Raw genomic sequence first — 43,814 nt, forward strand, 5'->3', positions numbered from 1 at the left:
GGCGAACTCCTCGCCGCCCTCGGCGTCACCGATCCCATCTGACCGACACCCGAGAGAGCGAACCCATGACCCGTGAACTTCACCTCAATCTCTTCATCAACGGTCGCGGCCATCACGAGGCGGCCTGGCGTCACGACGGTTCGACGCAGCGGGCGCTGACCGACGTCGCCTACTACCGCGACCTGGCGCTGGCGGCTGAGGCGGCAAAGCTCGATTCCGTCTTCTTCGCCGACCATGTCGCGCTGGGCGACGAGCTTGAACATGCGGCGCGCGGGGAACTCGAACCGCTGACCCTGCTCGGCGCACTCTCGGCGCTGACCGAGCRCATCGGGTTGATCGCGACGGCCTCGACGACCTATAGCGAGCCTTACAATCTCGCCCGGCAGCTCGCCTCGCTCGACCATCTCAGCGGCGGCCGCATCGGCTGGAACATCGTGACCTCCTGGGCGCCGGCGGCCGCGGGGAACTTTGGCCAGGAGCGGCAGGCCGGGATCGACCAGCGCTATGAGCGGGCTCACGAGTTCGTCGAGGTTGCCTCGAAACTCTGGGACAGCTGGGCGGCGGACGCGATCCTCGACGACCGCGAGACCKGGCATTTCGCCAGGCCCGACCGGATCCGCCGCGCCGACCATCGCGGCACGCATTTCGGGGTTGCCGGCGCGCTGAACATCCCGCGCTCGCCGCAGGGGAGGCCCGTCTTCGTCCAGGCGGGCGCCTCGACCGATGGCCGTGCTTTCGCGGCCCGCTATGCCGAGGCGATCTTCACCGCGCATCTCACCAAGGAGAGCGCGATTGCCTTCTATTCCGACATCAAGACGCAAGCCCGCGTGCTCGGCCGCCGGGGCGACCAGATCGTCATCCTGCCCGGGATCAGCGCTGCGATCGGCTCGACTGAAGTCGAGGCGAAGCGGGTATGGGAGGAGTTGAACGAGCTGTCCCACCCGACAGTTGGCCTGTCGCGCCTGTCGAACCGCTTCGGCGGCCATGATTTCTCGCATCTGCAGCTCGACCAGGTCCTGTCGGTCGACGATTTTCCCGATCCCTCGCAGGTGCAGGCCTCGCGCAGCCGGGCGCAGGCGATCACCGCCCTGGTCGGGCGCGAGCGGCCGACGCTGCGCGGGTTGCTGCACAGCCTTGCCGGAGCGCGCGGGCATTTCACCGCGACCGGCACGCCCGAGCAGATCGCCGATGTGATCGAGGACTGGTTCGTCTCGGGCGCGGCCGACGGCTTCAACGTCATGCCGCCGATCCTGCCGCGCCAGTTCGCTCTCTTCACCAGCGAGGTCGTGCCATTGCTGCAGAAGCGCGGACTGTTCCGGACCGAGTATGGCGAGGGCACCTTACGCCAGCGCCTGGGGCTCGATCCGGTGCCGAGCCAATTCGACCAGCAGGCGCCGCTGCAAAGATCCGCCTGATCGCCGCAGCGCGCGCCGAGACCGCGCTACGGGAGCTGTCTCGKGCGGGTGGTCCTGGGGAGGTGCTACGATCAACCCGATACAACGGCGCGGGTGAGGGGGCTTGTCACGTCGCAAGGGACCGCCCGGCCCCGGTCATGCCTCAGAGCAGCGTGATCTTGCCGCTCGCCAGCTCGTAATGTGCCCCGACGACCTTGATCTTCCTGCTAGCAACGAACTCCGCGAGGATCGGTTTGGCGGTCTCGAGACGGCGTTTGCCGCGGCGGATGTTTTCCGCGATCGCCGCGGCAAGGAGGTCGTCCGGCTTGCCGGCCTTGGCGGCCGCGACCGCCGGCCTGAGCTCGCGCACCATTTCCTGGAGATGGCCCGGCAGGGTCGCCTTGTCCCGCACGACCTTGATCGTGGCGTCGATGGCGCCACAGCCCGAATGGCCAAGGACCATGACGAGCGGCGTGTTGAGGTATTTCACGGCATATTCGAGGCTGGCCAGGCCATCGTCATTGACGAAATTGCCGGCGAGACGAACCACGAAGAGGTCGCCGGGGCCCTGGTCGAAGGCGAGTTCCGGCGAGACCCGCGAATCCGCGCAGCTCAGGATCGCAGCCACCGGATACTGGGCGCTGGCGCGGGCAGCCCGGCCGGCCGAGTAATCCTGATTGGTCGGGGTGTTCGCGGCATAGCGGGCATTGCCCTCCATCAGCCGCTTCAGCACTTCGTCGGGCGAGATCGCATTCTGCGGGGGCGCGGCCTGGGCGAAGGCTTGCCGGGGCAGGGCGGCGGCGCCGGCAAGGGCCACCATGCCGGAAAACAGGCCACGGCGGGACAGGCCGGGCGCGGGCGAGCAGCAGAGATCACACATGACGGAAGTCTCCTCCAGAACGGCCTGCATGGCGCGCAGCCCCGGCCGCTGAGCGCGGCGATTCACGATCCTTGCCGCCAGGCTCGCAGACGCAGCCTGCGCCCTATTACTGCTACAGGATGGGGATACTGCGAAGTGGGGATTTTGCAGGGCTTCCTCATGGGTAGCCCGCCTGAACCCGGCCCATTGCGGCATTCCATCCGTCCTGAGTCCGGGCTGGCGGCCCGCTGAAGGCCTCAGTGGTCCGCGAGGGGGCAGTCGCTCCACTTCTGGCCGATCGGCGAGCATCCGGTGTCCGGCGTGGTCGCGCTGCGCGGCTCCCGCATATCTGGCTTGTGCCGGAAGCGGACCTTAAGCGCCACCTTCGCCGATTGCCTTAAGCCGGGCTTAATTCTGTAGCTCTTACCACCAGCGTTGAATCCAAAGCATCGTCACGCTTTAGATTTAATAAAAGAAGGCTGGATCCGGTCAATCTATTGACCGGTCTCTTGTCAGATGAATCTGAGGGTAAGTCATGAATAGTCAAGATATCCAGGGGATGGTGAACAATCTGAAGGAAGGTCGCCTCTCGCGGCGTTCCTTTATTCAGCGAATGGCGGCAGTGGGTATTACTGCGCCGATCGCGAGCCAGATCCTCGCCTGGAACGGCGTCGCAATGGCGAACGCAACGATCGAATACAAGCCGACGAAGGCTGGCGGCGGCGGGCCGMTGAAGATCCTGCTCTGGCAGGCACCGACCCTGCTGAATCCGCATTTCGCCTCCGGCACCAAGGACCAGGTCGCCTCGCGCGTCTTCTACGAGCCGCTCGCCGGCTGGGACAAGGAGGGCAATCTCTTCCCGCAGCTCGCGGCCGAAGCTCCCACCAAGGCCAATGGCGGCCTCTCCGAGGACGGCAAAAGCGTCACCTGGAAGCTGAAGCAGGGCGTGACCTGGCATGACGGCAAGCCGTTCACGGCCGATGACGTCGTCTTCACCTGGGAATATGCCGCCGATCCGGCGACTGCCGCCTACACCACCGGCGCCTACAAGGACATCAAGGTCGAGAAGATCGACTCCCACACCGTCAAGGTGATCTTCAAGGAAGCGACGCCGTTCTGGGCCGATGCTTTCGTCGGCGTCGCCGGCATGATCATCCCGAAGCACCATTTCGGCGAGTACAAGGGCGCCAAGTCGCGTGAGGCTCCGGCCAACCTGAAGCCGGTCGGCACCGGCCCCTACAAGTTCGTCGACTTCAAGCCGGGCGACGTGCTCACCGGCACGCGCAACGAGAATTACCACGTCCAGAACAAGCCGCATTTCGACACGCTCGAGGTCAAGGGCGGCGGTGACGCGATCTCGGCGGCGCGCGCCGTGCTGCAGACCGGCGAATACGACTATGCCTGGGATACGCTGGTCGAGGACGAAGTTCTCAAGCGCATGGAGACGGGTGGTCGCGGCAGGATCAGTGCAGCGCAGGCCGGCGACGTGGAATTCATCACCCTGAACACCACCGACCCGTGGACCGAGGTCGATGGCGAGCGTTCGAGCGTCAAGACCAAGCATCCGACGCTCAGCGATCCKGCCGTGCGCCAGGCGATCAACCTGCTGATCGACCGCGATTCGATCCAGAAGTTCATCTATGGCCGCGGCGGCATCGCGACGGCGAGCTTCGTGAACCAGCCGAAGCAGTTCAAGTCGGAGAAGCTGAAATACGAATTCAGCCTCGAGAAGGCGAACAAGATCCTCGACGACGCCGGCTGGAAGAAGGGTGCCGACGGCATCCGCGAAAAGGATGGCAAGAAGCTCAAGTTCGTCTTCCAGACCTCGATCAACGCGCCGCGTCAGAAGGTCCAGGCCATCATCAAGCAGGCCTGCCAGCGCGCCGGCATCGATCTCGAGCTGAAGTCGGTGACTGCGTCCGTGTTCTTCTCCTCGGACGTCGCCAACCCCGACACCTACACCAAGCTCTATGTCGACATGGAGATGTACACCACGACGCAGCCGCAGCCGGATCCGGAGCGTTTCCTCAACCAGTTCGTGTCCTGGGAAATCGCCAACAAGGAGAACAAGTGGCTCGGCCGCAACGTCTCGCGCTACTCCGACCCGGCGGCTGACGAGGCCTACAAGGCCGCGCAGAAGGAACTCGACCCGGCCAAGCGCGCTGCGCTGCTGATCAAGGTCAACGAGATCTTCTGCGAGGCCAACGTGATCCTGCCGGTCCTGTCGCGGACCAAGGTCGTCGCTGCGGCGCTGACCCTCGCGCATGATCACAGCGGCTGGGACGTGGACACCTGGAACCTCGCTTCCTGGTATCGCAACTAAGCACGAAGCAGCCCCTCACCGGGACATCTCGGTGAGGGGCCGCAACCGATATCCGCGGCGCCGGCATCCGCACGGCGTCGCGACCCCGCTGCGGCAGGGCCCGGCGAATTCATCGACCAGGCTTTCGATGAAATCTGGCCGGCCTCCGACTTGCACGCGAATAGATCTGGCACGCGAACAGATTTGGCCTGTTCTGAACGCCCATGTCCGGCTGCGGGCACATTGGGCCCGTTCCGCGAGCGACTGCTGCCATTCCTTGTCATCGCACAGTCGTTTCGGTGACAGCGAACGGGGGACGCGGATGGCGAAGATCGATTTCAAGAAAGCCCTCAGACCACTTTATGACCCGCCCACCGGGGACTTCGCTTTGGTCGACGTGCCGCAGATGCCGTTTGTGAAGGTGAACGCTGAAGGCGATCCCAACACCGCACCGGCTTACCGTTCGGCGATCGAATGGCTCTACGGGGTCAGCTATGCCGTGAAGTTCGCCGCAAAGGCTGCGCTCGGCAGGGACTATGTGGTGCCGCCGCTGGAAGGGTTGTGGTGGACCGACGATCCCCGGAGCTTCATCACCCGCCAAAAGAACCTGTGGCGCTGGACGATGATGATTATGGTTCCTGAATTCGTCACCCATGACATGTTCGAGAAGGCGGTGGCCAAAACGGAGGGAAAGCTTGGGCAGCGCCCGCAAAGCCTGCGCCACGAATTCTATGCTGAAGGGCTCTCGCTCCAGACCCTGCATGTCGGCAGCTATGATGAGGAGGGGCCGATCCTGGCCCGGCTCCATGATGAGGTGATRCCGCGCAAGGGGGTGACCTTCAACGGCCCCCACCACGAAATCTATCTGAGCGATCCGCGCAAGACTGAAGCGGCCAGGCTCAAAACGGTCCTTCGCCAGCCGGTGATATCCTTGGCATAGGGGGCAGGGCGGAAATCGGCTCCTGCCCATGCGCCAATGTCTGCTGTCCACGAGCACGAAGGCTATCCGCGGGGCGAAGAGCCGAGATTGCGTCATGAACCGATTTGGCGGATTGCTGGGATATGAGAACCCGGATCAAAGTTTGCGGGATCGCGTCAGCCGATGAAGCCCGCCTCGCGGTAGCGGCTGGCGTCGACGCTCTTGGCTTCAATTGTGTGGGGCCTTCCAGTCCTCGCCATGTCGCGGACCCGACAGTCGCCGCGATCACGACACTCACGCCGCCTCCCGTCGCGACATTCCTGCTGACCGTCGAGCGGACAGCCGAGGCGATCGCGGCCCATGTGCGCCGGACGCGTCCGAGTACGGTCCAGATTCTCTGGAACATCGATCCGGCGGAGTCCGCCCGCCTGGCCGAGATCGAGCCTGATCTGCGCCGCGTTCAGGTCGTCCATGTCGAGAGCCGCGCAGCGCTGGAGATGATCCAGGCCTACAGCCCGTATGTTCACGCCTTCCTGCTCGATTCAGGGAGTCCGAACGCAGCGACGCCGGAACTGGGCGGCACCGGGCGCCCGCATGACTGGGCGATCAGCGCCGAATTCGTCGATGCCAGCCCTCTGCCGGTGTTCCTCGCGGGCGGGCTTACCCCGGCAAATGTCGGCGCTGCCATCCGACAGGTCAGGCCGTTCGGCGTGGATCTGTCTTCGGGCGTCCGGACAGCAGGCCAGCTCGACCCGGTCAAGTTGGCGGATTTTGCCTTGGCCGTGCGGAAGGCGGATGACGCTCTGAACCCGGCCTAGAGGCGGGCGCGCGGGGCGCGCTTGGCCAACCCGGGCATCCTGCCCCCGCGCAAAAGGCCCATCTCGTTTCCCGGCGCCTGGCACGGCCGCGCGACCCACGGCGCCGGAACCGGCCTGCGCTCGCCTTCAGAACCTGATGTCGATGCGTCCCTTGAGGGCGTGATCGCGGGTTCGCTCGCCGATGGCAGCGGAGTAGGTGATCCCGACCGTGGTCGAGGCGGTGGCGCGCCAGTCGAGCCCGGCTTCGGCGACCAGCGCATTGCGATCGATGGCCGTCGCGTAGACCGAGGCCGGGGTCGTGCCGGCAAGGAAGGCCGTGGCTGCTCGCGGCGTCAGCTCGCCAAAGCCATGGCGCCAGCCGAGCAGGCCGCGGGCGAAGAGCGGCATCGTGCCGATCTGCGCCTCGGCGCGCAGGCCCAAGGTCGTGAAGCCGAGATTCTGGTCGCCGGAGAAGACGCGCAGTGCGGCCGCGCCGCCCTGCTCGAGGCCGGAGCCGGATGAGACCCGGAGCAGGACGAGCTGGGCGAAGGGCTCGAGGGCAAACTGCTCGAAACGGAAGGCATAGCCCAGCTCAGCGAAGGCCTGGGCCACCTGGCTGTCGCGATCCGAGCGCAGCCTGTCACCAAAGCCGCGGAGCTGCACCTGGCGGGTCAGGCTGGTTTCGCCGAACGAATATCCCAGGCCGCCATCGAGCCGCCATGCGCCGAGGCGGGCGCCGGCATAGAGTGCGGCATGGCCGCTCTCCAACCGGCCGGAGGACAGCCTGGCGTCGACATCGAAATTCGAGCGGGTGTAGCCGCCGGCAACGCCGACCCGAAGCGAGCCCGCCGCCGTCTCGTAGAGCTTGAGGTCGGCGCCGAGGATGGCGCCGCCGGTGCGCTGGGAGAGGCTCGCCGCATTGCCGTCGCCATTGGTGTTCGCTTGTGCTCCGACCGCTTCGCCCCAGATGGTGAAGCGCTCCTCGAAGCGCGGCGCTGGCAGCATGATTGCGCCCTTCGCGTTCGGCAGATCGGCCGTGAACTCCGCCGCGACGCTCTGGCCTGGCGCCACCAGCAGCGGCCCGCGCAGGCGCCCGAGGATCGCCTCGCGGAGCAGCCGGCTTTCGGCGATCGCGACCGCGACGCCCTGGGCATGGGCCTCGCCCGAGAGCTGGTCGAAACCGGCGCGCGCCTCATCGGCTGTCGCCGAGATCAAGCTGTCATAGATCCGATTGCCGGCACCCAGCCGTTCCGCCGCGACCGCGATCCCGCTCTGGTTGCGCGTCAAGGCGATGAAGGCTCCGCCGCCGCCCGGCCCGAACGACGTGCCGTTGCGGCTCATCGTCAGCGTGACGTTCTGCGCGTCATAAGCCAGCGAGGGCGTCAGGAAGGYGAGGTTCGAGCTGACGCCGGTGAACCGCCCGCTGACRCCGCCGCCCGCCGTCAGGATGGTATAGTTCGTCGAGGCCGCGTAATTGCCGTTCTCTGCCAGGACCTGGACGGCGCCGCCCGACAGTGTCGCAATGCCCGACGCATTGATCCGGTCGCTCTGTCCGGCCGCATTGATTTCGACCTGATAGGTCGAGCCGACGGCGAAGGCGACATTGCCGGCAATGGTCAGCGTGCCGATCGAGTTGCCGGGCGCGACCGTGCCGCCGCTCATCACGGCAAGGCCGCCGATCGTGCCCGAGCCGCCGAGCGTGCCACCGCCATTCACGGTCGTCGCACTCGCGGTCGAGCCGTTGACGACGAGCGTGCCGGCATTGACCGTGGTTGCGCCGGTAAAGGTGTTGGCGCCCGTGAGCACGAGCGTGCCGGCGCCCGCCTTGGTCAGGGATCTGCCGTCCCAGCCGGTTGCGGCATTGGGCGCCCGGTCGCTCAGCGCTGCGCCCATATCGAACCTGTCGGCAGCATTGGTCAGCGTGAACGTGCCATGCGCGCGAGAATTGCCCGCAGTCCAGCTCAAGCCATAGCTGGCGAGATAGTGCTTGCTGTCGTCCGACTTCCGGGTCGCCAGCGTCAGATAGTCCACCGTCCCATGGAAGCCGCCGACCGTGACCGTGCCGAAGTCGCCGCTGAGGCCCGAGCGCGTATCGATCAGGAGCTTGTCCAGGCCGTTCGCGTCGCTGATGCCGCTGAGGTTGAAGGCGACATTGCTGCCGAGCGTGACGCGTTCGGCCTGCAGCAAGGGACCGCCGGTGGAAGCGATGATCGACAATGCCGTGTCATTGGCAAAGCGGACATCCTGCGCGACCTTCACCGCCGCCAGGTTTTGGATCGCCAGGCTGCCACCGGTCACGTCGATCGTGCCGGCGAGAGTGTAGGTTCCAGCCGCTGCGCCGTCACCGAATTGCAGCCTGCCGCCCGATATCGTCGCGTTGCCGCCGAAGCCGAGGCCTGACGTATTGGCGACCACCAGCGTCCCGGCCTTGACCTGGGTCATGCCGCTGCGCGTCAGGGCCTTGTCCAGTGTCCAGGTGCCGCTGCCCTGCTTGACGAGTGCGCCGGTGCTGAGGCTGGTCGTGCCGCCGACGGCCGCCGAGTAAAGGTGAGTGCCCGCGCCATCCAGCGTCAGCGTGGAGGCTGCGTTGGTGCCGATACCCAGGTTGCCCGTGATGCTGGATCCGGTGAACAGCGTGACCGTGTTGGTGCCCGCGGCGCGCAGCGCCACATTGCCTTTCAGTGCGCCGGAATTGCTGAGCGCGGTGTTGCCGCCGATAGCCTGCACCGATGCCGTGCCCTCGATGGTGGCGCCAGCGCCGTTGGTCACCGTGCCTCCATTGATCAGACGGACCCCCGCCGAGGGGCCCTTGATGAGGCTGCCCGACCCGGTATTGGTGACCGTGCCCGCCCCGCCGCTGATGCCCACGCCCGCGGCAAGGGCATCTGTCCCGTCGGCGATGATCGAGCTTGCCGTGTTGGTCACCGTCCCGCCATCGGCAAAGCTCACCCCGTAGAGCTTGCCCGTGATCCTGCCGCCGCCCTCGTTGGTGACGGTGCCCTGGCCGACGACGATCTCCACGCCGTGACCCTGGTTGTCCGCGGTCACGCTGATGGTGCCGCCGGTGTTGGTCACCGTGCCGGCACCCCAGATGCGGACGCCGCCCAACCCGCCGGCAATGCTCGCGCCGGTCCCGTTGGTCACAGTGCCGTCTGTATTGATGAACACGCCGAGGCCATCAGTGCCGCTGGCGCGGATAACACTCGTGGCGCCGAGATTGCTCACGTCGCCACCTTTGTCGAGCAGCACGCCGTGGCTCACGGCTGTGATGGTGCCGCCTTGGTTGGTCACCGTGCCGCCATCACCGAGCTGCACGCCGACATAATCCCCCTCGATCCGCCCGGTGGCTGCGTTGACCACCGTGGCGACGCCCGCGGTGGACAGCACGCCGACCTGCCCTGCAGCCGTTCGCGAAATGGTGCCAGCGTTGTTMAGGGTGCCACCGTTGTTGACGATGACTTCGTTGCCGATGCTGATGCCCGCATTGATCTTCAGCGTGGCGCCGAGAGCGCCGCTGTTGTCCACCGTGACGGAGCCGCTGCCCAGGCCCGCATTATTGGCGACCGCCAGGGTTCCGGCTTTGACCTGCGTGGCGCCGCTGCGCGTCATCGCCTTGTCCAGCGTCCAGGTGCCGCTGCCCTGCTTGAYRAGYGYGCCGGYGCTGARGCTGGTCGTGCCGCCGACGGCCGCCGAATAGAGCTGCGTGCCGGTGCCATCCAGCGTCAGCGTGGAGGCGGCATTGGCGCCGAAGCTCAGATTGCCCGTGATGCTGGAGCCTGTGAACAGCGTGACATCGTGGATTTCATCGCCATTGGCGTTGGAGCGCAGGGCCACGTGCCCGATCAGCTTGCCCGCATTGCTGAGCGAGACGTTTCCGATGACCGAGCTCACCGCCAGGGCCCCCAGCGCGGCCTCGATCGTCGAGCCGGCACCATTGATGATCGTGCCGCCGGCAGTCACCGTCACGCCGCTGTCCCGGCCCGTGATGGTTCCGCCCAGCGTATTCGAGATCGTTCCTGTGTCGATTTGCACGCCGGAAACGTCGGTGCCAATGATCGTGCCTCCGGTGTTGGTCACTGTTCCRTTTYCGAAAACAAGCACGCCGGCTCGCTTGCCCCTGATCGTTCCGCCCTGCGTGTTCGTGACCGTCGCGTCTCCGCCGAACGACGCCCCATCGAGCGTCGCACCGGTGATCGTGCCGCCGGTATTGGTCAGCGTGCCGCCTCCGTGCACCAACACGCCTTGCGTTTGCCCGGATATCGTTGCGCCTTGCAGGTTATGCACCGTGGCGCCCCCTGCCATGGACAGCACGCCAACCTGCCCCGCRGCCAGGCGCGAAAGGGTGCCCGCATTGCTCAGCGTGCCACCGTTGTTGACGGTGATCTCGTTGCCGATGCTGACGCCGGCATTGATCTGCAGCGTGGCATTCTTGTTGGTCGAATTGTCGACGGTGACGGTATCGGCGCCGAGCTGAGCGTCGGAGCTCACGACCAAAATGCCATCCGTCACGAGGGTCTGGGCGTAGCTGCCCGCGCCCGGAAACATCAGGACCAATCCAGCCAACGCGGTGGTGGACAAGAGCCGCCCGCGGCGCAAACCGCGCGATGCGTTGGTCAACAAGGTCGATGTCATCAGTCCGTCTCATGCATGCAAAACATCGCTGTCCGGCGCAGCAATCTCTGGCTATTGTTTAAGTTCGTGCGCCGTCGTCAGGCCGTTATTGCACCGTGACACGAGCGTTAATTCTGCCTGCCTCTGCGTTCGCGCCGGGCAGAATCTGTGCTTTTCGAGAAGGATCGACCTGTTCGTGTTGCCGGCAGAATGAAGGACGGTGTCGCTCTTCCCCATTTTCGTCTCTCGCTGCTCGGACGATTCGAGCTGGCAACGCGCGATGGCATCGTCCGGCTGCCGAGCCGGAAACTGTCGGGTTTGTTGGCCTATCTGGCCTGCACGGCGCCTCAACCCCAGCCGCGTGAAAGGCTGGCCCACCTGCTGTGGGGCTCGCATTTCGAGACACAGGCCCGACAGAACCTGCGGCAGGCGATTTTTCGGCTGCGTCGGATTTTAGGCCAGGAAACGCTCGTCAGTACCGACGACGAGGTCTGGCTCGCGCCCGGCGCGATCGATTGCGATGCTGTTCGCTTCGAGGCGTTGATCACCGAGGGAGGGGCTGCGTCGCTCGCCGCGGCCGCCGATCTCCACCGGGGTTCGTTTCTGGCCGACCTGAATATCGAAGAAGACGCGTGGCTGAGTTGGCGCGCCTCGCTGCGAGGACGCCTCGAAGGCCTGGCGCTCGACGCCATGGTCAGCGAGAGCCAGGACGCGATGCGGGCGGGGAACGAGGAGGCTGCGCTCAAGGCGGCTCATCGGGCCATCCAGGTGAATGCCCTGCGTGAGGATGCGCATCGGGTCGCCCTCCAGGCGCTCGTCGCGATGGGACGCAAGGCCGAGGCGCTCAGGCATTATCAGGATCTCACAGCGCTGCTGAGGCGCGAGCTCGGCGCGGCGCCCGATGCGGTCACGCAGGCGCTGGCAGCTGAGCTTCGCAGCGCAGCGCCGCCAAGTGTGCCAAGTGTTGCAAGCGCGCCGCGCGCGAGCGGCGAACGGCATCCCACAGCTTCCGGGACAGTAGAACCGCCTGTCGCAGCAGGGATCGTGGCGGCGCGAGACGGCGAGGCCCCGACGAAGGGGCTTCGCCCGGATGCTCTGGAGCAGCGCCAACTGACGATCCTGGTTTGCGATCTGGTCGGCGCGATCAGCCCCTCAGCGAGCCCCGATCCCGAAGATATCCACGATCTGATCGCCGCCTTCCACGCGACCGTCGCCGATGTCGCGGCGCGATTTGGCGGCTTCGTCGCCCATTACCAGGGCCATGGCGTTGTCGTGTATTTCGGCTATCCGGCCGCCCATGAGCATGATGCCGAATGCGCCGTGCGCGCCGGCCTTGCTCTCCTTGCCGCCATCGGCAGCCTGGCCGCGCCGTTGGCCGGGGCGCTGCAGGCGAGCGTCGGCATCGCCACCGGGCTCGTCGTCGTCGGGGAGAAATCGACAGCGGACAAGAATCGGCAGCATGTCGCGACGGGCGAGGCCCCGGCCCTGGCGGCGCGTCTGCAGGGCAGTGCGGCAGGGGGCGAAGTCGTCATTGCCGCGAGCACGCAGCAGCTTGTGGGTCGGCAGTTCGCCTGCCGGGCGCCCGCGGTCCGCAGCGACGCGCAACAGCCGGAAGCATGGCAGGTCCTTGAAGCATGGCAGGTTCTTGAAGCGTGGCAGGTCCTTGGCGAGATCGCCGGGGTGAGCCGCTTCGATGCACGGCGCGGCGCCGTTCTCAGCCCGCTCATCGGCCGCGAGGAAGAGATCGCGCTGCTGCTTCGCCGGTGGGATCAGGCCGGTGCGGGGGAAGGGCGTGTCGTTCTGATCTCGGGCGAGCCTGGCATCGGCAAGTCGCGCCTGGCCGAGAGCGTGCCGGCCCGGACCGGCTCCGGGCCCGATTCCCTCCTGCGCTATTCCTGTGCTCCGCATCTTGCACAGAGCCCGCTGCATCCGTTCATTGCCCGTGTCCAGCAGGATGCCGGCTTCAGCCCCGACGACAGCGCCGGCGCGAGGCTCGACAGGCTGGAGGCGTTGCTCGCGCCGACATCGCTCGATATGCCGCGCGACGTGGCGCTCCTTGCCGAGCTGACCGGAGTGCCGCTGGAGGACCGCTACCCCCCGCTGGCGGCCAGTCCGCAGCAGAAGCGCGAGATGACGCTCGGTCTGCTCCTCGACCGGATCGAGCGCGCCGCAGCCGGGAAGCCGGTCCTGATCCTGTTCGAGGATGCGCACTGGCTCGATCCGTCGTCGCTCGATCTGCTCGAGCGCCTGGTGAGCCGCGCCGCCCGGCTGCCTCTGCTGCTGCTGGTCACCTGCCGGCCCCAATTCCAGCCCGGCTGGCTCGACCAGCCACATGTCACTGCGCTGTCGCTCAGCCGCMTTGGCCCGGGCGACAGCACCGGCATCATGCGCGGCGTCGCCGGGGACAGGGCGCTCCCCAATGCTGTCATCGGCCAGATTCTGTCGCGGGCGGATGGCGTGCCGCTGTTCATCGAGGAACTGACACGCTCGCTCCTTGAAAGCGGGCTGTTGCGTCAGACCGGGGACGGCTGGGTCCTCGACGGGCCCCTGCCGTCAGTGGCGATCCCGACKACGCTGCAGGCCGCGCTGGTGGCCCGGCTCGACCTGCTCGGCCCGGCAAGGGACGCAGCCATGATCGGCGCCGCGATCGGACGGGAGTTCTCGCACGAGCTGATCGCTGCGGTGTCGGGTCTTGCCTCCGCGGAGCTCGAGACAGCGCTCGCGCGGCTGCTGGAATCCGGCCTCGTCTCGCGCCGCAGTGCATCGTCAGGGCAAGGCTACGTCTTCAAGCACGCGCTCGTGCAGGATGCTGCCTATGCCACGATGCTCAGGAGCCGGCGACGCGACCTGCATGCGACGATCGCCCGGACGCTGATCGATCAGTTCCAGGCCTGGGTCGAAGACCAGCCCGAGCTCGTCGCTCACCATTTCACGGAAGCCGGGCTCGGGGGCGAGGCGGTCGGCTACTGGGTCAAGGCAGCCCGGCTGGCGCAGGCGCGCTGGGCCAACCGCGAGGCCGCCGGGTTCTTCGAGCAGGCCTTGCGTGTTCTGGCCACACTCCCCGAGACCCGGGAGACGCACGAGCAGGCCATCGATCTCCGGTTCGAATCGAAGGCATCGCTTCTTCCGCTCGGACAGTTCGAGCGCATCATCGGCCATCTTCGCGAGGCCGAAAGCCTGGCCAGACGCCTGGACGATCAACACCGCCTGGCGCGGTTCGCCTTCCATATGTGCCAGACCCTGGCGCTGGGCGGCGATTCCGCGGAAGCCGCGGGTTTTGGCCAGCAGGCGCTGGCGCTGGCGGATTCGCTTGGCGACGTCCCACTCCAGATGGCGGCGACCCTGTTTCTCGGGACGGCCTGCTTCTCGACGCTTGAGTTCCCCCAGGTCGAGCCGCTCTTCGTGCGAGCGCTGGAGTTGCTCGATCGTCAGCCCCGCTTCGAGCGATTTGGTCTCGCTGGATATCCAGCCGTGACGGTCCGTGCTTTCCTGGCGCGGATCCATGCCGAGCAAGGCAGGTTCGAGCAGGGCATCCTGCATGGCGAGGAGGGCATTCGCATCGCGCTGGCGGTCGATGATCCGCTCGGCCTGACGATCGCCTATTGGTGTCTCGCCGACCTCCTGGTCATTCGCGGCGAGTTCGCCGAAGCCATAACGCGGTTGGAGCGCGCTTGCGTCGTGGCCCGCGAGTTCGACCTGCCCTTCATGGCCGCGGGCAGTACGGGCACGCTCGGCTATGCCTATGCCCTGCTGGGGCAGACCGAGCGAGGCCTGCCTCTGCTGGAGCAGGCGCTGAGCGCTCTGGAAGCCATGGGGCATCGCTTTGGCCAGGCCCTGTTCCTGGTGCCCCTCGGGGATGCGCATTTGCTCGCCGGCCAGCATGCGGACGCTCTCAGATATGCTGGACGGGCTCTGGCCACGGCGCGGGAGAATGGTCAACGTCGTGGCGAGGCAGGGGCCCTCCATCTGCTTGGCGACGTTCTGGTCCGCACCGAATCCATAGGACAGGCCGAAATTCACTACCGCGAGGCGCTCGCGCTCGCGACGGAACTTGGACTGGGCTCGCTTGTGGCGCGCTGCCATCATGGCCTCGGACATCTGCACCTGCGCGCAGGCCKGCCGGCCGAGGCTCGCAACCAGCTCGAGATCGCCACGACGATGTACCGCGAGATGGGCATGCGCTTCTGGCTGGATCAGGCCAATGAGGCGGCGGATCAGTTGCCATAGCGGGCGGCCTCGGGGCCGGCTCACGGCATGAAGGCCTGGCAGCGTGGAGGCACTGCATCGCGACCGCGCGATCTCGCCGATGGCGCGACTGCGTGGTTCAGGCCGGTGCGATCGGGAGATGCGCCACTTGCGCGCCGACCCCGTAATAGGCCTCCCTGACGCCCCGGAAGGCCGGGATGGCGAGTTCGGATACCGGCAAGGGCATGCCGGCGAGATCGATCTCGCCAAGGATGAGCCGGGCAAGTTCGCGCCCGAAGACGGTGCCCGGCGCGATGCCGCGGCCGTTGTAGCCGCTGAACCCGATCGCGTTCGGTMCGTAGCTGTGCAGCCGCGGCAGGTGATCCGGCGTCATGCCGATCTTGCCGTACCATTCCGTTTCGAGCTCGAATTCGCCAAGTTGCGGAAACAGCTTCCGGATATGCCGCTTCACCCAGGCGCGATGAACGCTCAAGCCCGTCCCGCGCAATGCGCCGACGCTGCCGACGATCAGGCGCCCCTCCGCATCGAGCCGGAACCCGCTCAAGATGGTCTTGGTGTCCCAGCCCGCGCCGCCCTGCGGCAGGATGGTCTTGCGGATATTGTGGCCGAGCGGAGCCGTCGAGACGTGGAAATAGGGCAGATGCACCTGCTCCTCGCGGATGTTGGCGGTCGCGCCGGTCGAATAGGCGTCGGTCGCCAGGATGAGCCAGTCGGCGCTGACGCTGCCGCCGGCGGTCTTGACCAGCCAGGCGTTGCCGCTGCGCTCGAAGCCGGTCACCGCGCTGCCGGTGTGGATGATCGCGCCTTCGGTCATCGCGGCGCCCGCCAGGCCGCGCGCATAGGCGAGCGGCTGGATCGTGCCGGCGCGCGGGTCGAACAGCGAGCCGGTATAGCCCGCAGCCCCGGTCCTCGCCTGCGTATCGTCGGCACTCAACAGCTCGACCTTGGCGCCRAGCTTGCTCCACTGCGCCTGGCGGGCCTGAAGCTGCTTCAGGCCGCTTGCGCCGACGGCGCAATGATAGGTTCCGCGATGGTCGGTCTGGCATTCCATGCCATAGCGTTCCGTGAGCGCGAAGACCTCGCGCGGCGCTTCGCCGAGCAGTGCGATCAGGCGGTTGCCATGAACCGGGCCGAGCGTGGCGATCAGGTCGTCGGGCATCACCCAGAGACCGGCATTGACGAAGCCCGAGTTGCGGCCGGATGCGCCGAAGCCGATCTCGACCGCCTCCAGAACCATGACCTTCTTGCCGCCCCTGGCGAGATGGAGCGCCGCCGAGAGCCCGGTATAGCCGGCGCCGACGATGGCGACGTCGGCGGATGCGGCTTCGCCCAGGACCGTGGTCGGCGGGGCAGGAGGGGCTGAGAGTTCCCAGAGCCCGTGCGAACGCTTGTCCCCCAGCATTGAATCGGCTCCGCTCTGTCAGGTCCGTGAATGGCTTGGTGCAGGCGCAACATTGTGCAGGCGCGGAGGGCGCCCGCAGATGTCAGGCCTTCGCTTCGTCGTCGGGGTGGCCCATCTCGCAGAACTTGCCGCCGAGATAGCGGCCCGTCGGAGACTTGGGGTCGAGAGCCGGCGCATTCGCCTCGACCTTGCCGCGAAACGGCTCCGAGCTGTCCTGCGGGTGATAGCCGAGATGGTTGGCGCCGCTATTGTCGACCGCCTTCACCGTGTTGTCCGAGGTGCCGAAGGAGATGGTGTGGCCGACGAAAGGCGCCGTCAGCGAGGCTTCGACGAGGCGCACGCAGTCGGCGAAGGAGAGATAGGACCACAGCATCCGCCGGTCGACGGGCTCGGGGAAGGACGAGAAGATGCGCAGGCACGCCGTCTCGATGCCGAACTTGTCCCAATAGAGCCGGCTCAGGCTTTCCACGAAGGTCTTGCCGACGCCGTAGAGGCAGTCAGGCCGAACCGGCGCATCGACCGATATCTGCGCGCCGATCTCATGGAAGCCGATCGCATGGACGGATGAGGCATAGACGACGCGTTTGATCCCGTGTTTCCGGGCGCCCTCATAGATGTGGTAGGAGGCGCGAATGCTGGAATCGAGGATGGTCTGCCAGTCCCGCTCGGTCGGCGCGCCGCCGAAATGGACGATGGCATCGCAACCCTCGGTCGCCGCGATCGTCGCCTCCATATCCGCAAGATCGAAGATCGCCTGTTCCTCATGGGAGGCAAGCGGGCCGAGCGGCTCGCGATCGGCGACACGGATCGTCCCGGCGAGATGCGCAAGCCCGGTGCGAAGATGAGAGCCGAGGCGGCCGGCCGCGCCGGTGATCAGGATGCGGTCATAATGGGGCATGCGGTCCTCGCGTCGTCACAGGCTGACCGCCGCACCAGGCCAGCGCGGCGGCGATGGGGAGAATCGGCGTTCCGGATCTCGTGGCACGGCGTCATCCGGGGGAGGGCAGTTCGCCGCGCTTCAGTCCGGCTTCGACCGCCGCGATCTCGGCGTCGCTGACGTCATATGCGGCCTTGGCCATCTCGGCCGAGACATAGCCGAGCGCAAGGTCGCGCAACACCGCGGCGCGGCTGCGCTCGGCGGCCGGGCCGTAACCGGCGCCACCGGGAAGCGACAGCATGACCTTGCGGCCCTCGGGAACGGCCTGACGCCCCTTGCCGGCCATGGCCCTGCCGTCGTCGAGGCGGATTTCGGTCGCGCCGCCATCGGCTCCGCCAAGGCGCCCGCGCGGCGGATGCTTCACGCGGTCGAACATCGCGGACATGTCGAAGACATGGCCCTCGACCGCGCCGACCTCCATGAACTGGCCGAGCCCGCCGCGAAAGCGGCCGGCGCCGCCGGAATCGGGCCGCAATTCCTTGCGCCAGATGATGATCGGGCCGGCATGCTCGGTTGCCTCGATCGGCATGGTCATGACGCCTGAGGGGAAGGCGGTGGTGTTCATGCCGTCGAGCGTCGGGCGTGCGCCCGATCCGCCGCAATTGAACATCAAGACCTCGGCGCGCCTCGCCCCGGAAAGACGCGCCGCCTCCGAGGCCGGACGCAGCGAGACCTGGAAATTGCAGAGCGGTCCTGCGCCTTCGGCTGGAACGGTCCTGGGCAGGAGCTTGTCGAGCGCATCATAGACCGTGTCGGGGATGAGATGGCCGATGACATGGCGCAGCGCGACGGGCGCCGGATGCAGCGCGTTGACGATGGTGTTCTCCGGAGCCGTGATGCGGAAGGGCTCGAGGGAGGCCGCATTATTGGGGATCTCGGGCGCAATCGCGCATTTCAAGGCATAGCAGGCATAGGCCTTGGAATAGACCATCGGGCAGTTGATGCCCTTGGGGTCGACGCCCGACGAGCCCGCGAAATCGACGCAAACCTCGTCGGCGCCGATCGTGACCTTGACCTTGAGCAGGATCGGCGTAGCGAAGCCGTCGCTGAGCATGGCGCCCTCGGCTGCGCCGGGCTTGAGCGCCGCGATCTTCTCCAGTGTCGCCCGTCGCGAGTTCTCGAGGATGAAATCGCCGACCTGCTCCAGTCCGTCGAGGGCGAATTCGTCGAGCATGCCGGTCAGCCGGCGATGGCCGACATCGTTGCAGGTCGCCAGCGCGAAGATGTCGCCGACGACCTGGTCGGGTTCGCGGATATTGCCGCGCACCAGCCTGACGAAGGGCTGGTCGACCTTGCCCTGGTCGGCGAATTTCATGATCGGGATATAGAGGCCTTCCTCATAGACCGAATTGGCGTCCGCCCCGAAGCCGCGGCCGCCGATATCGACGACATGGGCCGTGCAGGCGAAGAAGCCGACATGCCTCCCCCGGTAGAAGGAGGGCGTCACCACGGTGATGTCGTGCAGGTGCCCGGTCCCCATCCAGGGGTCGTTGGTGATGTAGATATCGCCTTCGAGGATGTTGCCGGGGCCGATCTCACGGATGAAATGCGCGACCGCGTCGGCCATGGCGTTGACATGGCCCGGCGTGCCGGTCACGGCCTGGGCCAGCATCAGCCCGGCCCGGTTGTAGACGCCGGCCGAGAGGTCGCCTGCCTCGCGCACCGAGGTCGAGAAGGCCGTGCGGATCAGGGCCTGGGCCTGCTCCTCGACGATCGAGATCAGGCGGTTCCACATCACCTGCAGCGAGACGGTGGAGAGCGTCATCATGGTCAGGCCTCGATCATGTCGGCGAGACGGGCTTCCACCGCGTCGGTGCTCTGCTTGAAGACTTCGATGCAACCATCCGAGCGGCAGGTCGCCGCGCAGCCGGCCGGCACGATGATCGTGGTTTCATCCTCGACGATGACGCAGGGGCCGGCCACGAGCCGGCCGATTGCGACCTCCGAGCGCGCGAACACGCCGGCCGTCACCCGAACGCCGAGCGCAGGGTCGAAGACCTCGCGCTGTGCGGTCGCCGTCAGCGGCGCCAGGGCGCCCAGCCCCTCGGCCCGCACCGGCACCGTCTTCGCCGTGCTCGCATTCACCGCCCAGACGGTGATCTCTATGTCCAGACCTTGGACGGTCCTTGAGAACAGCTTGGCGTATTCGGCCTCGAACAGGTCGCGATAGGCATCGATCGTCGGTGCGGCCCGGCTGACATCGATCGGGATTTCCCAGCCTTGGCCGACATAGCGCATATAGACCTTGGTCTCGACGCTGAGCGGCGCCTGCGCGTCGCAGGAGCGGACGAAGCTCGTAGCCTCGCTTTCGAGTTCTGCGAGCAGGCCGCGCACCAGCGAGGCGTCGAAATCCGCCAGGCGCATATAGACGCTGCGCGTCGCCTCGAAGCTGAACGGCGCCCGCAGGAAGCCGATGGCCGAGCCGACACCGGCCCCGGGCGGCACCAGCAGGCGCGCAATGCCGAGCTTCTCGCAGAGCCGTCCGGCATGGAGCGGCGCCGCGCCGCCGAAGGCGATCATTGTATAGCCGGAGAGATCATCGCCATTCTCGACGGCGTGGACGCGGGCGGCATTCGCCATGTTCTCGTCGACGACCTCGACGATGCCGAAGGCGGCGGTTTCGCCGCTCATCCCGAGCCGTTCGCCGATCGCAGCCGTCACGGCTGTGCGCGAGGCGGCTGTGTCCAGCTCCATGCTGCCGCCGGCGAAATTGGCAGGGTCGATCTTGCCGAGCAGGAGGTCGGCATCGGTCACGGCGGGCCGTGTGCCGCCGCGGCCATAGCAGGCGGGGCCGGGCTCCGAGCCGGCGCTCTCCGGCCCGACGCGGATCTGGCGCATCGAATCGACCTGGGCGAGCGAGCCGCCGCCAGCGCCGATCTCGACCATGTCGATCACCGGGATCGAGATCGGCATGCCCGAGCCCTTCTTGAAGYGGTAGCTCCGTGCCACCTCGAAGACCCGGCTCGTCTTCGGTGTCTGGTTCTTGATCAGGCAGATCTTGGCCGTCGTCCCACCCATGTCGAAGGAGAGCACCCGGTCGAGGCCGAAGCGCGCGGCGACATCGGCGGCATAGATCGCGCCGCCGGCCGGGCCGGATTCGACGAGGCGAACCGGGAACTCCGCCGCCCCTTCGAGCGACATGATGCCGCCGCCGGAATGCATCAGGAATATCGGGCAGTCCGCACCTTCGCCAGCCAGTCTTGCGGCCAGGCTGGCGAGATAGCGCTTCATCATCGGCTTGACATAGGCATTGGCCACCACCGTGTTGAAGCGCTCGTATTCGCGCATCTGCGGCGACACCTCCGACGAGATCGAGACCGCAAGACCCGGCATCCGCTCCAGCAGCACCTCGCGGACCAGCCGCTCATGGCTGGGGTCGAGATAGGAATGGATCAGCCCGACCGCGACGCTCTCATAGCCCGCTTCTGCGATCTGCTCGGCCAGCGCGACGATATCCGTGCGCCGGAGCGGGATCAGCGTCTTGCCGCTGGCCGCGACGCGCTCGCGCAGCGTGTAGCGCCGGTTGCGCGGCAGCAGGGGCTGGGGCAGCGTCAGGTTGAGGTCGTATTGCTCGAACCGGCTTTCGGTCCGCATCTCGATCACGTCGCGAAAACCTTCGGTCGTGATCAGCGCCGTCTTCGCGCCGCGGCGTTCGATCAGAGCGTTGGTCGCAAGCGTCGTGCCGTGGATGATCCGGCCGATGGCGGCGGGCGTCACGCCCGCCTTGGCGCAGACGCGGTGCATGCCCTCGATGATGGCGCGCTCGGGTGCGTCATAGGTGGTCAGCACCTTGGCGGAGTAACTTTCGCCCCCGATTTCCAGCACGACATCCGTGAAAGTGCCGCCAATATCGGCGCCCAGATTGCCTTGGGAGGATGCAGCGCCCCTCATCGAAACCACCTTTCAGTGCAAGGAGATGCCCGGCGCTGCGGGAGAGCCGAACCTCCAAAAAGATGGCCGCGATCGATGATCACGTCTAATTATTTGATTGTCTCGTGATGATAGAAAATATTGATCCTGTGGCGCGGTCCCAGGCGGCGCAGACCGGGGTTCTCGATGCAGATCACGCTCAAGCAGATCGAAACCTTCGTCCGGCTGGCCTCGCTCAGGAATTTCCGCCGCGTCGCCGAACAGATGAACACGACGCAGCCGAATATTTCGGCGCGGATATCGGCGCTCGAGACGGTCCTGAACCTGCGCCTGTTCGAACGCGATGCCGGATCGGTCGTGCTGACGGATCAAGGCAAGAGCGTGCTTCCGCTCGCGGCGCGGGCGCTCGAGGCGACCGAGGCGCTGCTCCAGGCGGGCGATGCGGCGAGCCGGCAATCCATCCTGAAGCTCGGCGTCGCGGAAACCGTGGCCCAGACCTGGCTGCATCGCTTCCTGCGCGAGATGGCCGTGCGCTTTCCCGAGGTCGTGGTCGAGCTGAGTGTCGACCTGACCTTCAATCTCCAGCGCAACCTCATGGACGGCTCACTCGACATTGCCTTCCTCAACGGGCCGATCTCCGACCTTTCTGTCACCAATCTGCCGCTGGGGACGGTGGCGCTGCCCTGGGTCGCTGCCCCCCGGTTTGCCGCAGCCTTGCCCGACCCCGTCGGGGCCGATGACCTCGCCCGGTTTCCGATCCTGACCCATGCCAAGAACACGCGGCCCTATGCGGAGGTCGTCGACTACTTCAAGCGCAACAGCAGCCGGCTCAGCCGCCCGGTCTCGTCGAGTAATCTGGCGGCCTGCCTGAACATGACGCTGGATGGCCTCGGCATCGCGACCTTGCCGTCGCCGCTGGTCGAGCGCTTCGTCGAATCCGGCGAACTCGTCGCCCTCAACTGCGATTGGGTGCCGACCCCGATGAGTTTCACCGCATCCTATGTGACGATGCCGGCGCGGCCGATCGTCGAGGCCGCGGCGGAACTCGCCGTCGCGGTCGCCGACTGGAAGCCGAACGCGGCCTGACCGGTTGATCGTCAATGCTGAGACCAGGTCGGCTGCGCCCGTGCGATGAACGAACTCCGGCGTCGCGCGTTGTCCACCGGCGCGAGCGTTCGGGAGGCATGATGGACGAGGGGAAGCAGGAACTCCGGCGGGCATTCAAGCACATCGAGCGGGAGGTTCCAGAGCGGTTCTCAGCAACATTGCGTTGGCTGCGGCACCCGGCCTCGCGTTGGGTTCGACTGCCCGTGGGGCTTCTCCTGATCGTCGGCGGCATCTTTTCGATCTTACCCGCGCTCGGGCTTTGGATGCTGCCTCTTGGCCTGTTGCTGATCGCCGCAGACTTCCCGCCATTGAGAAAGCCGATGGCGCGCTTTGCTCTTGCCACCGTGAATCTATGGATCAGGCTGCGGGCGTGGTGGCAACGACGACGCAATCACGCTCCCTGATGCGGGCCGGGACGTTGCGCCCCGATTTCGGCAGGCGGTCGAGGCTGACTTCACACGGTCGTTGCTGGGGCGACGCGCCGCGAGTCTGCACTGGCGTCTCGGACGCGAGCCAGGAACCAGCCGACATCCATAATGGTCCCCGTGACGTTTCCGCAGTCAGCGGAAACGTCGAGTGATCGCACAAATCCAGCGATGCGCGGCCAGCGTCCGAACGTCATGTGGCGATCGAACGACGCTTCAGGTCGCTACCGAAAGAACGCGAGGAGGATGATGAGCGGAAGAGGAATGCCGAGCATCCAAAGCAAAATACCGCGACCCATGATGATCTCTCCCGGTGGAGGCCTTTGAACCCGCACCCACAGAGAGTGTTCCGGAAGGGTCGCTGACCGGCGGACGTTTGGCGACTGCCGACGCGGAAAAGGCCTACTCCCTGCGATGCGCTAGAGGGGTCGGCCCAATAGCTTCGCGACCGCGGCCGAGCGTGAGCCCGCCTTTGCAACGGCCATCTTCAATTGCTCAAGGCTCACGCCCCATTTTTGGGTCCAGTATTTGACGTCGTGAGGTTCATTCAGATTGATGCGGGCGCGGTCTTGCGCGTCGCGGTTGGTAAGATCGTCCGGCATGGTAACCTCCTTGGAGCCCCATGGAACCGCAATGTCGCAACGATGTTCCTCAGCGACGAACGCTTCCTGTGGCGTTCTGGCTCGGCCTTGCGGCTGAAGCGCACTCGTACGCAAGGGCGCCTCGCTCTGGTGCGGTAACGAGCGACTGGGCGTGATTCTGCGCGGGCTGTAATGGACTCGCGGATTCTTGATGGATCAGCCGGTGGGAACAAAGGACTTGAACAGCGGTTCCCCTTTCGTGGAGACGACTGCGCCGGCCATCGGATCGTCGATCGAATTGTTGGCCAGACAATCCGAAGAAGGGAGGGACTCTCTTCTGACACATCTTTCGAGTATCGAATGAAAGCTCGATCAAGCGTTCACTATTAGGATATGCGCACGAGGTAGGTAGACGTTTTCATGGATACACCGTCTGAAACCTATCGGCTTGCGCTTCCCTGGTACAAGCAGTCGGATTTCGATGAACTCTGGGCGCTTGCGGAAGACCGAGCAGTTTTGCCGCGGTCCTACTCCGAGTGGCACCAGCGTGCTTCGGGCGTCTATTCCCGGTTCTTGAACGCGGGAATGGCAATCCAGATCGTGACGGTTCGGCGCACCCCGCTCCTGAAATGGCTCTCGGATCATGGGCTGCGCAACACGTCGGCAGCGCGACGGCTCTATGTCGAGGATTGCGCCGTCGCACGGGCGAGACTGGTCCAGGGATCAGCCATGGCGTGGGTTACGCTCTCGGACCAGTGACCGTCTCGAGATCGACTGAGACCGCGTTCCGACCGGCCCTTTGGTGTGCTAGATGGAGGACGACGTCATGGTGAAAGACGGACACGGAAACCCTCTTCCCCCCGAGCAGGATTTTACATCCCGAACCGATGCCCGCCCGTCCGAGGAGGGACTGGMGGACGGGACATCTGACCTGATCACACGGACGGCGCAGAATCATGGGGTCGCCGTCGACGCTGTGGAGGCGGCGTTGGCAGCGCTTCGTCGAGGTCGGGGGACGATGGCCCAGTTTTCTCACCCTGCCTTCGGCGGCATGGCCCAATGGTCGACCGGCGGAATGAGCATGATCGGTGACATGTTCAATACTGCGACCAAGGCGAAATTCGACGGTGTTCTTGGGGATCTGGCGGACGCGCTTCGGCGCGGCGAAGGCGCGATGGAAGCGCCACATGCCGCAAACGAAGCCGAGGCGCGGAAAGACCGGGAATCCAGGAGCTGGCCAGCAGAATTTGGGGACGCGGCAACGGCTGGTAGCCAAAACGACATGCGGTATGCGTTCTTCCCGACAGCGCGGCGCCTGGTCATCGATGATGGAACTAGGCGAACGGTCTACGACACCGGCGAACACGTCATTTCCGGGGTTTCGCAACAACAGAGTTTCGACCGGACGCTGACCTTTCACAGCCAGCTCGGGGCGGTGAATCCAGGGGATCTCCCGGTCGTTCCTTAGCGCGGCAGCGACCGATCGCTGACGAGGGGACGGGAGTGGTGCGCCGTTCAAAAACAATGCTGCAGTGCGGGATCATTTCGAGCCGTGAACGGTTGGGCTCTCATGCGCAGTTGAAAGCGCCCGGCAGGGGATCTGCGCGTGAGAAATCCTTTTCGATCGCTGTTGAGAGCAACGCGCGCCGCAAACAGGAGCGCGGCCCGCTCAACTGCCCTCATCCGAAAGCTGACAAAGCTGCCGAAGCCGGCACGCGCCAAGAAGACCACCAAAACGGCCAAACGGAGCGCGGTTCCGCCGCGCAGACCCGCGGCGGGCAGTTTCATCAGCGATCGATTCAGTGGAGCCAAGGGCACACTGCGCTACAAGCTCTACACGCCCATTGGCTCAACCCGCAGGCGCTTGCCCCTGTTGGTCATGCTCCATGGTTGCACTCAATCGGCTTCGGACTTCGCGTCCGGAACAGGCATGAACGATGTCGCGGACGAACTCGGCTTCCTCGTGCTGTATCCCGAGCAGGCGGCGTCGGCCAATATGGCACGCTGCTGGAACTGGCATCGGCCTGCCAATCAAAAGCGGGGCTCCGGCGAACCCGCGATGATCGCGGCGCTGACGCGAAACGTGCTCACCCTCTGCAAGGGTAACCCCACGCGCGTGTATATTGCGGGCATCTCCGCGGGAGGCGCGGCAGCGGCGATCGCTGGCGCGGCGTATCCCGATCTCTATGCCGCGGTAGGCGTCCATTCCGGCCTCTCGGGCGAGGCCGTCAGCGGCCTGACGCAAGCCCGCCTGGCCATGCGGCAGGGGCCAGGATCAAATCCTCCGGCTCCGACCGGACAGATCGCCCAGCCGCCTCCGACGATCCTCTTTCACGGCGATCGCGACACGACGGTACATCCGGCGAATGCGGACGGCTTTGTCCATCGATTGCGACAGTCCTGCGGATCGACGCTTGCGGTCGAGACCCGCACCGGACGATCTGATCGAGGGCGTGATTTCACCCGAACAAGCTACCGTCCCCTTGGCGGCGATGTCCTGCTGGAGACATGGCTTGTCCATGGTACTGGACACGCCTGGTCCGGCGGCAAAGTCTTTGGGGCGCTTACGGACAGTGCCGGACCCGACGCCTCCAAGGAGATGGCGCGCTTCTTCCTCGTTCGAAGGCTAAAGATCAAGACGGCGCTACGTGCACCCGAGGCCCGACGACCAACCGCTTCCAAAGGGAAGAGCTTCAGTCCGGCTTGAGGCCTGATACGCGTCCTGACGCAGGTCCGTCGGCGCAGCCGGGAAGCGGACCTCTGTCATGGTCGGGCTGGCATGCCACCAAACCCGTCCACTCGCAGAATCCCGAGTGTTCCACCGCCATCGCAAGGTCCATCGCCACCGCAATCAGTTCTTCTTCACGGGACGCCCAGGGTCGAGGGCGCTCGGTGAACTGGAGGGCTTTGGATCGCCCTTTGCTGGCGCAACGACATTCGCGTCCGCCGCCGGCTTCGCCCGATCGTCCGTGGGTATGCCTGTCCCCGGCCGTGGGCGGCTATCGCTTGTCCTGCCGGGCTGTCCGGTCGGCTTGTCTTGATCTGCCTTCGCCATGTCGACCTCCGTTGCGGTCCAGCGTTCGGTCCGCTCACCCAAGAGTTCCATGCTCGCCCGATATATGACGCCGCCATCGTCCCGGCGGACGCTGACCACGAACAACCGACAGTCGCCGTTTGGCATCACCGCGCGGGCCATGTCGGGCAAGGCGTCCAAAGCCGACAGCCGCGCTTCTCCGTCGCTGGCAAGTTMGATTCCGTCCTCGTCGATATCGACGAAGTCGCCATCCGTGCTGTCGAAGAAATAACGGCTCATGCTCCGCTCCTGGCGAAGGAGAGATGGGCGGGCTCCTGCTTGAGAACGTGCCAGAACACTGCCCGTTCCCGGTCGGGGGGAAGGGAATGCGAATTTTGTTAGGGCGCTCCCGCCTTTTCCGCGGAGTGGGCCGCTCGGCGAGGGCGTTGGGTCAGGGGATCAGCGCGTCGCGGAGCAGGCTTGCCGCGAGCGCCAGCATCATCGCGCCGATGCCGAGGTCGAGAACGCGCCAGGAGGCGGGCCGGGACAGGAGCGGGGCGAGGAAGCGCGCGCCGAAGCCAAGCGAAGCGAACCAGGCAAAGCTGGCAATCGCCGCGCCGGCCATGAACGGAGGCCGCTCGATCGGCGGAAGGCTCGTCCCGACGGCCCCCATGAGCATGACCGTGTCGATATAGACGTGAGGGTTGAGGAAGGTGAAGGCGGCGGTGCCGGCCAGCGCTGCGCCGAGCGTCATGCCGCCTTGTTGCTCGACAAGGAGGACGGAAGGGTTGGCGGCCCGCCTGAGCGCCGAAACGCCGTACCAGCTGAGAAAGGCCGCGCCACCCAGGCTGAGGCCGAGCGACAGGCCGGGAATGAGGGCGAGTGCGCTGCCGAGGCCGCTGACGCCTGCCACGATCAGCGCAGCGTCGGCCGCCGCGCAGAACAGGACGATAGGCCAGACATGCTCCCGTTTGAGCCCCTGGCGCAGCACGAACATGTTCTGGGCGCCGATGGCCATGATCAGGCCGGCGGAAAGGGCAAAACCCTTGGCGAAGGCGGGCAAAAGAGAGGGCATGAGAGAGCTGGTCATGCCGGCCTTGATGCGCGCGACTGCCGATGTAGTCTAGCTAAAGAAGCTAATCATGAATTAGGCAAGTTAATGCTGGACTATGCGTCCCTGGCGGCCGTCGCTGCCGTCGCCCGCGAGGGCAGTTTCGAGAAGGCCGCAGTGGCGCTCGGCGTCACGCCATCGGCTGTGTCTCAGCGTGTGAAGGGGTTGGAGGAACGGCTCGGCGCGATCCTGCTGACAAGGGGCGTTCCCTGTCGCCCGACCGAGATCGGCGCCAAGCTCTGCGCCCATGTCGAGCAGGTTCGGCTGCTCGAAGGCGAAGTCGTCCATGATCTGCCGGGACTGGCGGTTCAGGAGCCCGGCGCGACCACGGTCAGGGTCGCCGTCAATACCGACAGCGTCAGCACCTGGTTTCCCCGGGCGGCGGCACAGTTCGCGGCGCAGACCGGTGCGATGCTCGACCTCGTCATGGATGATGAGGCCCATACGGCCGAGCGGCTACGCACGGGAGAGGTTCTGGCGGCTGTGACGGCCGATCCCGCCCCCGTTCCCGGTTGCAAGATCTATCCGCTCGGCGCCATCGACTATGTGGCGACGGCCAGCCCCGGCTTCATCAGCCGGTTCTTTCCCGACGGCGTCGATGCCGCGAGCCTTCAGGAAGCGCCGATGCTGCGCTTCGACCGTCGCGACGAGTTGCAGGCGCGCTGGGTGCGGCAGTCCTGGGGGACGCCGGTTTCGCCCCCCGTCCATTGGATACCCTCGACCCAGGGCATGCTGGACATGACGCTGGCCGGGTTGGGCTGGTCGATGACGCCGCTGCCGCTGGCAACGCCGCATCTCGATGCCGGTCGCCTGGTGGAGCTGCCGCCGCATCGGCCTATCTCCGTCACGCTGTACTGGCAGCGCACGCGCCTGGCCGCGCGACTGCTCGACCGGCTGACGCATTGCGTCCGGTCGATCAGCGCGCTCGAACTGGCCAGGGCCGGAAACGAAGGACGCGGGCCGGGCAGCTGCCCCGCCGAACGGCCCTAAAGCATCGGCCCGAAAAGTGGATCGCGGTTTTCGGTAAAGCCGATGCAAACACGGCATGATGATCCGACCGGCCGGCGGCGTTCGCGGCCTATCCCTCGATCAGGCCTGAGCGCATCAGCTTCTCATAGGCGGTGATGACATGCTCGGGGACGGGGTTCACGCCGTCCTCGCCATAGGCATAGCGCCGGCTGAGATAGCCGCGTGCACCCATCAGGATATGGACGATGACCTCCAGCTCTTCGTCGCTGTAGTCGCCGATCTTGCCGGGGCCGCGTGCGCGCTTGAGCAGCCGCACATAGGCCGCGGAGATATTGTCGAGATGCTGCTGGTAGCCGAGCGGCGCGAAAACCTCGGCCTCGTTCAGGATGCGCAGGAATTGAGGTGTATCCTGCAGGAATTCGAAGAAGGCGCGAAAGCGGGCGACCTCCTTCTCGAGCTCGGAGGCTGACGCCTCGATCTTCTCGCGGATGAAGTCGACCATGTGCTGGCCGATGACCGGCAGCAATTGCTCGAGCAGTTCCTGCCGGTTCTCGAAATGATTGTAGAAGGTTCCCTGCGCCACGCCCGCCAGGTCCGTGATGCGGGCCACCGAGGCCTCGGCATAGCCGTATTTGCCGACGACCTTCGCCGCGGCGCCGAACAGGCGGCGTTTGACGTCGTCATTCTTCTCGCTGCGGGTCAGCTTCGGGCGTTTTGCGCTGCTGCTCGCACGGGCTTGTGTCGTCATGCGGTCTCGTATCCGGGGCTCTTGGGCTGACGTGTGATCAAACTCGCAGATCGGGCTAGGATCGCAACTCGTCGCGGAGGACCCGCTTCAGGATCTTGCCCGATGGATTGCGCGGCAGGCTTTCCCGCAGGATCAGCTGGCKCGGGGCCTTGAAGGCGGCGAGCCGGCTGCGGCAATGGGCGGCGAGCGCATCGAGGGTGAGGGCGCTGCCGGGCTCGAGAACGACGAAGGCAACCGGCCTTTCGCCCCAGCGTTCGTCGGGCGCGCCGATCACCGCGACCTCGCGCACCTGCGGCAGCTCGAAGATGGCGCGCTCGACCTCCGAGGAGGCGATATTCTCGCCGCCGGAGATGATCATGTCCTTCATGCGGTCGGTCAGATAGAGGAAGCCGTCCGGGTCGAGATAGCCCATGTCGCCGCTGCGGAACCAGTCGCCGTAGAACGCGGCTTCGGTCTTGGCCGCATCGTTCCAGTAGCCGCTGGTGATCTTGGCGCCGCGCAGGCAGATCTCTCCGGTCGCGCCCGGCGGCAGGACCCTGCCGGCCTCGTCCCTGATCTGGATTTCGACATGGGCAAGCGCCCGGCCGACAGAGCCGATCTTCTCGATCTCGCGACCTGCCTCCATCAGCGTATCGCCGCTGCAGGTCTCCGTCAGGCCGTAGGCGTCGATATAGCGGGCATTGGGGAAGGCGGCGCTGAAGCTGCGGATGCGCGCCTCGGGCGTGCGCTCGCCACCGCCGATGACCCAGCGCAGGCTGGACAGATCCTGGCCTACCTCTTCCGTGGCTGCGAGCATCGCGCTCATCATCACGGGGGCGAGCCAGGMGCAGTTCAACCGTTCCCTGCCAATCGCCTGGAGCGCGGCAACCGGCGAGAACTCGCGCTGGATGCACAGGATGCCGCCGACCCAGAGCACGGCCAGGCCGGGCAGGTCGAAGGCTCCGACATGGTAGAGCGGCCCGACGACGAGAAGCCGGTCCTCCCGGGTGAGGCCAAGCGCCACGATATGGTCGCTGCATTTCCAGTAGAAATTCTCGTAGCTGTGCATCACGCCCTTGGGGCGGTCGGTGGTCCCCGACGTGTACATCAGCCGAAACAGGTCGGACGGCTTGCGCGGCACCGGATCGGCAGGCGCAGCCCCGGAGCCGAGCCGCGTGCTGTCGGCGCGCGCTGCCGCATCGACCAGGACGACCGGGCCGGCCTCGCGGGCCGAGGCTGCAAGCTCCTCATCGGCGATCAGCAGCCTGGCGCCGGAATCCTCGACGATGTAGCGCACCTCGTCGGCGGAGAGGCGGAAATTGATCGGCAGGAAGACKGCGCCGAGATGCCCGACCGCGATCGCCAGCTCGACGAAGGCGGCGCTGTTCTTCATCAGCACGGCAACGACATCGCCCGCCACGATGCCGCGCGCGGCAATCCAGCCGGCGCTCCGCGCGACCCGCCCGGCAAGCGCGCCATAGGAGATGCGGGCCTCGTCGAAGATGACAGCGGTACGGTCCGGCGTCCGGCTCGCGTGGTAGCGGACGAAGCTCGAGAGATTGATCATTCCACCCTCTTGGCAAAGCTCGCGAGGCCTCGCCATCTCCTTTTTCTGATTTATGACTCGTAATTCATTTTTCTCTTGACGTCACCCCGGCGGCTGCCGAATATCGCTGCAAGAAGCGCGTGCCGCACAGCGGCGCCGACAAGATGCCGCCTTCCGGATCAACCCGGAAAGGAAACGGCCAAAGGCCCCAGGGAGAAGCGTGATGACCAAAACACCGTCCTTGCCGATGAATCGGCGCGCCGTTCTGGCGCTGACGGCCGGAGCCGCCGGCGTGATGGCCGCGCCCTGGGTCGCCCGCGCCCAGGCCAAGGCCGTCAAGGTGGGCATGCCGACCATTTTGTCGGGGCGCGTCGCCCAGCTCGGCACATCCTCGCGCAATGCCGCGCAGATGGAGGTCGAGAAGGCCAATGCCGCCGGCGGGCTTGCCGGCCGGCCGATCGAGCTCGTGGTGCGCGACACCAAGGGGCAGCCGCAGGAGGCCGCCCGCGTCGCCCGCGAACTGGTCAATTCCGACGGCTGCGAGATCCTGATCGACGCGGAAGCCTCGACCGGCGCCTTCGCCGTCCATGAGGTGGCGCGCGATCTCGGCGTTCTCTGCATTCACAGCAATTCCGAAACCTCGTCCCTGACGGCCGATCCCAAGCTCAAACTGCCGAACGCCTTCCGTTGCGCGCGCCAGGGCATCCATGATTCCGTCGCGGGCGGAACCTATGCGGCCGAGATCGTCAATGCCAAGGGGCTGACGCGCTGGGCGACCTGCTCGCCGGACTACGCCTACGGCCGCGATACGACCGCCGAATTCGTGATGTATCTCAAGCGTTTCGCGCCCAAGGCCGAGGTCGTCGCGGAATCCTGGCCGAAGATCTTCCAGCCCGACTATACCGAGTCGATCACCAAGCTGCTGCAGGCCAAGCCGCAGGCGCTCTATTCCTGCCTCTGGGGCGGCGACCTGACCTCCTTCATCGACCAGGCCGGCATCTATGCGCTCTTCGCGCAGATGCAGTTCTTCGCKGTCAACATGGCCGATTACACGKCGCTGACCACGGTCAAGAACCTGCCGCCCGGCATCCATTCCGGCAATCGCTACATCAAGACCTTCCCGGCGACGCCCCAGAACGCCGCTTGGGGCGACGCCTATCGCGCGAAATATGGCGAGTACCCGACCAACTGGGCCTGGCAGAACGCCTTGGCGGTCAATTTCCTCGCCGCTGCCGCGAAGAAGGCGAATTCGGCCGACGGCAAGAAGCTGGCCGAGGTCCTGCGCGGCTTGACGATCGAGTCGCCCTTTGGCGCCGAGGGCAAGGTCACGATGCGGGCCGACGACCAGACGCTCGTCGACTATGCCGTCGGCTGGGGCACGACGATCGCCAAGGAGCCCTATGTTCCCGAGATGAAGAGCGTGTCCTGGCAGCGCATCTTCGAGCTCGAGGCCGAGTGGAAGAAGGACAAGGGCTTCGTCTGAAGCCCGTCCTGATCCGTCGGGGTCGACCCGACGCCTGCGTCCCATCAGATCCGGCCGCGCCCTGGCGCGCGGCCCGGCCCATTTCCTCCCGGCGAGCGCGCGATGGACCTCAACGCCCTGACGGACTGCCTGTCCTCGTCATCCTGCCTCGTGACGCAGGCGACGAGCGGCTTCATTATCGGGATGCTGCTCTTCCTCGTCGCGGTCGGGCTGACGCTGATCTTCGGCGTGATGAAGATCGTGAACTTCAGCCATGGCGCCTTCTACATGATCGGCGCCTATCTCGCGATGACGGTGTTCCAGGCGACGCAGAGCTATGCGCTCGCACTGCTCGGTGCCGCGGTCGGGACCTGCCTGATCGGGATCGTCATCGAGCGCTTCTTCATGCAGCGCATCTATGGCGGCAACGTCCTGATGCAGCTGCTCGTCTGCTACGCGCTGGTGCTGATCCTCGACGATCTCGTGCGGATCGTCTGGGGGCCGGAATTCCGCGCCATGGGCATGCCGCCGGCCTTCCAGGTGCCGCCGCTCTTCATCATGGGCGGGGTCGTTCCGCCCTTCTATCTGTTCCTGATCGCCGCGGCGCTGCTGATGGCGGGGGTGCTCGGCCTGGCCATCGCGAAGACGAGGATCGGCAAGACGATCCGTGCGGCTGCTCACAACCCGGCGATGGTCTCCGTGCTGGGCATCAATACCGGCCTGCTCTTCACGGCCCTGTTTGCGCTCGGCTGCCTGCTCGCGGGTCTCGCCGGCGGGCTTGCTGCGCCGGTCCGTTCGCTGACGCCGGGCATGGGCTTCTCGATCCTGATCGAGTCCTTCATCGTCACCGTGATCGGCGGCATGGGCTCGATCATGGGCGCGCTGGTCGGCGCGATCCTGATCGGGCTGATCAGGGCCTTTGGCGCGCTCGGCTTTCCGCTCTTCACCGAGGCTCTGATGTATCTTTGCATGGCGCTCGTCCTCATCGTGAAGCCGACCGGCCTGTTCGGACGCGAGGCGGCCTGAGATGACCCGCCCAGCCCTTCGCGACGCCGCGCTCGCCCTTGCCGGTTTCCTCGTCCTGGCCATCCTGCCGCTCATCACCAGCAGCAGCGCGCTGATCGATTTCGTCATCCGCTGCGCCGCGCTCGGCCTGTTTGCGACCTCGCTCAACCTGCTCGTCGGCTATGGCGGCATGGTCTCCTTCGGCCATGGCCTGTTCTTCGGCATGGGCGCCTACAGCTTCGGCATCCTGATGCAGCGCACCGGCATGCCGATCCCGCTCGCCGTCCTGCTGACGCTCTGCATCTCGGCGCTGGTCGCGCTCGTCGTCGGCGCGATCTGCGTGCGGCTGAAGGAGATCTATTTCGCCTTCGTGACGCTGGCCTTCCAGATGTTGATCCACAGCATGATCATCGCCTGGGTGCCGGTCACCGGTGGCGACCAGGGCCTGCGCGGCGGCATCCCGCGCCCGGCCTTCCTCGGCATCAACCTCTCCGACCAGAAGCAGCTCTATCTGTTCAGCGCCGCGCTGCTGGTGCTCGGGCTCCTGGCGATGCGGCACATCGTGTCCTCGCCCTTCGGCTATGCGCTGCGCATGGTCCGCGACAACGCCACCCGCGCTGGCTTTCTCGGCATCAATGTCTATCGCACGAGGCTGACCGCCTTCGTTCTCGCCGGCGCCTTCGCCAGCCTCGGCGGCGTGATCATGAGTCTGTTCGTCTCGGGCGCCTATCCCGAGTTCGCCTTCTGGACGATGTCGGGCGAGGCCGTCTTCATCGTCATGCTCGGCGGCACGGCAAACTTCCTCGGGCCGCTGGTCGGAACCGGAATCCTGCTGCTGCTGAACGATTTCGTCACGCGCACGGCCGAGCATCACGGGCTCGTGCTCGGCTCGGTCATCCTGCTCTTCGCGCTCGGCCTGCGCAAAGGCCTGCTGGATTTCGTGATGGAATGGCTGGCGGCGCGGCGCACGCGCGGTGCCGCCACGCCTGCTCCCGTCGCAGTGAAGGGGACGTCGACATGACCGAGAAGACCATCGCCGTCGTCACCGGGGGCGCAAGTGGCATCGGCGCCGCCTGCTGCCGCGAACTGGCCAAGCGCGGCGCCCGGATCGTGATCCTAGACCGCGACCTGGCGCTGGCGGAAAGCGTCGCCGCCGAGCTCGGCGGCCACGCCGTCCAGGGCGATGTCGGCGACGAGGAGGGGCTGCGGCGCGTGGCGGCGCGGATCGAGGCCGAGATCGGCCCGGTCGGCATTCTTGTCAACAGCGCCGGCGTGCTGCAGCCGCCCCTGCGGCCGACCGAGCTGCCGATGGCGGTCTGGGACCATGTCATCCATATCGACCAGCGCGGGACCTATCTGGCCTGCGTCGTCTTCGGGGCGGCGATGCTGACGCGTCGCGCCGGCAGCATCGTCAACATCGCCTCGATCACCGGCTCGCGCTCGGTCCCGCTTCACGCCTATGCGCCGGCCAAGGCCGCCGTCATCGCGATCACGCGCGGGCTCGCCGCCGAATGGGGACCAGCCCAGGTCCGCGTCAACAGCGTCTCGCCGGGCTATACCCGCACGCCGGCATTGCAGGCCGCGATCGACAAGGGTGAGCGCGACATCACCAACCTCGTCGGCAGCGCAGCGCTCGGCCGCCTGGTCGAGCCTGACGAGGTCGCGCGCGTCGTCGCCTTCCTGGCCTCGCCCGACGCGTCCGCGATCACGGGCATCGACGTTCCCGTCGATTGCGGCTGGCTCGCGGGCACCTCCTGGCACAGCTATGGCGGCTTCCGCGATCCGGGGAACGGCAGCGATGCTTGAGATCCGCAATCTGGTGAAGGCCTTTGGCGGGGTGCGCGCGACCGACGACGTCACGCTGACCTTCGAGACCGCCTCGCTGACCGCGATCATCGGGCCGAACGGCGCGGGAAAGAGCACCTTCTTCAACCAGCTCTCGGGGGCGATCCGKCCCGATAGCGGCGAGATCCGGCTCGATGGCCAGAACCTCGTCGGATTGAGCATCGGTGAGATCGTCCGGCGCGGGGTCGGGCGGGCCTTCCAGGTCGCGAGCATCTTCCCGTCGCTGACGGTCGAGGAAACCCTGCTGGCCGCGGTCTCCGCGCATCACCGCCACGCGGGCCGCCTCGGCACGCGTTTCCCGCTCGCCTCGACGCGCGCCCATGCCGGCCATTGCGTCGCGATGGTCGGGCTTCACGACAAGCGCCACATCCTCTCGGCCAATCTCTCGCATGGCGACCAGAAGCTGCTCGATATCGCGCTTGCCCTGGTGCTCGAGCCGCGCGTGCTCCTGCTCGACGAGCCGACCGCCGGCATGGGCCCCGAGGAACGCTGGCGCGTCATCGACAAGGTCCATGAGCTCTGGGAACGGCAGAAGATGACCGTGGTCTTCATCGAGCACGACATGGACATCGTCTTCAAGATCGCCCCGTCGATCCGCGTCCTGAGCTATGGCCGGGTTCTGGCGGAAGGCACGCCGCAGCAGATCCGGACCAATCCGGCCGTGATCGAGGCCTATCTCGGCAGCGAGCATGAGGTGGCGGCATGAGCGGCGGTTCCGTCACCAGCCCTGCGGTCATCGCGCTGTCCGGCGTCGACGTCTTCTATGGGGCGAGCCAGATCCTGTTCGGTGTCGGCTTTTCCGTCGAGCAGGGCCAGACCATGGCGCTGCTCGGCCGCAACGGCGCCGGCAAGAGCACGACGATGAAGGCGATCGCCGGTCTTGCCCCGCCGCGGCGCGGCAGCGTGCGCCTGAACGGCGCCGAGACGACGCGCCAGAAACCGCATCGCATCGCCTGCGCCGGGCTCGGCTTCGTGCCCGAGGACAGGCAGGTCTTTCCGCAGCACAGCGTCGAGGACAACCTGCTGATCGCCGCGAAGAAGGGCCCCGATGGGCGGGACGAGTGGAACCTCGAACGCATCTACGAGGTGTTCCCGCTGCTCGTGCCCCTGCGCCAGCGCATGGCCGGGCGCCTCTCAGGCGGCGAGCAGCAGATGCTCGCGATCGCCCGCATGCTGATGGGCAACCCCTCGGTGCTGCTTCTGGACGAGCCCAGCGAAGGCCTCGCGCCCATCATCGTGCAGCGCATCGGCGAGCTGATCCGCACGCTGCGCCAGACCGGCGTCACGATCCTGATCGCCGAGCAGAACATGCATTTCTGCCTCGGCCTCGCGACGGACGCGACCGTGATCGACAAGGGCCAGATCGTCTTCAAGGGCTCGATCGCGGCCCTGAAGGCGAATGACGACATCCGCCAGCGTTATCTCGCGCTCTGATCGCCCAGGAGATTGCTCGTGCCGACGCTCACCCGCGAGATCGCCCGTTTTGTCGTGCAGCTGCGCACGGAGACCCTGCCGCCCGAGGTTGTGGCCAAGGCCCGGTCCTGCCTCGTCAATGCGCTCGGCATGGCGGTCAATGGCTTCGATACGCCCTATGCGCCGGTGGCGCGCAAGGCCGCCCTGGCGCTCGATGGCGAGATCGCCCACGGGGCGACCCTGCTCGGCGATGGCAGGCGCAGCACGATCGGCGCTGCCTGCCTCGCCAATGCAGCGCTGTTCCATGGCCGGGCCCAGGAGGATACCTGCGGGGCGGCGCATTTCGGCACGATCCTGATCCCGATGCTGCTGGCGATGATCGAGGCCAGGGCCTATCCGCTTGCAAGGCTGCTTCCGGCGCTGGTCGCGGGCTACGAGGCTGGCGGCTTGCTGGAGCAGGCCTTCGCCGGCCGCACGACGCCGGCCGGGTTCCGCTCCTCCGCGACCTATGGCACCGTTGCGGCTGCGGCTGCGGCCGGCACGCTGATGGAGCTTGACGAGGCGACGCTCGCGGCAGCGCTGGCCAATGCCGTCTCGTTCACCGGCGGCGTCCTGCAATCCTTTGCCGACGGCACCGACGAATGGCGCTACCAGGTCGGCATCGTCGCCCGCAACGGCCTGGCCGCMGCCGAGCTTGCCGCGGCCGGCTCGGTCTCCGCGCCGCATGCCRTGGAGGGCAGGGCGGGGCTCGCGCGCAGCTTTGCCGGGGTGGAGGCGCCGGCCGGTCTCGCCGCCAGCCTCGGCCGCGACTGGGCGATCCTGCGCGTCACCTTCAAGCCCTTTCCGGTTTGCGCTTTCAACCAGACGCCGGTGACCGGTGCGCTCGCCCTGCGCGAGGTGCTGGCTAGCAGGCCGCTCGCGGCGGTGCGCGTGCGGATGAACCCCTATGAGACCGGTTATGCCGGCATGGATGCGACCGGCCCGTTCAGCTCGATTTCAGGCACGCTGATGAGCATTCCGTTCTGCATTGCCACGACCCTGGTCCACGGCGCGCCGAGCACGCGGCAGATGACGACCTATGACGATGCCGCGGTGAATGCGCTGGTCGAGAGGATCGCGCTCGTCACCGATCCCGGCGTGCCGGTGCTCAGCGCAGTGCTCGAGGCCGACACGCTGGACGGCGAGACCCTGATCCATGAACAGCGGATGACGCCCGCCGACTATGCCTTCGATCGCGCGACCTTGCGTGAATTGCTCGGTCGCATCGGCAGCGAGCAGGGGCTGCCGCGATCTCTGTTCGAGCGGATCGAGGCCGTCGTCGATGCCCTGCCGCATGGCGCCATCGCGGAGGTCGTCGGGCTCTTCTCGGAGATCGAAGGCCGGCGCCGGGCGGCGTAGCCCGGCGTGATCCACTTGGCGTGACCCGCTTCGCATCAACGTCCTGGCATCGAAGCAGTTGCATTCTCAAAAAATGAATTATGACTCATAAATCATTTTATGTTAAATGCGACTCCTGGTGATTGAGAGCTTCATGACAGAACCATTGGACCCTTCCGTCGCGCCGGCCGGCCACAACGCCGCCCACGGGTTGCTCGCGCTCTATCGTTCGCTGGTGCTGATCCGCTGCAGCGAAGAGCGGCTGAGCGCGATGTTCGCCGATGGCGAGGTGCCGGGTTTCATCCATCTGAGCATCGGCCAGGAGGCGGTGTCGGTTGGCGTCATGGCGGCCCTGACGGCGCAGGATACGATCGCCTCGACCCATCGCGGCCACGGCCATGCCATCGCCAAGGGGCTTTCGCTCGACGGGTTCTTTGCGGAACTGCTGGCCCGGGATACCGGGCTCTGCCGCGGCCGCGGCGGCTCGATGCATGTCGCCGACATGTCGGTCGGCATGCTTGGCGCCAACGGCATTGTCGGGGCCGGGCTCTCGATCGCGCTCGGCAGCGCGCTCGCGCATCGGACGCAGAAGAACGGCGCGATCGCGGTTGCCTTCTTCGGTGACGGGGCGCTGGCCGAGGKCCTCGTGCATGAATGCCTGAACATGGCGGCGCTCTGGCGGCTGCCCATGCTCTTCGTCTGCGAGAACAATGGCTGGGGCGAATTCCTGCCGACCTCGAAGCAGCTCTCCTTTGCATTGAAGGATCTGGCCGCCGCCTACCGGATCCCGCATGTCCTGGTCGACGGCAACGATGTCGCTGCCGTTGCCGAGGCCGCCGCGCGGATCGTGCCCGAGGTCCGGGCGGACGGCCCGCGCATCCTCGAATGCATGACGACGCGCGTGCGTGGCCATTTCGAGGGCGATGCCCAGAAATACCGTGATGCCGCCGACCTCGCTGCGCTGAGCGAACGCGACCCGCTGCGGATCACCGCGACGCAGCTGGTTGAGGCCGGCATCGCCGAGGACGCCTTGGCCAGCATCACCGAAGAGGTCAAGGCGCGCATTCATGCCGCGGTCGAGGCGGCGCGCGCGGMACCTGGCCCCGGTTTCGAGGCTGCGCTCGCGGATGTCTACACAGCGGCGCCAGCCGGGATGGAGGCACACTGATGCCGGAGCTTCGTTATCTCAAGGCGATCAACCTCGCCTTGGCCGACGCGATGGCGGCCGACCCCACCGTCATCCTGATCGGCGAGGATGTCTCCGAGGCCGGCGGCGCCTTCGGGGCCAGCCGCGGCCTGCGCGAGCGCTTCGGTGCCGAACGCATCGTCGATACGCCGATCTCCGAGGCCGCGATCGCGGGTGCCGCCGTGGGAGCCGCGCTCAGCGGCCTCAGGCCGGTCGTCGAGATCATGTTCATGGATTTCACCACGCTGGTCATGGACGCGATGGTGAACCAGGCAGCCAAGGCGCGCTTCATGTTCGGCGGCCAGAGCTCCGTGCCGATGGTGCTGCGCACGCCGCATGGCGGCGGCCTTGGCGCCGGCCCCCAGCATTCGCAATGCCTGGAGGCCTGGTTTGCCCATGTGCCGGGGCTGAAGGTCGTTTGCCCCTCCGACCCGGCCAGCGCCTATGGCCTGCTGCGCGCGGCGATCGCCGATCCCGACCCGGTCGTCTTCGTCGAGAACAAGGCGCTCTACGCCATGAAGGCCGACGTGCCGGCCGAGCTGCCGGTCATCCCGCTCGGCCAGGCGGCGACGCTGCGCGAGGGCAGGGATGTCAGCATCATTGCCTATGGCGCCGCCGTCCACACGGCCCTGGCCGCTGCCTCCCAGCTCGCGGGGGAGGGCGTCGAGGCCGAAATCCTGGACCTGCGCAGCATCCAGCCCTGGGACGAGCAGGCCGTCCTGCGCTCGCTCGCCAAAACCCATCGCCTCGTCGTGGTGCACGAGGCCGTCGAGGCCTTTGGCGTCGGCGCCGAGATCGTCGCCCGGATGGCCGATATCGGTTTCGACGAACTCGACGGGCCGATCGTACGGGTCGGCGCACCCTTCATGCCGGTGCCGTTCTCCAAGGGGTTGGAGACGGCCTACCTGCCTTCCGCCGAGCGGGTGGTGCAAGCCGTGCGCCGCACACTCGCCTGAGATCGAGAGGAACACCCGTGTCCGACAGCATTCTCTATGAGCGCCGTGACGCCACCGCCCTGATCACGATCAATCGGCCAGCGACGCTGAATGCGCTCGACATGGCGACGCTTGCGGCGCTCGACGAGGCCGTGGGCCGCGCCGGGGCCGATCCGCTGGTCAAGGTCGTCGTCCTGACCGGAGCCGGCGAGCGCGCCTTCGTCGCCGGCGGCGATATCGCCGATCTCGATAGCCGCCAGGGCCTGCCGCATTATCTCGAGCTCGGCGAGCGGCTGCACAGCGTCTTCCGCCGCATCGAGACGCTGGACAAGCCGACGATCGCCGCGGTGAACGGCTGGGCGCTGGGCGGCGGCACCGAATTGCTGCTCTGCCTCGATATTCGCCTTGCCGCGAGCTCGGCCAAGTTCGGCCTGCCCGAGATCAATCTGGGCCTGTTCCCCGGCGCAGGCGGCTCTCAGCGGCTGATCCGCCAGATCCCGCTGTGCCGGGCGAAGGAGCTGATGTTCACCGGCGGCCGCATCGATGCGGCCGAGGCGGAGCGGCTCGGCTTGATCAACCGCGTAGTGCCCGATGCCGAACTGCTCGACCAGGCGCTGGCGCTTGCGGCCAGCATCGCGACCACATCCCCGCTCGTCCTGAAACTCCTGAAGCGCACGCTCAATGACGGTGCGGATATGCCGCTGCCCTCGGCGCTGCGCCATGAGCAGGCGATGATCGGCCTCGTGCTCGATTCCGCCGACGCACATGAAGGCTGCCAGGCCTTCCTGCAGAAGCGCCAAGCCAGCTTCCGGGGCGTGTGACCATGTCGAGCGCCGCCCCCATCGTGATGCCCAAGCTCGGCCTGACCATGACCGAGGGCCTGCTCGCGTCCTGGCGCGTCGGTCCGGGCGACAGGGTTGCGGCCGGCGACATCCTGTTCATCGTCGAGACCGAGAAGATCGCGACCGAGATCGAGGCCCAGCAGGCCGGCAGCATCGGCGAAATCCTGATCCCGGAAGGCGAGACGGTCCCTGTCGGCGCCGTGCTCGCAACCTGGGCCGGCGCGGCCCCGGCTGCCGGGGTGCAGAAGGCCGCAGCTCCGGAGATGACCGCGGCCAAGCCGGCACCGGAACCGGTGTCCGTGCCGGCGCCAGTTGCGGGGGATCGCGTGATCGCGACGCCGCTGGCGCGGCGCATCGCCCGCCGGCATGGCCTGGACCTGGCCTTGGTCGCAGGCTCCGGCCCGCGCGGCAGGATCAAGCAGGCCGATGTCCAGGCGGCTCTGGCAGCGACCATCGCACCGACCGAGGCGAACGCCCGACCGACTCCGGCCGTGCGAGCGACGTCCGACCGGCGACGCCCCGCCAGCACCATGGAAAGGATCGTCGCGCGCCGGCTGACCCTGTCCAAGCAGACGATCCCGCATTTCTACGTTCATGCCGAGGCCGATATCTCGCGGCTGCTGGACCTGCGCGAGGAATTGAACGGCAGCGGCGGGCAGACCCGCCTGAGCATCACGCATTTCATCATGGCGGCGGTGGGCCGGGCCCTGGTCGAGATGCCGGCCTGCAACCTGCTCTGGGCCGAGGACGAGATCATCGAGCTCGCCAGTCCGGATGTCGGGCTCGCGGTCGACAGCGAACGGGGCCTGCTCGTGCCGGTGCTTCGTGAGGCCGGCCACCTAAGCCTGGATGCGGTCGCTGACGGGTGCGGCGATCTCGTTGCCCGCGCCCGCTCCGGACGCCTCGCGAGCGCCGAGCTCGAAGGCGGCGCCATCTCTGTCTCCAATGTCGGCATGTTCGGCGCCTCGCATCTCGTGCCGATCATCAATCCCGGCCAGTCGGCCATTCTCGGCGTCGCGGCGCAGAAGCCGGTCTTCCGGCCGGATGCGAATGGCCTGCCGAGCCTGCGGCGCGAAATCGGTCTGGTTCTCTCCTGCGACCACCGCGTGCTCGACGGCGTGCGGGCGGCGCGCTTCCTCGATCACATCGTCAACACCCTTGAAAACCCGTTGCGGCTGCTGCGCCAGCGCGCGGCGGAGCGGAGGCCAGCATGAATTTCGACCGCAGCGACGAGCAACAGATGCTGGCGGAAACCGCGCGGCGGGTCGGCGAAAAGTTCGGCCTGGACTACTGGCGCGAGCTCGACGCGAAGAAGGAATTTCCCAGCGCCGTCTGGCGCGAGATCTGCGCGGCCGGGCTCTGCGGCATCGCGATCCCGGAGGAATATGGTGGCGCCGGGCTCGGCATGGCCGAAGTCGCGATCGCGGTCGAGAACCTTTGCGCGGCGGCCGGCGGGTCGACGCTGAGCCAGATGTTCATGTGCAATCCGGTCTTTGGCGGGGTGACCATCAGCCGCTTCGGCACCGAGGCGATGAAGCGCGAGCTCTTGCCGGCGCTGGTGGCGGGCGACGCGCTGTTCGCGATGGCGCTGACCGAGCCGGATGCCGGTACGAATTCGCTCGCGCTCAAGACATTCGCCCGCACTGACGGCAATGGCTGGCGCCTCAACGGCCAGAAGATCTGGATCACCGCGGTGCCCCAGGCTACGAAGATGCTGGTCGTCGCGCGCACCCGCAAGCTCGAGGAGGTCAGCCGCAAGACCGACGGCATCAGTCTCTTCCTCATCGATGTCGACAGGGCGGGGCTGACCCATCAGGCGATCGAGAAGGTCGGCACCAACACCTTGCCCTCCAGCGCCGTGTTCTTCGAGGATGTGCGCGTCGAGGGGCATGAGCTCGTCGGCACGCTCGATGGCGGCTTTCGCGAATTGCTCGACGTGCTGAACACCGAGCGCATCGTCACCACGGCCGGGCTGGTCGGCACGGCCGAACTCGCGATCCGGCTTGCAGCCGACYATGCCCGCGAACGCAAGATCTTCAACGGCGCGGCGATCGGCTCCTATCAGGGCATCCAGTTCCCACTCGCCGAGGCGCATATCCAGCTGGAATGCGCCAGGCTGATGAACCAGAAGGCGGCGGCGCTCTACGACCAGGGCAAGCCCTATGGCAGCGAGGCCAATATGGCGAAATGGCTTGCCGGCCACGCCGCGGGGCTGGCGACGGACCGCGCCATCCAGACCCTCGGCGGCATGGGTTATGCGAAGGAATACCATGTCGAGCGGCTCTGGCGCGACGCGCGCCTGTTCCGCGTCGCTCCGGTCTCGGAGGAGATGATCCTCAACTATGTCGCCCAGCATGACCTGGGGCTGCCGCGCTCCTACTAGGGCATCGGCCCGAAAAGTGGATTGCGGTTCTCGGGAAAGCCGATGCCATCACAAAGGGTTAGATCATCGGACCGGATACGATTTCCCTGTCTGATGATCTAGGTGTGAGCTCTCAATAGGTTGTCCATCCGGTCCCGAGCGAGGAAGCTGAGGTTGCGAAGCTTCAGTCTCCATCGAAGGAGGACCGGATGAACATCCACAAGAATGCCCGTCTGACGCAGTTGGGTCGAGAGCGGATCGTGCGCATGGCGGCGGCAGGCACGGCCTCTGGCGTGATCGCCAAGGCGGCCGGCGTCAGCCTCAAGACCGTCCATAAATGGATCGCCCGCTTCGCCGCCGAGGGCATGGCCGGGCTGGCGGACCGCTCGTCGCGTCCGCACCGGCTGCATCGCCCGACGCCGGCAGGCCAGGTCGAGCAGATCATCGCACTGCGGCGCCAGCGGCTGAGCGGCCACTCAGAGCGCAGAGCCGAAGAGCTGCCGCGCTGGCTCCATCACTACAACTGGCATCGCCCCCACGGCGGAATCCAGGCCAAGACACCCATCAGCAGACTCGCTCGCGACGAGGACAACCTGTTGACGCTCCACATC

36 protein-coding genes are annotated in these 43,814 nt (G+C 66.6%); 24 read left to right on the forward strand and 12 right to left on the reverse strand.

Annotated elements, in window-relative coordinates; genetic code table 11:
• Positions 1–65 precede the first annotated feature (65 nt).
• Positions 66–1,415, forward strand: coding sequence for an LLM class flavin-dependent oxidoreductase (locus AC1DJT_RS06970; RefSeq protein ID WP_476833792.1), 1,350 nt, complete (start codon positions 66–68; stop codon positions 1,413–1,415).
• Between the two features lie 142 nt (positions 1,416–1,557).
• On the opposite strand, the gene AC1DJT_RS06975 is transcribed toward AC1DJT_RS06970, so the two are convergent.
• Entirely contained in the window at positions 1,558–2,274 is a 717-nt protein-coding gene (locus AC1DJT_RS06975) for a carbonic anhydrase (RefSeq protein WP_441504541.1), read from the reverse strand.
• 514 nt (positions 2,275–2,788) lie between these two features.
• On the opposite strand from AC1DJT_RS06975, the gene AC1DJT_RS06980 reads away from it, so the two are divergent.
• The 3 genes from AC1DJT_RS06980 to AC1DJT_RS06990 all read left to right on the forward strand — a co-directional run bounded on the left by AC1DJT_RS06980 (position 2,789) and on the right by AC1DJT_RS06990 (position 6,292).
• The gene (locus tag AC1DJT_RS06980; protein WP_476833793.1) at positions 2,789–4,576 is read left to right on the forward strand and encodes a peptide ABC transporter substrate-binding protein; all 1,788 of its coding nucleotides are present in this window, start codon (positions 2,789–2,791) and stop codon (positions 4,574–4,576) included.
• A gap of 301 nt (positions 4,577–4,877) precedes the next feature.
• Positions 4,878–5,495 (forward strand): GyrI-like domain-containing protein, encoded by a 618-nt coding sequence (locus tag AC1DJT_RS06985; protein WP_476833794.1) that lies wholly within the window; start codon positions 4,878–4,880, stop codon positions 5,493–5,495.
• Positions 5,496–5,617: 122 nt separating this feature from the next.
• Positions 5,618–6,292 carry a phosphoribosylanthranilate isomerase gene (locus AC1DJT_RS06990; protein WP_441504539.1) on the forward strand — a complete coding sequence of 225 codons (675 nt, stop codon included), beginning with the start codon at positions 5,618–5,620 and terminating at the stop codon, positions 6,290–6,292.
• A gap of 126 nt (positions 6,293–6,418) precedes the next feature.
• Here AC1DJT_RS06990 and AC1DJT_RS06995 read toward each other — a convergent pair whose 3' ends face one another.
• Positions 6,419–10,903: an autotransporter domain-containing protein gene (locus AC1DJT_RS06995; RefSeq protein WP_476833795.1), complete on the reverse strand. Its 4,485-nt coding sequence runs from the start codon at positions 10,901–10,903 to the stop codon at positions 6,419–6,421.
• Positions 10,904–11,092: 189 nt separating this feature from the next.
• Between AC1DJT_RS06995 and AC1DJT_RS07000 the strand changes: the two genes are divergently transcribed.
• Complete coding sequence (locus AC1DJT_RS07000) at positions 11,093–15,109, forward strand: AAA family ATPase (RefSeq protein WP_476833796.1); 4,017 nt, start codon at positions 11,093–11,095, stop codon at positions 15,107–15,109.
• A 97-nt stretch (positions 15,110–15,206) separates the two neighbouring features.
• Here the strand turns inward: AC1DJT_RS07000 and AC1DJT_RS07005 are convergent, their stop codons facing one another.
• The 4 genes from AC1DJT_RS07005 to AC1DJT_RS07020 form a co-directional block, all read right to left on the reverse strand.
• Positions 15,207–16,490, reverse strand: coding sequence for an NAD(P)/FAD-dependent oxidoreductase (locus tag AC1DJT_RS07005; RefSeq protein WP_476833797.1), 1,284 nt, complete (start codon positions 16,488–16,490; stop codon positions 15,207–15,209).
• Between the two features lie 82 nt (positions 16,491–16,572).
• On the reverse strand, positions 16,573–17,388 hold the full coding sequence (locus tag AC1DJT_RS07010; protein WP_441504535.1) for an NAD-dependent epimerase/dehydratase family protein: 816 nt from the start codon (positions 17,386–17,388) through the stop codon (positions 16,573–16,575).
• 91 nt (positions 17,389–17,479) lie between these two features.
• Positions 17,480–19,201: a hydantoinase B/oxoprolinase family protein gene (locus AC1DJT_RS07015; RefSeq protein WP_441504848.1), complete on the reverse strand. Its 1,722-nt coding sequence runs from the start codon at positions 19,199–19,201 to the stop codon at positions 17,480–17,482.
• Entirely contained in the window at positions 19,198–21,318 is a 2,121-nt protein-coding gene (locus AC1DJT_RS07020) for a hydantoinase/oxoprolinase family protein (RefSeq protein WP_476833798.1), read from the reverse strand. Before AC1DJT_RS07020 ends, AC1DJT_RS07015 begins: the two co-directional genes overlap by 4 nt.
• A 165-nt stretch (positions 21,319–21,483) precedes the next feature.
• Here AC1DJT_RS07020 and AC1DJT_RS07025 point away from each other — a divergent pair, with 165 nt between their 5' ends.
• Both AC1DJT_RS07025 and AC1DJT_RS07030 read left to right on the forward strand, forming a co-directional pair.
• On the forward strand, positions 21,484–22,383 hold the full coding sequence (locus tag AC1DJT_RS07025) for a LysR family transcriptional regulator (protein ID WP_441488433.1): 900 nt from the start codon (positions 21,484–21,486) through the stop codon (positions 22,381–22,383).
• Positions 22,384–22,484: 101 nt separating this feature from the next.
• Complete coding sequence (locus AC1DJT_RS07030; RefSeq protein ID WP_441488432.1) at positions 22,485–22,808, forward strand: hypothetical protein; 324 nt, start codon at positions 22,485–22,487, stop codon at positions 22,806–22,808.
• Positions 22,809–23,248: 440 nt separating this feature from the next.
• Here AC1DJT_RS07030 and AC1DJT_RS07035 read toward each other — a convergent pair whose 3' ends face one another.
• Positions 23,249–23,431: a DUF3606 domain-containing protein gene (locus AC1DJT_RS07035; RefSeq protein WP_441504532.1), complete on the reverse strand. Its 183-nt coding sequence runs from the start codon at positions 23,429–23,431 to the stop codon at positions 23,249–23,251.
• A 399-nt stretch (positions 23,432–23,830) separates the two neighbouring features.
• Between AC1DJT_RS07035 and AC1DJT_RS07040 the strand changes: the two genes are divergently transcribed.
• Complete coding sequence (locus tag AC1DJT_RS07040; protein ID WP_441504531.1) at positions 23,831–24,169, forward strand: hypothetical protein; 339 nt, start codon at positions 23,831–23,833, stop codon at positions 24,167–24,169.
• Positions 24,170–24,221: 52 nt separating this feature from the next.
• Positions 24,222–24,878, forward strand: coding sequence for a hypothetical protein (locus AC1DJT_RS07045; protein WP_476833799.1), 657 nt, complete (start codon positions 24,222–24,224; stop codon positions 24,876–24,878).
• Between the two features lie 47 nt (positions 24,879–24,925).
• Here AC1DJT_RS07045 and AC1DJT_RS07050 read toward each other — a convergent pair whose 3' ends face one another.
• Positions 24,926–25,198: a hypothetical protein gene (locus tag AC1DJT_RS07050; RefSeq protein WP_476768306.1), complete on the reverse strand. Its 273-nt coding sequence runs from the start codon at positions 25,196–25,198 to the stop codon at positions 24,926–24,928.
• Between AC1DJT_RS07050 and AC1DJT_RS07055 the strand changes: the two genes are divergently transcribed.
• On the forward strand, positions 25,197–26,117 hold the full coding sequence (locus tag AC1DJT_RS07055) for an extracellular catalytic domain type 1 short-chain-length polyhydroxyalkanoate depolymerase (RefSeq protein ID WP_476833807.1): 921 nt from the start codon (positions 25,197–25,199) through the stop codon (positions 26,115–26,117). The genes AC1DJT_RS07050 and AC1DJT_RS07055 overlap by 2 nt on opposite strands.
• A gap of 144 nt (positions 26,118–26,261) precedes the next feature.
• Here the strand turns inward: AC1DJT_RS07055 and AC1DJT_RS07060 are convergent, their stop codons facing one another.
• Both AC1DJT_RS07060 and AC1DJT_RS07065 read right to left on the reverse strand, forming a co-directional pair.
• Positions 26,262–26,723 carry a DUF6894 family protein gene (locus AC1DJT_RS07060; RefSeq protein ID WP_476833800.1) on the reverse strand — a complete coding sequence of 154 codons (462 nt, stop codon included), beginning with the start codon at positions 26,721–26,723 and terminating at the stop codon, positions 26,262–26,264.
• Between the two features lie 151 nt (positions 26,724–26,874).
• Positions 26,875–27,513, reverse strand: coding sequence for a LysE/ArgO family amino acid transporter (locus AC1DJT_RS07065; RefSeq protein ID WP_441504528.1), 639 nt, complete (start codon positions 27,511–27,513; stop codon positions 26,875–26,877).
• A 69-nt stretch (positions 27,514–27,582) separates the two neighbouring features.
• Between AC1DJT_RS07065 and AC1DJT_RS07070 the strand changes: the two genes are divergently transcribed.
• Complete coding sequence (locus tag AC1DJT_RS07070; protein WP_476768281.1) at positions 27,583–28,524, forward strand: LysR family transcriptional regulator ArgP; 942 nt, start codon at positions 27,583–27,585, stop codon at positions 28,522–28,524.
• A gap of 88 nt (positions 28,525–28,612) precedes the next feature.
• Here AC1DJT_RS07070 and AC1DJT_RS07075 read toward each other — a convergent pair whose 3' ends face one another.
• Entirely contained in the window at positions 28,613–29,251 is a 639-nt protein-coding gene (locus tag AC1DJT_RS07075) for a TetR/AcrR family transcriptional regulator (protein ID WP_476768280.1), read from the reverse strand.
• Between the two features lie 55 nt (positions 29,252–29,306).
• Positions 29,307–30,797 (reverse strand): AMP-binding protein, encoded by a 1,491-nt coding sequence (locus tag AC1DJT_RS07080; protein ID WP_476833801.1) that lies wholly within the window; start codon positions 30,795–30,797, stop codon positions 29,307–29,309.
• A 202-nt stretch (positions 30,798–30,999) separates the two neighbouring features.
• Here AC1DJT_RS07080 and AC1DJT_RS07085 point away from each other — a divergent pair, with 202 nt between their 5' ends.
• The 13 genes from AC1DJT_RS07085 to AC1DJT_RS07145 form a co-directional block, all read left to right on the forward strand.
• Entirely contained in the window at positions 31,000–32,259 is a 1,260-nt protein-coding gene (locus AC1DJT_RS07085) for an ABC transporter substrate-binding protein (RefSeq protein WP_476833802.1), read from the forward strand.
• A 102-nt stretch (positions 32,260–32,361) separates the two neighbouring features.
• Positions 32,362–33,264: a branched-chain amino acid ABC transporter permease gene (locus tag AC1DJT_RS07090; protein WP_113517917.1), complete on the forward strand. Its 903-nt coding sequence runs from the start codon at positions 32,362–32,364 to the stop codon at positions 33,262–33,264.
• A 1-nt stretch (position 33,265) separates the two neighbouring features.
• A complete protein-coding gene (locus AC1DJT_RS07095; protein ID WP_441504524.1) occupies positions 33,266–34,264 on the forward strand; it encodes a branched-chain amino acid ABC transporter permease in 999 nt (332 codons plus the stop codon).
• The gene (locus tag AC1DJT_RS07100) at positions 34,261–35,049 is read left to right on the forward strand and encodes an SDR family NAD(P)-dependent oxidoreductase (RefSeq protein WP_441504523.1); all 789 of its coding nucleotides are present in this window, start codon (positions 34,261–34,263) and stop codon (positions 35,047–35,049) included. Before AC1DJT_RS07095 ends, AC1DJT_RS07100 begins: the two co-directional genes overlap by 4 nt.
• Positions 35,042–35,794 carry an ABC transporter ATP-binding protein gene (locus tag AC1DJT_RS07105; protein ID WP_441488420.1) on the forward strand — a complete coding sequence of 251 codons (753 nt, stop codon included), beginning with the start codon at positions 35,042–35,044 and terminating at the stop codon, positions 35,792–35,794. Before AC1DJT_RS07100 ends, AC1DJT_RS07105 begins: the two co-directional genes overlap by 8 nt.
• A complete protein-coding gene (locus AC1DJT_RS07110; protein ID WP_441504522.1) occupies positions 35,791–36,522 on the forward strand; it encodes an ABC transporter ATP-binding protein in 732 nt (243 codons plus the stop codon). The genes AC1DJT_RS07105 and AC1DJT_RS07110 overlap by 4 nt, the downstream gene beginning before the upstream one ends.
• An 18-nt stretch (positions 36,523–36,540) precedes the next feature.
• Entirely contained in the window at positions 36,541–37,899 is a 1,359-nt protein-coding gene (locus tag AC1DJT_RS07115) for an MmgE/PrpD family protein (protein ID WP_476833803.1), read from the forward strand.
• 133 nt (positions 37,900–38,032) lie between these two features.
• The gene (locus AC1DJT_RS07120; RefSeq protein WP_476833804.1) at positions 38,033–39,046 is read left to right on the forward strand and encodes a thiamine pyrophosphate-dependent dehydrogenase E1 component subunit alpha; all 1,014 of its coding nucleotides are present in this window, start codon (positions 38,033–38,035) and stop codon (positions 39,044–39,046) included.
• A complete protein-coding gene (locus tag AC1DJT_RS07125) occupies positions 39,046–40,020 on the forward strand; it encodes an alpha-ketoacid dehydrogenase subunit beta (RefSeq protein WP_441504519.1) in 975 nt (324 codons plus the stop codon). The genes AC1DJT_RS07120 and AC1DJT_RS07125 overlap by 1 nt, the downstream gene beginning before the upstream one ends.
• Before the next feature lie 17 nt (positions 40,021–40,037).
• Positions 40,038–40,820 (forward strand): enoyl-CoA hydratase/isomerase family protein, encoded by a 783-nt coding sequence (locus tag AC1DJT_RS07130; RefSeq protein ID WP_476833805.1) that lies wholly within the window; start codon positions 40,038–40,040, stop codon positions 40,818–40,820.
• Positions 40,821–40,822: 2 nt separating this feature from the next.
• Complete coding sequence (locus tag AC1DJT_RS07135; RefSeq protein WP_441504518.1) at positions 40,823–42,055, forward strand: dihydrolipoamide acetyltransferase family protein; 1,233 nt, start codon at positions 40,823–40,825, stop codon at positions 42,053–42,055.
• The gene (locus AC1DJT_RS07140) at positions 42,052–43,224 is read left to right on the forward strand and encodes an acyl-CoA dehydrogenase family protein (protein WP_476833806.1); all 1,173 of its coding nucleotides are present in this window, start codon (positions 42,052–42,054) and stop codon (positions 43,222–43,224) included. The genes AC1DJT_RS07135 and AC1DJT_RS07140 overlap by 4 nt, the downstream gene beginning before the upstream one ends.
• Before the next feature lie 188 nt (positions 43,225–43,412).
• Positions 43,413–43,814: leucine zipper domain-containing protein (locus tag AC1DJT_RS07145; RefSeq protein ID WP_441504517.1), on the forward strand; the 402-nt coding region annotated here is incomplete at its 3' end.

It is taken from the genome of Allobosea sp. 05T422_2 (assembly GCF_056396265.1).

What these genes read in the sequence shown, in the direction of transcription:
- AC1DJT_RS07035 (WP_441504532.1), bottom strand. Translation starts at nt 23,431, where the DNA reads ATGCCGGACGATCTTACCAACCGCGACGCGCAAGACCGCGCCCGCATC.
- AC1DJT_RS06990 (WP_441504539.1), top strand. Translation starts at nt 5,618, where the DNA reads ATGAGAACCCGGATCAAAGTTTGCGGGATCGCGTCAGCCGATGAAGCC.
- AC1DJT_RS07010 (WP_441504535.1), bottom strand. Translation starts at nt 17,388, where the DNA reads ATGCCCCATTATGACCGCATCCTGATCACCGGCGCGGCCGGCCGCCTC.
- AC1DJT_RS07050 (WP_476768306.1), bottom strand. Translation starts at nt 25,198, where the DNA reads ATGAAACTGCCCGCCGCGGGTCTGCGCGGCGGAACCGCGCTCCGTTTG.
- AC1DJT_RS07065 (WP_441504528.1), bottom strand. Translation starts at nt 27,513, where the DNA reads ATGACCAGCTCTCTCATGCCCTCTCTTTTGCCCGCCTTCGCCAAGGGT.
- AC1DJT_RS07090 (WP_113517917.1), top strand. Translation starts at nt 32,362, where the DNA reads ATGGACCTCAACGCCCTGACGGACTGCCTGTCCTCGTCATCCTGCCTC.
- AC1DJT_RS07135 (WP_441504518.1), top strand. Translation starts at nt 40,823, where the DNA reads ATGTCGAGCGCCGCCCCCATCGTGATGCCCAAGCTCGGCCTGACCATG.
- AC1DJT_RS06975 (WP_441504541.1), bottom strand. Translation starts at nt 2,274, where the DNA reads ATGTGTGATCTCTGCTGCTCGCCCGCGCCCGGCCTGTCCCGCCGTGGC.
- AC1DJT_RS07030 (WP_441488432.1), top strand. Translation starts at nt 22,485, where the DNA reads ATGGACGAGGGGAAGCAGGAACTCCGGCGGGCATTCAAGCACATCGAG.
- AC1DJT_RS07075 (WP_476768280.1), bottom strand. Translation starts at nt 29,251, where the DNA reads ATGACGACACAAGCCCGTGCGAGCAGCAGCGCAAAACGCCCGAAGCTG.
- AC1DJT_RS07095 (WP_441504524.1), top strand. Translation starts at nt 33,266, where the DNA reads ATGACCCGCCCAGCCCTTCGCGACGCCGCGCTCGCCCTTGCCGGTTTC.
- AC1DJT_RS07040 (WP_441504531.1), top strand. Translation starts at nt 23,831, where the DNA reads ATGGATACACCGTCTGAAACCTATCGGCTTGCGCTTCCCTGGTACAAG.
- AC1DJT_RS07125 (WP_441504519.1), top strand. Translation starts at nt 39,046, where the DNA reads ATGCCGGAGCTTCGTTATCTCAAGGCGATCAACCTCGCCTTGGCCGAC.
- AC1DJT_RS07110 (WP_441504522.1), top strand. Translation starts at nt 35,791, where the DNA reads ATGAGCGGCGGTTCCGTCACCAGCCCTGCGGTCATCGCGCTGTCCGGC.
- AC1DJT_RS07070 (WP_476768281.1), top strand. Translation starts at nt 27,583, where the DNA reads ATGCTGGACTATGCGTCCCTGGCGGCCGTCGCTGCCGTCGCCCGCGAG.
- AC1DJT_RS07025 (WP_441488433.1), top strand. Translation starts at nt 21,484, where the DNA reads ATGCAGATCACGCTCAAGCAGATCGAAACCTTCGTCCGGCTGGCCTCG.
- AC1DJT_RS07100 (WP_441504523.1), top strand. Translation starts at nt 34,261, where the DNA reads ATGACCGAGAAGACCATCGCCGTCGTCACCGGGGGCGCAAGTGGCATC.